At 69.4% G+C, this 53,158-nt stretch carries 65 protein-coding genes, 1 other RNA gene and 1 pseudogene (2 of these 67 running past the window's edge); 43 read left to right on the top strand and 24 right to left on the bottom strand.

Translation table 11 applies throughout. The features are described from left to right. Positions 1–564 carry the 5' portion of a vWA domain-containing protein gene (locus OV208_RS18390; protein ID WP_267575140.1) on the bottom strand. 534 nt of this gene lie to the left of the window's left edge, so the window shows 564 of its 1,098 coding nt (coding positions 1–564); the start codon lies at positions 562–564; the stop codon falls past the left edge of the window. A 146-nt stretch (positions 565–710) separates the two neighbouring features. On the opposite strand from OV208_RS18390, the gene OV208_RS18395 reads away from it, so the two are divergent. Continuing rightward, positions 711–1,208, top strand: coding sequence for a hypothetical protein (locus OV208_RS18395; protein WP_267575141.1), 498 nt, complete (start codon positions 711–713; stop codon positions 1,206–1,208). Beyond that, on the top strand, positions 1,205–1,828 hold the full coding sequence (locus OV208_RS18400) for a hypothetical protein (RefSeq protein ID WP_267575142.1): 624 nt from the start codon (positions 1,205–1,207) through the stop codon (positions 1,826–1,828). The genes OV208_RS18395 and OV208_RS18400 overlap by 4 nt, the downstream gene beginning before the upstream one ends. Before the next feature lie 6 nt (positions 1,829–1,834). Here the strand turns inward: OV208_RS18400 and OV208_RS18405 are convergent, their stop codons facing one another. Both OV208_RS18405 and OV208_RS18410 read right to left on the bottom strand, forming a co-directional pair. After that, positions 1,835–2,413: a hypothetical protein gene (locus OV208_RS18405; RefSeq protein ID WP_267575143.1), complete on the bottom strand. Its 579-nt coding sequence runs from the start codon at positions 2,411–2,413 to the stop codon at positions 1,835–1,837. Between the two features lie 111 nt (positions 2,414–2,524). Next, on the bottom strand, positions 2,525–3,796 hold the full coding sequence (locus OV208_RS18410; protein WP_420715029.1) for a macrolide family glycosyltransferase: 1,272 nt from the start codon (positions 3,794–3,796) through the stop codon (positions 2,525–2,527). A gap of 58 nt (positions 3,797–3,854) precedes the next feature. Between OV208_RS18410 and OV208_RS18415 the strand changes: the two genes are divergently transcribed. After that, on the top strand, positions 3,855–4,469 hold the full coding sequence (locus OV208_RS18415; protein WP_267575145.1) for a TetR/AcrR family transcriptional regulator: 615 nt from the start codon (positions 3,855–3,857) through the stop codon (positions 4,467–4,469). Between the two features lie 287 nt (positions 4,470–4,756). After that, positions 4,757–5,500, top strand: a complete 744-nt coding sequence (locus OV208_RS18420; protein ID WP_267575146.1) for an alpha/beta hydrolase — start codon at positions 4,757–4,759, stop codon at positions 5,498–5,500. A 527-nt stretch (positions 5,501–6,027) separates the two neighbouring features. Here the strand turns inward: OV208_RS18420 and OV208_RS18425 are convergent. Then, positions 6,028–6,321 (bottom strand): hypothetical protein, encoded by a 294-nt coding sequence (locus tag OV208_RS18425; protein ID WP_267575147.1) that lies wholly within the window; start codon positions 6,319–6,321, stop codon positions 6,028–6,030. A gap of 402 nt (positions 6,322–6,723) precedes the next feature. Between OV208_RS18425 and OV208_RS18430 the strand changes: the two genes are divergently transcribed. The 11 genes from OV208_RS18430 to OV208_RS18480 all read left to right on the top strand — a co-directional run bounded on the left by OV208_RS18430 (position 6,724) and on the right by OV208_RS18480 (position 13,994). Continuing rightward, positions 6,724–6,918 (top strand): hypothetical protein, encoded by a 195-nt coding sequence (locus OV208_RS18430; RefSeq protein WP_267575148.1) that lies wholly within the window; start codon positions 6,724–6,726, stop codon positions 6,916–6,918. Continuing rightward, the gene (locus tag OV208_RS18435) at positions 6,915–7,289 is read left to right on the top strand and encodes a hypothetical protein (RefSeq protein WP_267575149.1); all 375 of its coding nucleotides are present in this window, start codon (positions 6,915–6,917) and stop codon (positions 7,287–7,289) included. Before OV208_RS18430 ends, OV208_RS18435 begins: the two co-directional genes overlap by 4 nt. Then, positions 7,286–7,666 carry a hypothetical protein gene (locus OV208_RS18440; RefSeq protein WP_267575150.1) on the top strand — a complete coding sequence of 127 codons (381 nt, stop codon included), beginning with the start codon at positions 7,286–7,288 and terminating at the stop codon, positions 7,664–7,666. The genes OV208_RS18435 and OV208_RS18440 overlap by 4 nt, the downstream gene beginning before the upstream one ends. Next, positions 7,663–7,989 (top strand): hypothetical protein, encoded by a 327-nt coding sequence (locus OV208_RS18445; RefSeq protein ID WP_267575151.1) that lies wholly within the window; start codon positions 7,663–7,665, stop codon positions 7,987–7,989. Before OV208_RS18440 ends, OV208_RS18445 begins: the two co-directional genes overlap by 4 nt. Further along, positions 7,982–8,680, top strand: coding sequence for a hypothetical protein (locus OV208_RS18450; protein ID WP_267575152.1), 699 nt, complete (start codon positions 7,982–7,984; stop codon positions 8,678–8,680). The genes OV208_RS18445 and OV208_RS18450 overlap by 8 nt, the downstream gene beginning before the upstream one ends. Further along, entirely contained in the window at positions 8,677–10,278 is a 1,602-nt protein-coding gene (locus OV208_RS18455; RefSeq protein WP_267575153.1) for a DNA cytosine methyltransferase, read from the top strand. The genes OV208_RS18450 and OV208_RS18455 overlap by 4 nt, the downstream gene beginning before the upstream one ends. Further along, complete coding sequence (locus OV208_RS18460; RefSeq protein WP_267575154.1) at positions 10,275–10,934, top strand: hypothetical protein; 660 nt, start codon at positions 10,275–10,277, stop codon at positions 10,932–10,934. The genes OV208_RS18455 and OV208_RS18460 overlap by 4 nt, the downstream gene beginning before the upstream one ends. Next, positions 10,931–12,277, top strand: a complete 1,347-nt coding sequence (locus OV208_RS18465) for a hypothetical protein (protein WP_267575155.1) — start codon at positions 10,931–10,933, stop codon at positions 12,275–12,277. The genes OV208_RS18460 and OV208_RS18465 overlap by 4 nt, the downstream gene beginning before the upstream one ends. Positions 12,278–12,368: 91 nt before the next feature. Then, a complete protein-coding gene (locus OV208_RS18470; protein ID WP_267575156.1) occupies positions 12,369–13,097 on the top strand; it encodes a hypothetical protein in 729 nt (242 codons plus the stop codon). Positions 13,098–13,219: 122 nt separating this feature from the next. Further along, a complete protein-coding gene (locus OV208_RS18475) occupies positions 13,220–13,624 on the top strand; it encodes a hypothetical protein (RefSeq protein WP_267575157.1) in 405 nt (134 codons plus the stop codon). A gap of 1 nt (position 13,625) precedes the next feature. Beyond that, complete coding sequence (locus OV208_RS18480) at positions 13,626–13,994, top strand: DUSAM domain-containing protein (protein ID WP_267575158.1); 369 nt, start codon at positions 13,626–13,628, stop codon at positions 13,992–13,994. Positions 13,995–14,002: 8 nt separating this feature from the next. On the opposite strand, the gene OV208_RS18485 is transcribed toward OV208_RS18480, so the two are convergent. The 7 genes from OV208_RS18485 to OV208_RS18515 all read right to left on the bottom strand — a co-directional run bounded on the left by OV208_RS18485 (position 14,003) and on the right by OV208_RS18515 (position 18,401). Further along, entirely contained in the window at positions 14,003–14,281 is a 279-nt protein-coding gene (locus OV208_RS18485) for a hypothetical protein (RefSeq protein ID WP_267575159.1), read from the bottom strand. 2 nt (positions 14,282–14,283) lie between these two features. Continuing rightward, positions 14,284–15,273 carry a sigma factor gene (locus OV208_RS18490; protein WP_267575160.1) on the bottom strand — a complete coding sequence of 330 codons (990 nt, stop codon included), beginning with the start codon at positions 15,271–15,273 and terminating at the stop codon, positions 14,284–14,286. A gap of 135 nt (positions 15,274–15,408) precedes the next feature. Further along, positions 15,409–15,957: a RusA family crossover junction endodeoxyribonuclease gene (locus OV208_RS18495; RefSeq protein WP_267575161.1), complete on the bottom strand. Its 549-nt coding sequence runs from the start codon at positions 15,955–15,957 to the stop codon at positions 15,409–15,411. A gap of 170 nt (positions 15,958–16,127) precedes the next feature. Further along, complete coding sequence (locus tag OV208_RS18500; protein WP_267575162.1) at positions 16,128–16,835, bottom strand: DNA-methyltransferase; 708 nt, start codon at positions 16,833–16,835, stop codon at positions 16,128–16,130. Positions 16,836–17,339: 504 nt separating this feature from the next. Continuing rightward, positions 17,340–17,519 (bottom strand): hypothetical protein, encoded by a 180-nt coding sequence (locus tag OV208_RS18505; RefSeq protein WP_267575163.1) that lies wholly within the window; start codon positions 17,517–17,519, stop codon positions 17,340–17,342. A gap of 35 nt (positions 17,520–17,554) precedes the next feature. Further along, positions 17,555–18,064, bottom strand: coding sequence for a hypothetical protein (locus OV208_RS18510; protein WP_267575164.1), 510 nt, complete (start codon positions 18,062–18,064; stop codon positions 17,555–17,557). Positions 18,065–18,125: 61 nt separating this feature from the next. Then, a complete protein-coding gene (locus tag OV208_RS18515; RefSeq protein ID WP_267575165.1) occupies positions 18,126–18,401 on the bottom strand; it encodes a hypothetical protein in 276 nt (91 codons plus the stop codon). Between the two features lie 104 nt (positions 18,402–18,505). Here OV208_RS18515 and OV208_RS18520 point away from each other — a divergent pair, with 104 nt between their 5' ends. Beyond that, positions 18,506–18,712: a hypothetical protein gene (locus OV208_RS18520; RefSeq protein WP_267575166.1), complete on the top strand. Its 207-nt coding sequence runs from the start codon at positions 18,506–18,508 to the stop codon at positions 18,710–18,712. Between the two features lie 75 nt (positions 18,713–18,787). Here the strand turns inward: OV208_RS18520 and OV208_RS18525 are convergent, their stop codons facing one another. From OV208_RS18525 to OV208_RS18535, 3 genes are all read right to left on the bottom strand, one after another. After that, positions 18,788–19,240 carry a C40 family peptidase gene (locus OV208_RS18525; protein WP_267575167.1) on the bottom strand — a complete coding sequence of 151 codons (453 nt, stop codon included), beginning with the start codon at positions 19,238–19,240 and terminating at the stop codon, positions 18,788–18,790. Between the two features lie 107 nt (positions 19,241–19,347). Continuing rightward, positions 19,348–19,671 carry a hypothetical protein gene (locus OV208_RS18530; RefSeq protein WP_267575168.1) on the bottom strand — a complete coding sequence of 108 codons (324 nt, stop codon included), beginning with the start codon at positions 19,669–19,671 and terminating at the stop codon, positions 19,348–19,350. Positions 19,672–20,451: 780 nt separating this feature from the next. Further along, positions 20,452–20,742, bottom strand: a complete 291-nt coding sequence (locus tag OV208_RS18535) for a hypothetical protein (protein ID WP_267575169.1) — start codon at positions 20,740–20,742, stop codon at positions 20,452–20,454. Positions 20,743–20,789: 47 nt separating this feature from the next. On the opposite strand from OV208_RS18535, the gene OV208_RS18540 reads away from it, so the two are divergent. Together OV208_RS18540 and OV208_RS18545 are read left to right on the top strand one after the other, a co-directional pair. Next, positions 20,790–21,041: a hypothetical protein gene (locus OV208_RS18540; RefSeq protein WP_267575170.1), complete on the top strand. Its 252-nt coding sequence runs from the start codon at positions 20,790–20,792 to the stop codon at positions 21,039–21,041. Further along, entirely contained in the window at positions 21,041–21,358 is a 318-nt protein-coding gene (locus tag OV208_RS18545; RefSeq protein WP_267575171.1) for a hypothetical protein, read from the top strand. The genes OV208_RS18540 and OV208_RS18545 overlap by 1 nt, the downstream gene beginning before the upstream one ends. A 15-nt stretch (positions 21,359–21,373) precedes the next feature. Here OV208_RS18545 and OV208_RS18550 read toward each other — a convergent pair whose 3' ends face one another. Continuing rightward, positions 21,374–21,748 (bottom strand): response regulator, encoded by a 375-nt coding sequence (locus OV208_RS18550; protein ID WP_267575172.1) that lies wholly within the window; start codon positions 21,746–21,748, stop codon positions 21,374–21,376. A 108-nt stretch (positions 21,749–21,856) separates the two neighbouring features. Further along, complete coding sequence (locus OV208_RS18555) at positions 21,857–22,246, bottom strand: response regulator (RefSeq protein ID WP_267575173.1); 390 nt, start codon at positions 22,244–22,246, stop codon at positions 21,857–21,859. A gap of 332 nt (positions 22,247–22,578) precedes the next feature. Between OV208_RS18555 and OV208_RS18560 the strand changes: the two genes are divergently transcribed. Genes OV208_RS18560 through OV208_RS18570 form a run of 3 tightly spaced genes read left to right on the top strand, consistent with a single transcriptional unit; the run spans position 22,579 to position 24,874 of the window. Beyond that, complete coding sequence (locus tag OV208_RS18560; RefSeq protein ID WP_267575174.1) at positions 22,579–22,761, top strand: hypothetical protein; 183 nt, start codon at positions 22,579–22,581, stop codon at positions 22,759–22,761. A gap of 18 nt (positions 22,762–22,779) precedes the next feature. After that, positions 22,780–23,361 (top strand): hypothetical protein, encoded by a 582-nt coding sequence (locus OV208_RS18565; RefSeq protein ID WP_267575175.1) that lies wholly within the window; start codon positions 22,780–22,782, stop codon positions 23,359–23,361. Beyond that, positions 23,351–24,874 carry a terminase large subunit domain-containing protein gene (locus OV208_RS18570; protein WP_267575176.1) on the top strand — a complete coding sequence of 508 codons (1,524 nt, stop codon included), beginning with the start codon at positions 23,351–23,353 and terminating at the stop codon, positions 24,872–24,874. Before OV208_RS18565 ends, OV208_RS18570 begins: the two co-directional genes overlap by 11 nt. 66 nt (positions 24,875–24,940) lie before the next feature. On the opposite strand, the gene OV208_RS18575 is transcribed toward OV208_RS18570, so the two are convergent. After that, the gene (locus OV208_RS18575; RefSeq protein WP_267575177.1) at positions 24,941–26,215 is read right to left on the bottom strand and encodes a PIN domain-containing protein; all 1,275 of its coding nucleotides are present in this window, start codon (positions 26,213–26,215) and stop codon (positions 24,941–24,943) included. Positions 26,216–26,450: 235 nt separating this feature from the next. Here OV208_RS18575 and OV208_RS18580 point away from each other — a divergent pair, with 235 nt between their 5' ends. The 14 genes from OV208_RS18580 to OV208_RS18645 all read left to right on the top strand — a co-directional run bounded on the left by OV208_RS18580 (position 26,451) and on the right by OV208_RS18645 (position 39,215). Beyond that, complete coding sequence (locus OV208_RS18580) at positions 26,451–27,686, top strand: phage portal protein (RefSeq protein ID WP_267575178.1); 1,236 nt, start codon at positions 26,451–26,453, stop codon at positions 27,684–27,686. A 28-nt stretch (positions 27,687–27,714) separates the two neighbouring features. Further along, on the top strand, positions 27,715–28,434 hold the full coding sequence (locus OV208_RS18585; protein ID WP_267575179.1) for an HK97 family phage prohead protease: 720 nt from the start codon (positions 27,715–27,717) through the stop codon (positions 28,432–28,434). Positions 28,435–28,498: 64 nt separating this feature from the next. Continuing rightward, positions 28,499–29,689 carry a phage major capsid protein gene (locus OV208_RS18590; protein ID WP_267575180.1) on the top strand — a complete coding sequence of 397 codons (1,191 nt, stop codon included), beginning with the start codon at positions 28,499–28,501 and terminating at the stop codon, positions 29,687–29,689. Positions 29,690–29,735: 46 nt separating this feature from the next. Then, a complete protein-coding gene (locus OV208_RS18595) occupies positions 29,736–30,188 on the top strand; it encodes a hypothetical protein (RefSeq protein ID WP_267575181.1) in 453 nt (150 codons plus the stop codon). 85 nt (positions 30,189–30,273) lie between these two features. Next, complete coding sequence (locus OV208_RS18600; RefSeq protein WP_267575182.1) at positions 30,274–30,933, top strand: hypothetical protein; 660 nt, start codon at positions 30,274–30,276, stop codon at positions 30,931–30,933. Then, positions 30,930–31,253, top strand: a complete 324-nt coding sequence (locus OV208_RS18605) for a hypothetical protein (RefSeq protein ID WP_267575183.1) — start codon at positions 30,930–30,932, stop codon at positions 31,251–31,253. The genes OV208_RS18600 and OV208_RS18605 overlap by 4 nt, the downstream gene beginning before the upstream one ends. Next, positions 31,253–31,657: a minor capsid protein gene (locus tag OV208_RS18610; protein ID WP_267575184.1), complete on the top strand. Its 405-nt coding sequence runs from the start codon at positions 31,253–31,255 to the stop codon at positions 31,655–31,657. Before OV208_RS18605 ends, OV208_RS18610 begins: the two co-directional genes overlap by 1 nt. 41 nt (positions 31,658–31,698) lie before the next feature. After that, entirely contained in the window at positions 31,699–32,133 is a 435-nt protein-coding gene (locus OV208_RS18615) for a hypothetical protein (protein WP_267575185.1), read from the top strand. Positions 32,134–32,141: 8 nt separating this feature from the next. Further along, positions 32,142–32,603, top strand: a complete 462-nt coding sequence (locus tag OV208_RS18620) for a phage tail tube protein (RefSeq protein ID WP_267575186.1) — start codon at positions 32,142–32,144, stop codon at positions 32,601–32,603. A 45-nt stretch (positions 32,604–32,648) separates the two neighbouring features. Further along, entirely contained in the window at positions 32,649–33,032 is a 384-nt protein-coding gene (locus tag OV208_RS18625; protein WP_267575187.1) for a phage tail protein, read from the top strand. A gap of 14 nt (positions 33,033–33,046) precedes the next feature. Further along, the gene (locus OV208_RS18630; protein WP_267575188.1) at positions 33,047–33,253 is read left to right on the top strand and encodes a hypothetical protein; all 207 of its coding nucleotides are present in this window, start codon (positions 33,047–33,049) and stop codon (positions 33,251–33,253) included. 24 nt (positions 33,254–33,277) lie between these two features. Continuing rightward, positions 33,278–35,908 carry a hypothetical protein gene (locus OV208_RS18635; protein WP_267575189.1) on the top strand — a complete coding sequence of 877 codons (2,631 nt, stop codon included), beginning with the start codon at positions 33,278–33,280 and terminating at the stop codon, positions 35,906–35,908. A gap of 27 nt (positions 35,909–35,935) precedes the next feature. Beyond that, positions 35,936–36,808 carry a hypothetical protein gene (locus tag OV208_RS18640; protein WP_267575190.1) on the top strand — a complete coding sequence of 291 codons (873 nt, stop codon included), beginning with the start codon at positions 35,936–35,938 and terminating at the stop codon, positions 36,806–36,808. A 1-nt stretch (position 36,809) separates the two neighbouring features. Then, a complete protein-coding gene (locus tag OV208_RS18645) occupies positions 36,810–39,215 on the top strand; it encodes a fibronectin type III domain-containing protein (RefSeq protein WP_267575191.1) in 2,406 nt (801 codons plus the stop codon). A 3-nt stretch (positions 39,216–39,218) separates the two neighbouring features. Here the strand turns inward: OV208_RS18645 and OV208_RS18650 are convergent, their stop codons facing one another. Next, positions 39,219–39,572, bottom strand: coding sequence for a hypothetical protein (locus OV208_RS18650; protein WP_267575192.1), 354 nt, complete (start codon positions 39,570–39,572; stop codon positions 39,219–39,221). Between the two features lie 315 nt (positions 39,573–39,887). Further along, positions 39,888–40,172, bottom strand: coding sequence for a hypothetical protein (locus OV208_RS18655; RefSeq protein ID WP_267575193.1), 285 nt, complete (start codon positions 40,170–40,172; stop codon positions 39,888–39,890). A 161-nt stretch (positions 40,173–40,333) separates the two neighbouring features. On the opposite strand from OV208_RS18655, the gene OV208_RS18660 reads away from it, so the two are divergent. The 3 genes and pseudogenes from OV208_RS18660 to OV208_RS41370 form a co-directional block, all read left to right on the top strand. Further along, a complete protein-coding gene (locus OV208_RS18660; RefSeq protein WP_267575194.1) occupies positions 40,334–41,182 on the top strand; it encodes a hypothetical protein in 849 nt (282 codons plus the stop codon). Positions 41,183–41,733: 551 nt separating this feature from the next. After that, complete coding sequence (locus OV208_RS18665; protein ID WP_120536414.1) at positions 41,734–42,036, top strand: helix-turn-helix domain-containing protein; 303 nt, start codon at positions 41,734–41,736, stop codon at positions 42,034–42,036. Continuing rightward, positions 42,036–42,371, top strand: a pseudogene (locus OV208_RS41370) (hypothetical protein); the annotation flags it as partial. The gene OV208_RS18665 and the pseudogene OV208_RS41370, both read left to right, overlap by 1 nt. 347 nt (positions 42,372–42,718) lie before the next feature. On the opposite strand, the gene OV208_RS18675 reads toward OV208_RS41370, so the two are convergent. Together OV208_RS18675 and ssrA are read right to left on the bottom strand one after the other, a co-directional pair. Beyond that, positions 42,719–42,922: a hypothetical protein gene (locus OV208_RS18675; RefSeq protein WP_120536415.1), complete on the bottom strand. Its 204-nt coding sequence runs from the start codon at positions 42,920–42,922 to the stop codon at positions 42,719–42,721. Between the two features lie 349 nt (positions 42,923–43,271). Next, positions 43,272–43,635, bottom strand: a transfer-messenger RNA (tmRNA) gene (ssrA, locus tag OV208_RS18680). 177 nt (positions 43,636–43,812) lie between these two features. Between ssrA and OV208_RS18685 the strand changes: the two genes are divergently transcribed. From OV208_RS18685 to OV208_RS18695, 3 genes are all read left to right on the top strand, one after another. Continuing rightward, positions 43,813–44,820 (top strand): zinc-dependent alcohol dehydrogenase family protein, encoded by a 1,008-nt coding sequence (locus tag OV208_RS18685; RefSeq protein ID WP_267575196.1) that lies wholly within the window; start codon positions 43,813–43,815, stop codon positions 44,818–44,820. Between the two features lie 132 nt (positions 44,821–44,952). Then, entirely contained in the window at positions 44,953–46,311 is a 1,359-nt protein-coding gene (locus OV208_RS18690) for a M16 family metallopeptidase (protein WP_267575197.1), read from the top strand. 2 nt (positions 46,312–46,313) lie between these two features. Beyond that, on the top strand, positions 46,314–47,915 hold the full coding sequence (locus OV208_RS18695) for a M16 family metallopeptidase (RefSeq protein WP_267575283.1): 1,602 nt from the start codon (positions 46,314–46,316) through the stop codon (positions 47,913–47,915). 20 nt (positions 47,916–47,935) lie between these two features. Here OV208_RS18695 and OV208_RS18700 read toward each other — a convergent pair whose 3' ends face one another. After that, the gene (locus OV208_RS18700; protein WP_267575198.1) at positions 47,936–48,964 is read right to left on the bottom strand and encodes a DUF3616 domain-containing protein; all 1,029 of its coding nucleotides are present in this window, start codon (positions 48,962–48,964) and stop codon (positions 47,936–47,938) included. Between the two features lie 210 nt (positions 48,965–49,174). Between OV208_RS18700 and OV208_RS18705 the strand changes: the two genes are divergently transcribed. Then, positions 49,175–51,100, top strand: a complete 1,926-nt coding sequence (locus tag OV208_RS18705) for an OmpA family protein (protein ID WP_267575199.1) — start codon at positions 49,175–49,177, stop codon at positions 51,098–51,100. Between the two features lie 186 nt (positions 51,101–51,286). On the opposite strand, the gene OV208_RS18710 is transcribed toward OV208_RS18705, so the two are convergent. Next, a complete protein-coding gene (locus tag OV208_RS18710) occupies positions 51,287–51,865 on the bottom strand; it encodes a TlpA family protein disulfide reductase (protein ID WP_267575200.1) in 579 nt (192 codons plus the stop codon). Next, entirely contained in the window at positions 51,862–52,926 is a 1,065-nt protein-coding gene (locus tag OV208_RS18715; protein WP_267575201.1) for a CFI-box-CTERM domain-containing protein, read from the bottom strand. Before OV208_RS18715 ends, OV208_RS18710 begins: the two co-directional genes overlap by 4 nt. Positions 52,927–53,038: 112 nt before the next feature. Here OV208_RS18715 and OV208_RS18720 point away from each other — a divergent pair, with 112 nt between their 5' ends. Continuing rightward, positions 53,039–53,158 carry the 5' portion of a hypothetical protein gene (locus OV208_RS18720; RefSeq protein WP_267575202.1) on the top strand. The gene runs 168 nt beyond the window's last position, so only the first 120 of its 288 coding nucleotides appear in the window; the start codon lies at positions 53,039–53,041; its stop codon lies off the right edge, out of view.

Here is a 53,158-nt window from a genome sequence, read left to right on the forward strand (position 1 = left end):
GTCGGTGACGTGCGCGAACTGATCCAGGCTCAGGTGGAACCCGCCCGACTTCTGCGCCAGCTCCTTGTAGAACGGCGTCGCGTGGCGGCGGTTCAATGCCTGCACGCCATAGACAGGCACGCCCATCTTCCCCAGCGCGTCCAATTCCTTGCGCCAGTCCAGCTTCCCCGGATTCTGGTTGGGAGGGTGCGGGACGTCATCCCCGATGAGGACGAACACCTTCGTGTAGCCCTCCGTCCAGGACAGGCTTCGCGCCTCGTGCAGCACCAGTTCGTAACACTCGGGCGCATCCCCGCCGCCCGTCTGCTCTACCTTCTCCACGAAGCGGGTGATGGCCTTCGCGTCGTCCGTGAGGTCCAGCGCCTTCGTCACGTAGGAGGAGCGCGCGTCACAGTAGTCTCCGTGCGCGATGATGCCGATGCGGATGCCCGGAATCTCCTTCGTGAGCCGAGCCACCGCGCCGCCCAGCTTCTTGCGGACCTGCGCGAGGCACGGATACATGCTGCCGGTGGTGTCAAAGCTGAAGACGACCTCGACGCGATTATCAATCACAGACGTGCCCATGGCTCGCTCCCCCTCGCTCGTTCTTGGCGGCGACAAGGAGAACAGTACGTGGAGGGTCTGACATCGAAAGGCCCGTGGGCGGGGGGCTCCAATGGGAAAAAAGGAGGCACCCTGCTACGAAAGGGACTCCCTGGGAGGAGCCGCTCATGTCTTCTGAATCCAAGGGCCTTTGGCCGCTGCTCTGGTGGTGCTCCTGCATCGGGCTGGGATGTCAGCCAGCCCTTCGAAGCCCGACCCCGTCCGAGCAGCCCGCCCCCGGTCCCGCGCCCACCGAGCTGCTCGGGAACTGGGCGCAGCAGACCGCGGAGCGCACGCTGCGCTGCGACAGGAGGTCATTGCCGGATCCGGGTGGAGAGACCCCGCTGCGGACCCGGGCGGGAGGGGACGGTGTGCTGTGGGTCCTCGTCGAACAGGGCTGCGAGCTGCCCTTCACCCGGCACGCGGAGGCGACCTGGAGCGCGACGAAGGACAGCGCCTGCGGCTCCCGTGAGTCGGGGCGCCGGGTGCGGGACGGAGCGCTGACGCGGACGTCCACCGGGCTGGCGATGAGACTTTCCTACTGGAGCTTCCTCCAGGGAGTGACCTGCGAGGCATCCCTGAGGGGCACCTGGACCCCAACGCCCGCCGGGGAGGCGACGCCATGAGGCGCCTCGGGTCCCTCCTCCCGCTCCTGTTCTGGGCCTCCCTGGCTCCCGCGCAGCCGGCCCCCCTGGTGACCGGACCCGGGTCGCTGCCCGGCACCTGGGGCTACGACATTCCGAAGTACGAGCTGCGCTGCATCAACGCCCCGAAGGTCCTGGGCGTCCATGTCACGCTGGTGATCCAGCGGGAGGCGGATGGGCACCTGACCTTCCATCCCACGGATGCGACGGTGCGTCTGGAGTCGGCGAACGGCTCCGCCGGCGAGTCCACCGCGTTCCTCCCAGACTGCGTCTTCCCGCTCCGGCAGGCGAACAACCCCGTGCGGCTCACCACGGAGCCAGACACGCGCTGTGGCAACGAGGGCTGGGGCTCCCGCGTCCTGGAGCGGACCCTCCTCTTTTCGGGGAAGGAGGCCTGGATTCGCGAGCGGGGAACGCTCTACCTCTGGACGAATGTCTGTGAATACCAGGTCGAAGCGCGGCTCAAGCCTGACATCACCCTGTCCCAGAGGCTGAACCAGACCCTCGAGGTGCTGAACCGGCAGGCGGAACAGGTCGAAGCAGAGCGCAAGCAAAAGGCGGAGCGAGCGCCCCTGCAACCTCCGCCCGCCAAGGAGGACTGACGCGCATCAACGCGAGGGATAGCTGTCCTGGTTCTGCTGCCGCTGCTGCTCCCGCCGGCGCAGTCCCTCTTCATACTTCGCATTGCCCTCCGCCTCGTCGGCACGCATCTTCGCCAGGGCTCCAGGCGCATCGCGCACGACGATGGGCGCGAGCTCGCTCAGCCCCGCGAGCAGGACCGGGAAGGGCACCGCTTCCGAGTTCACCAGGATGGACCAGTCGTCCGTCACCGACGAGCGTTCCGCCTCGAACGCGAGCGCGTCGTGCGCCCACGATTCGGGCAGCTTCACCTTCCCGCTACTGGGAGCGATCCCCGACGCGCCGCAGGGCGTGATGAAGACGCTCAGCCGATGCATCTGCCGGTGGTGGGAGCGGGGCCAGTGGTTGTACTGGATGCGACACGCATCGACCGCGCGCAGCTGGGCCTGCACCGAAGCGAGCGCCTCCAGGTCGCCGACGTCGCTCTTGCCCGCGCTCCCGAGCAGCTTCAACGCCACGAAGATACCGCCCCCCATCGCCACCACCATCACGAGGAGCATGACGACGATCCTCGACCCACCCGACTTCGAAGCCGCTTGCGTTTGCATGGAGCGCCATCCTAGCAGTGCGCGCCAACGCGGGAGCGGGCCCCGGCCCCACGTGCCTTCGGGGTGCGCAGGGTGCCAGTTTCCGTCGAGCGTGCGCCGGGCGGTGCCGGCTCAGATCACTGCGTTGGCGCGTGCCTCCGGGAGGAGTTCCGCCTCCACCATCCCGGCGGCCCGAGCGGCCCCACCCTCCTCGCGCAATTGCTTCCGGATGACCGCGAGCCGGGCCGCTACCTGGGGGTCCTCCGTCAACTGGAGCAGCGCCAAACGCAGCGCTTCGGGGGTCGCGTGTTCCGTGTCCAGACGCTGGGCCACGCCGAGCGCGACGAGCTGGTCGGCGTTGGCGAACTGGTCCGCGGCCTGGGGCACGGCGATCATCGGCAGCCCGCAGTACAGGCCCTCCTGCGGCCCGCCCATCCCCGCGTGGGTGACGAAGGCATCGGCCTGTTCGAGCACCGAGAGCTGCGGCACCCAGCGGTGCACCTCGACGTTGCCTGGAACCGCCCCCAGGTCGCTCAGCTCCACGTGTTTGCCAATCTGGAGCACCACGTGCCAGCCGGCGAGCCCCCCGAAGGCGGCAAGACAGGCCCGGTAGAACGCGGGCTGCAGGGTGAAGGTCGAACCGAGCGACACCAGCACCACCTTGCGCGCGCCCGGGGGACGCTGCCAGGAGCCCTGGCTGGAGCGGTCACCGAAGCAGGGCCCCACGAAGGTGAAGCGCCTGCGGTCCACCCGGTCCGCGTGGGGCTGTAGCGCACGAGGGATGAGCACCAGGCCGCGCGGAGGCAGGCCGACGAAGCGCAGGGAATCAGGTTGGGCCACACCGCACGCGGCGAGCCAGTCCGAGTAGCGACGGTGGTGCGCCACGGCCCGAGCGTCCGTGCGCAGCCATTCCACCATCGTGGCCATGTCCTGCTCGTAACCCTCCCAGGCCACGAAGGCGGGCGAGAGCTGGACGCAGGGAAGGCCCCAATTCTCCGCGAGGATTCGCGCCGTCGAACAGCCGATGTCGTACAGGAAGAGGTCCGGACGATCGTCTTCGTAGGCCGCGCGCAGTTGCGGAAGCATGGACATGGCGTCGTCGAGGAACACGTCCAGTTGCGCCACCGTGTCCTCGGGCCAGCTTTGTTCCGGAGCCCCCGGGCGCGGGAGGGTGGAGCGATAGGGAACCAGCTCCGCGCCCGTGCCGGCGATGGCCTCCGCGAAGGACGCGTCATTGGCATACGTCACCCGGTGGCCCCGGGAGACCAGCTCCCGGATGAGCTCCAGGCCCGGGTTCACGTGGCCATGGGCGGGGATGCTCACCATGGCGATATGGGCGCGACGGGGCATGGGCTCTCTCCGGGTGGCGACAACGAGACGGAACGTCTCGTCTCCAAAATGCATCTGACCTGGAGTCCTGTCAAGACGAGACGGTCCGTCTTGTTACTGTTAGGGTGGCCCCATGGGAGAAGCGAAGACACCGGAGCCGGCGCGCCGCAGCGAGCGTTCGCGACAGGCCATCCTGACCGCCGCCGTCGAGCTCGTGGGCGAGGTGGGGTACGCGCGGCTGACCATCGAGGCGATCGCCGCGCGGGCGGGCGTGGGCAAGCAGACGATCTACCGCTGGTGGCCCTCCAAGGGGGCGGTGGTGCTGGATGCGTTCGTGGGGCTGGGCGGAAGCAGCGAGCCCGCGGCACTGCCTGACACCGGGGACCTGGAGGCCGACCTGAAGACGGTGCTGCGCGCCACGGTGCGGGAGCTCACGGATCCGCGCTTCGAGCTGCCCTCCAGGGCGCTCACCGCCGAGTCCCAGTCAGACCCGGCGCTGGCCCAGCAGTTCGTGGAGGCCGTGCTGCGGCCCCATCTGACGGCGATCCAGGAGCGCCTGCGCGCGGCGCAGCGGGCCGGACAGGTGGCCAAGGGCGTGGACCTGAGCGTCGCGGTGGAGCTGCTCGTGGGGCCGCTCTTCCACCGCTGGCTGCTGCGCACCGCGCCCCTCACGAGGGCCTACGCGGACACCGTGGCCGAGCTGGCCGTCGCGGCGCTGCGGCCCGCGTCACGAGGACGCCAGGGTTGAGCGGGCCTGTTCCTTTCCGCGCCAGCCTCCCCCTCACCGCCAAACACGCCCCCCACGACGTCCCAGGCGAATCCATGGGCCTTGCCGTCGCCGTGCGCTTCCTCCTGACTCACGCGCCCGCCTTCGGCGCCGAGCCCGGTGGCGGAGGAGAAGCGGCTCATCCCTTCCCGGGCGACGAGGCTCCGGCCGAGTCATCGCGTCTCGTGCGTTCGACTCGCAAGCGAGGCCCGCGCCAGGGTCGGCGCTCCGTTTCAATGCCATCCTCCAGCCCTTCCCATCGAGGACCCATGAAGCCTCTCAACGCCACGGCGCCCATCCTCCTGTCCCTGCTGGCAACCGCCTGCGCGACGTCCCTGCCTGGACCCGCCTCCCCCGGTGCTTCGCCGCCGCTCTTCTACAAGACATACACATTGGGAGCGGAGAAGCCCGAGGCGCTGCTCGTGGCCCTGCATTACTCCGGGTCCACACCTGATTTCTGGGACGAGCACGTCACGACCCTGGACACCGCCGTACGGGTGGTCCTGCCGCGTGGCGCGAGGCCCCATCGGGCGGGCTTCACCTGGTTCCCGGTCGAACACGAGAAGCGGGACTCGGCTCGGAAGACGGCGGAGGTGGAGCGCGTGGCCACTCAACTCGCGGACATCGTTCGCGAGGTCCGCCGGGCGCATCCTGAAATCCGCCGCGTCGCCGTGACGGGATTCTCCTACGGCGGAGACCTCGCGTGGATGCTTGCCCTCCGTCACCCGGAGTTGGTGGATGTCGCGGTGCCCATGGGCACGCGCCTGCTGGGAGAGCCAGCCCGGTCCCTGCCCCCGTCACACCAGGTGCTCGTGCTCCAGGGCGAGGACGACTCCATCATTCCCCTACAGCAGACGCTCGCGCGGGTCGCGCACCTGAAAGCAGTGGGCGTCCCCATCGACGTGAGGACCTACCCGGGCGTCGGCCACGATGTGTCTCCACTGCTCCTTGAGGACTGGCGCGGGTTCCTGCGTCAGGCCTTGCAGGAGACTGGCGCGGCCCCTCGCCCCTGATGATGACGCTCTCACTGTAGATAACCGCGCTGTCTCCTTCAGCCCCCGTGAACCACGGCGTCTCCCTCACTCTGGCGGGGGACCTTTGCTCAAACCGGTAGCAAGCGCACTTGCCTCCAAGGCAGACACCGCCGACGTGGCCCTGTGTCAGGCAGGAGCTATTACACACGTCGGGGTAGCACACCCCCACCGAGACCTCCGGCGAAGAAAACCTTGCGTCTCCATGTCGTAGTTTGGAGCGCGGGCAGGCACTGGTGCCCAGTTGGTGGGCGACCTCTCCACCCGCAATCACTCCACGGCAGAGGGCGCCGAATACACGCTGACTGACTTCGCCGTCCTGCCGCGCATGGAGTTCTGGCGCCCCTGGGACCAGCACTGCATCGCGCCGCTCGCAGCCCCAACCCCAAACATTCCACGCGCCGAAGGATGCCAGCGGCCGCCCACCGGGACATGCATTTCGTGGAGCAGGGCTCGGAGCGCTCCGTCATCCCCAACCGCTGAAGATGCGGCGAAGGACAGACCCTTCGTCACTCAGCCGGAGCCGAGCCGCGATTGCGCAGCCGCGCAAGTTCCGGCTCCAGGATGGCGCGAATGGCGGCGCAGATGGCGAGCGCCACCTCAGGGCCGAGCAAGCGACGGAGATTCGCCGCCGTCGACTGAAGGCGCGAGTGGGTGGTCTCCAACAAGCTCCTCACCAACTCCTCGTTCGAAAACATGGAGGAGCGCGAGCGGGTCTGCGTGTGGATGAGGAGGCTGAGCGCATACCCTTGGCAGAGACTGCCGACGAAGACCTCGCGACGGACGTCTCCAGCCAGGGTCATGCCAATCCGTCGGGCCTCCTCCATCAGTTGCCGCGTCCGCCCTTCTGCCTCCGTCATCGTCGTCCCCCACTGCGCCGAAGCCGGGCGACCAGCCGCACGTGCAGCGTGAGCCACGGCAAGAACGCCAGGGTACACCCACGTCATGAGGACGGCCTTCCGGAGCGCTTCGCGAGCGGTCACGGGCGACCGGGAACAAAAGAAAAAGCCTGGCAACCCTTGCTGGCTTGCCAGGCTTCTTCACTGTGGAGGCGGAGGGAATCGAACCCTCGCGCCACAGGCGAGGCGCCCCCCTCTACCGAGTGCGCTCCGTCGAAGGAGAGGGGTATTGGGCACGCAGCAGCACTCGGAGGTGCGTCGCAGCGTAGTAGCGTAGTAACGCCCTTTTTTCCGACCGCCCCCCAGGTGGCCGCCTACCGCGAGAAGGTGCCGCCCGCCAACGGGTGCCGCGCCTGCGAGAAGAGCGCCGGGCGCACTCGGCAGGCCTGCCTCTACCACTCCATCGGCTACGCGGTGGCTGAGGTGGACTTCCTGAGCACCCGCCTCGCGTTGCTCACCCCCTCCACCGACAGCAGCGGCTCGGAAGGAGGTGAACAGTGAAGCGCGCCGCCCCGAAGAAGGCGGTCGTACCCGCCGCGCCCAGGCCGCTGGGCGAGGTGCTCCGCGCGTCCCTCTCCTACGTCGCGGGCGGTGGCGGCGGTGGCGGACTCGTCCTGGATGCTGCTGAGTGCCGTGACATCCTCAACGCGCTGGAGCATGCCAAGCAGGCAGCGGCCGCACCGCGGACGACTCCGGCCGGCCTCGCGCAGGCGAACGAGGAAGAACACCTCCGCCGGCAGTTCAACGACCTTCTCGCGCTGGTGTCCAAGCTGGCCGACACCTTCGGCGAGCGCAAATCGGTCCCCGGCCAGGTGCTGGTGGGACTCGACGTCCAGGCCCACGCGATCCGCGACGACGGCGGTGCTCCGTGAGCGCGCACCCAACCGTCATCAAGCAGGCGCTGGGCCTCATGACGAGCGGTGCCGGACGCGGCCGCCGCGAGGAGGCCAAGGCGGCCGCTCTCGCAGCGGTGGACGCCCTGGAGCACGAGAGGGATGCCGCCCGCGCCCTGGTGGCCCGCCTTGCCTCAGTGCTCACCTGCTCGGAGTGCGGCCGCCGTGCGACGTGCATCTCCGAGCACACCGGCTTCACCTCCTGTGACACCTGCTGCCGTCATGACGGCGCGGTTGCCCGCTGCGAGCGCTTCGGCATCCCGCCTGCCACGCCGCAGGTGACGACCGCCCATCCCCGCCCTCACGCCTGCCCCCACGGGTACGTGTGCGACGTTTGCGACGGGGGAGCGCCGTGAAGACGCGCCAGCAGCCACTCCTCACCACGCCCGCCATGCGCAGGCAGGCCGTCGCCTTCCTCCTGGTGAAGACTCCGGCGAGCCAACTGGGCCTGCTGCGCAAGCGCCTTCACGACGAGGCGCAGCTCATGCAGTTGGGCGGGTGCGCCATCTGCTGGGCGAAGCGGTCCTTCGCGCAGGTGTACGCCGAGCGCGTCGACGTTCCGATGGGCACGTGCCGCGCGAAGCGGTGCCGTGACCTCTGGAGCGCCGCCCGGGACAGGGAAGCCTCCTGGCGCCAGCAGGTCCACGCCTCCGCCAACGAGGGGGCAGCCCATGCGTGAGCGCCCCATCCTGTTTAGCGGACTGATGATCCGCGCACTGCTGGACGGCCGGAAGGCGGTCACGCGGCGGCTGCTCAAGCCCCAACCGGCACCGAACGCGCCGCACGATGGTGGCACGACGTGGGTCTACCGTTCCAAAGACGGTCTGCACGTCCCCTGCGGCACGGTGGGACACCTGACCGTCGCGGAGAAGATGGGCCTGCGATGCCCCTACGGGCAGCCCGGGGACCGACTCTGGGTGAAGGAGACGTGGCGGCCCGAGGCATCTTCGATGGGGCACCGCATCGGGTGGAAGCTCACCTATGCCGCCGACGACGCAGTGCTCTTCTCCGACCTCGCGCGCGTCGATGCCTCGTGGCGCTGCCCGAAGGCGGCCAAGAACGGGAACGTCACGCCGCTCTTCATGCCGCGCTGGGCCAGTCGCCTGACGCTGGATGTGGCGGCCGTTCGCGTCGAGCGGCTGCACGACATCACCGAGGAGGACTCACGCGCCGAGGGAGTGCAGCGGCTCCTGGAGGCGAATGGGTGGCGCAACTACGAGCCCGAGCCGGCATTCGAGAGCGTCTCCTACCACCTGACGGCCCGGGAGTCGTTCGCCTCGCTCTGGCGCTCCATCAACGGCCCCGAGTCCTGGGACGCCAACCCCTGGGTATGGCGCGTGGAGTTCCGCCGGGTGGAGGCAGTGTCATGAGAAGGAACGCGCGAGGGCTCGTCGTGGACCTCTTCGCCGGGGGCGGCGGGGCATCCACCGGCATTGAGGCCGCGCTCGGCCGCGACGTGGACGTGGCCGTCAACCACAGCGCCACCGCGCTCGCGGTCCACGCCGTCAACCACCCGCGCACGGTGCATCACACCAGCGACGTCTGGGAGGTGGACCCGCGCACCGTGACGCGTGGGCGTCCGGTGGACGTGCTGTGGGCATCGCCCGACTGCACGCACTTCAGCGTCGCGAAGGGAGGCGCGCCACGCGAGAAGGGCATCCGCTCACTGGCGTGGGTGGTGGTGGACTGGGCGCGCCTGGTGCGCCCGCGCTGCATCTTCCTGGAGAACGTCTCGGAGTTCCGCACGTGGGGCCCGCTGGGGCCTGACGGGCGCCCAGACAAGGCGCGGATGGGCGAGACGTTCGAGCAGTGGCGCGGCGCGCTGGAGCTGCTCGGCTACGTGGTGGACTTCCGCGTCCTGGACGCCTCGCTCTACGGAGCGCGCACGAAGCGCCGCCGCCTCTTCCTGGTGGCCCGCTGCGACGGCCAGCCCATCCGGTGGCCGGAGCCGACGCACGGGCCCGGGAAGCTGCCGCTGCACACCGCTGCGGAGTGCATCGACTGGAGCCTCCCGTGCCCGAGCATCTTCGAGCGGAAGCGCCCGCTCGCGGAGAAGACGCTCTGGCGCATCGCGGAGGGCCTCCGGCGGTTCGTACTGGAGAACCCGGAGCCATTCATCGTCGGGTGCGGAGGTCGCGCCGGCCAGACGCCCCCGACGCCGGTGGGCGCCCCGGTGGGCACCATCACCGCGAAGAACGACCGCTCCTTGGTGGTGCCCTCGCTGGTGAAGGTGAACCACGGTGGCCAGGAAGCACGTGGCGAGGCCATCGACGCGCCGCTTTCCACGGTGACCGCGCAGCGGCGGGGACATGCGTTGGTGGCGCCGACGCTGGTGCAGACGGGTTACGGGGAGCGCCCCGGGCAGCGGGCGCGGTACCTGGATCTGCACCAGCCGCTGGGCACGGTGGTGGCCGACGGTCAGAAGCACGCGCTCGTCAGCGCCTTCCTGGCGAAGCACTACGGTGGCGTCGTCGGTGCACCCTTCGACGGGCGGCCACTCGACACCATCACCGCGACGGACCACCACGCGCTCGCCGCCGCCACGCTGGTGAAGCTCCGCGGGGACTGCCACGGCGCCGACGCAGCGGAGCCACTGCCCACCATCACCGGGCAGGGCAACCACGTCGCCGAGGTCCGGGCCTTCCTCACGAGCTACTACGGGGACGACGCGACCTCCGGCCAGAGGGTGGACCGCCCCATGCGCACCATCACCGCGAAGGCGCGCATGGGCCTCGTGACGGTGGCGGGCGTCGAGCACCAGATCGTCGACATCGGCATGCGGATGCTGGAACCGGAGGAGCTGCTCCGGGCGCAGTTCGGCCGCTTCGCCAGCACCTATGACTTGAGCGCGGCGAAGTCGAAGGCCGCGAAGGTGCGCCTCATCGGGAACAGCGTCTGTCCCGAGGCCGCTGAAGCCGTGGTGCGCGCGAACATGGGCGGCGACATCCAAGTCCGGGAGGCGGCATGAACACCGCCTGCGCCGCACCCACGCGCGCGCGCATCATCGGCGTGACGGTGCCCCAGCCCTGGGCCTGGGCAGCGATGGTGCGCAACACGCCTGTCCTCAACCTGCCGCAGGCGCCGCCGGCAGACATCCTGGGCCAGTACGTGGCGGTGTGCGCCGCTGGGTACGAGGAAGGACTGGCCGCGTGGATGGCGCTCCACGCGGGCGTGGGCTCGCCGCCCGTGGACGAGCTCCCCACCGGCGCGGTGGTGGCGGTGGCGCGCGTCGCCGCCGTGTCCGCGGGGACTGAAGCCCCGCGTGAGTCGCGTTGGTACGACGAATCCGTGGGCCTGTGGCTGGAGGACGTGGTGGCCCTGCCCGAACCGGTGGCCTGCACGCCAGGGACGGCGGACTGCCTGTGGGAACTTCCGGCGCTGGTGCTGGCACAGGTGCGCCTGCGCTACCTCGCCGTCACCCAAGCGAGTGACGCGCGGTGGCTCACCTACGAGGCGCTCGCCGCGCGCAGCGGGGGCCGGGAGCCCGCCACGTTGAAGGACCGCGTCCTCCGGAAGTGCACCTGCCGGCGGGCCATGACGCCGTGCCCCACCTGCCGCGCCTGGCGCTGCACCGCGCCCACGTGTCCACCGCACACCTGCGGACAGGAGGCACGGCTTCCATGAGTGCCTGTCCCACGCCCCGCGGTGCCCACCGGAAGAAAGGCACCCGCCCCAAGCGCGAGCCGACGGCGCCCATGCCGGAAGACGTCGCGCCCGTACCCACCGGAATGGTGCGGCTGCTGTCCGGCCAGCTCGTCACCGAGGCGGACGCGCGACAGGTGCTGCCCGGCCCGCTGCCTCCCGAGGCGCGGTGGCCGACGCCGCCGGACGAGCCCGACGCAGCCCCCTCTCTTCAGCCCGCCCTTCACCTGGACGACGTCTCCATGGCCTGCCCCGACACCCACGAACTGGACTGGCTGCGCGCCGAGCTGGCCCGCCGCGACGAGGCCCTCGTCCGCGAGCGCGAGCACGCCGCCACGTTGGCCCGCGCCTTGGAATCACAGGCCCGGGCGCTGGCGGGGCTCGCCCCGGTTCTCGCTGTCCCCCGCGCGTCCCGTCCCTCTGTCCCTGTCGCTGTCCCCCAGGTTGTCCCCCCTGTCCCCGGGGACATGTCCCCCTCTGTCCCCTGGGGACAAGGGGACATGAAGGGGGGAAGGGGGGAAGCAGCAACAACAGCGTCGAAAGCAGAGAAGAAGAGGGAGTACGAGAGGAAGAAGAAGCAGAGACAGCGAGAGAAGAAGCGTGCTGCTGCTGAAAACGCGCGCGAGGTGTCCCCTGTCCCCTGTCCCCCTGTCCCCGGGGACATGTCCCCCGCTGTCCCCCATGGGGACATGTCCCCGCCCGCCAGCGTCCCGGTGCCTCCTGTCGTCCGCAAGGCGCGGCCGAAGTGGATGGAGGACGACGCGCCGAGCCCGGACAAAGTGTTCTTCGCGTGGGCGCAGGAGGAGCGGGGCAAGCGCTTCCCGGGGGCCATCCCCGAGGCCCCCCCCTCGGCCTGGGCCGGCTGGTACGCGGAAGCGCTGGCCGCCGTGGGCGGCGCCGAGCAGCGCCTGCGCGCGGCATGGCTGGCGTGGCTTGAGGACGCCTGGGGACAGGCCCGTCAGCCAGTGTGCCCGGCGCGGGCATTTCTCGGCGCCGAGGTGTGGCGCCGGCACGTCCCGGGCCAGGACGTGCCGGCGGCTCCCGCCACGTCCTCCGGGCCCGTGCTGCCCGACACCCCAGCCGGCAGCCTCTGGGGCCAGGTGCTCAGCGCTCTCCGCGGCTCCGGGAAGGCCTATGCCGCCACGCAGCTCGCGAGGCTGAGCCCCGCGCTGGACGGTGACCTGCTCGTCCTGGAGGCGCCCGACAAGTTCGCCGCCGCCGCCCTCACGGACGACTACCTGTCGCTCATCGAGGCGACGCTGGAGCAGCTGGCCGCCCCGGTCCGCTCCGTCCTCATCCACACGGCCGCGGGTGCCTCGCCGTGAGCCACCGCACCGCTTGAAGCCTCCCCAACCTCACGCCCGTGCGGCTCCCGCGCGGGCTCTCCCGGCAGCACCACCAGCAGGAGGAAGCACCATGGAAGCAGCGAGCGAAGTGGGAGTTGGACTGAAGCACCTGGAGCGCGACGGCCGCGACGTGCGGATGCTGCATGACGCCTACCTGGAGGCCTTGGACAGGCACGACGGCGCCGGCAACCTCCTGCCCGAGTGGGAGGACGTGAAGCCGCGCGAGCGCCGGGCCTGGCGCGCCGTGGACGGCGTCGTCCGCCTCCGCGTGGAGCGGGCGGAGACGTTGGTGGAGCTGCTGCGCAAGGAGCGTGATGCACTCGTCGCCCAGGTGCAGGCGCTGCGCTCCCAGGTGCGCTTCCAGGAAGTCCTCCGCACCCAGGAGGAGTTGGAGACGTCGCGCGCCAAGGTGGAGCTGGACGCCTTGCGCGCAGCTCGCCGCCGGCAGGCCTCGCCCCCGCCCAGCAGCCCGCCGCTGGTGGGCGAGACGCGCGAGGCGGCTACGCCCGGCGCCCCTGACGCCACCCCGCTGCGCTCCGTGAAGGTGACGGCGGTGGCCGAGGACGCGGAGGGCGGCGGCTGGTACCTCGCGGTGGAGCGTGGGCTTCACGAGGTCCACCGCGGAGACACCGTGCGCATCCAGGCCTCGAGCGCCGAGGCGGAGGTGACGTCGGTGGAACCCACGGCCGAGCTGCCCGTCTTCATCGGCTTCCCGGGCGAGGCCTTCATCCCAAAGGCCGGCGACGTGCTGGAGCTGGTGCCGAAGCCGGGCGATGAGCTGCCCGCGTTCATCGCGTAGCAGTCGCCTCGGGGCCGGCCCGTACGCGCGGCCCCGGGCCTCCCTCTCAAGAGGGATTCACAAACCAGCCAATCGAGACTAATCTGGCATGCATGCGCAAGCGGTTTTCCCATCAAAGGGGCATGCTGGCGGTGATTGCGCTCGCGCTGGCAACTGGCTGCGGCGGCGGAGCACATGCCCAGGCCGGCACGCGCGCCCAGGGCGACAGCACGTCGGTGTACCTGGCGCAGGCCCAGTGCGGACCCACCGACTCCACGGTGAGCTGTTGCGTGAAGACGCACCCAGGCTCACCGGAGCGCTGCGGACTCACCGAGTTCGAGGCAGCGAACATCCTGCGCGCGGTGAAGGCGGCCTCGGACCTCTCCGAGGAGGACTTGCCCGAGTGGAAGCGCTACTGCATGGGGGAGTACGTGAAGTGCCAGGAGAAGGACTGGCTAGGGCCCTGCTACGAGTGCTTCCGGTACTGCGAGGGGCAGCAGGGAGAGTGGCCGACAGACCGATGCCGCCGCCGGCAGGGAGGTAACTGAAATGGCGGAGGACACCGACTGGGGACTGCTGCGCGAGTTGTTTGACCGCGTCGAGGCAGGCGAGGCGCTGGCGCTCACTTCCGATGTGCGCGAGCTGTTATTGCGCACGGCCCAGCAGGTGGCCATCCCCGACGCCGATGCGCAGATGGCCGTGCAGGGCGTAGTCACCGCGACGTCCCTCTTGCGCGAAGTTCGAGCGCGGATTCGAGTCGGCGCCATCCGCCTTGCGCGCACGAGGACCCTGGCCAGCGACCTCGCGCAGGCTGGCGATGCGGCCGGCGCGCGGAAGCTTCTCGAAGAGCTGCTCGACGTGGAGACAGTGCCGCTCTACCGCGAACAGGCGGAGCTCGAGCTTGGAGACCTGGACTGACGCTGCGCTCAACCGCACCTTGAGCACAGCACCAGCCACTCCTTCCGGAAGCGGCCCGCGCGCGACGTTTCCTTCAGCGTGAGGGAGCCCTCGCGCGGGGCCACCTGCGCGCCGCACCGGCACTTCCCCGCCTTCAGGTTGGGCCGCCTGCCCTGCTCCGCACCCGCGCACTCCAGGTGCCGCGTGCCGGTGGCGGCGGAGTACTCCACGAACTCGCCCTTCAGCACGCGCCCGCCGCACCCGTCGGCGGTGCACGTGCCGGCCTTCTTCGCGACGATGACGGGCACGGCTACGACTCCAACGCGGTGAGCGCGAGGCCGAGTTGGGCACCCTGCCCCACCGGACGCGGCCGCGCGTCCCGTGGCGCGGCCGCGCGCTGCCGGCGCACCGTCCCGGCAGAGCGCGCGGGCAGCTCTGGCCCGTGCCCCAGGGCGTCGAGCGCCACGCGCAGCTTCTTCAGCCCCTGCGCGTGCAACCTGCGCACCCGGGCCACCGGCAGGCGCATCTCCTGGGCCACCGTCCGCTCCGTGGACTCCAGTCCGCCGGCCCGGCCGAAGCCCGCCAGGGCCTGCACCACCACGCGCTGCAGGCGGGGCAGCCGGTACAGCACGCCCAGAGCCGCCTCGCGCTGGGCCACGTGCGCCAGGCGCGCGGCCGTCGTGTCCACCAGCCCCAGCCGCGCCTCCGCGTTCGCCCCGGGCCCGTCGCCCTCCGCGGCGGCCCCGGCCAGCAGCCCCTCCAGCGAGGTGGTGCGGATGCTGCCATCGCCCAGCGTCAGCACGGAGGCCTCGTCCAGGCCCTGCGCGCGCAGCGCGGCGTCCAGCGGCAGGCCCTCGTCCCGGGCCGCCTTCTTCGCGCGCGCCAGCTTCCGCCGCGCGTGGCGGGTGACGTGGACGGCGCTGCGCTCCGCGGTGGCCGCGCGCACCATGGCCTGCTTGCCCAGTTGGAGGACGTAGGCCGGGTAGAGGCAGCGGCCCGGGACGCGGCCCGGGGTGAAGTCCTGCCACGCCCTGCAGGTGGCCAGCAGTCCCTCCTGCTCCAGGTCCTCGGCGGGCACCTTCCACTCCCGGGCGACGGCAGCGGCCGCGCGCACCAGGTGCGGCCGCACCAGCTGGGCGAGGCGCCCTTCCGCGCGACGCTGCTCCGGGCAGCCGTCGGGCAGCTCGCGCAGGAGGTGGAGCAGCGCCTCCATCTCATCGTTGGGGGTGGGTGCCGACGGCGGGCCGGGCGGGTGCAGCGGGTGGCGGGCAACGTGAAGACGACGGGCACAGGCGGGCATCGAGGACTCCTGCACCTGCGAACGCGCGCAGGGACGGTATACTGGCGTCCCCAGCGGTGCTTCCCCGGCGCTCCTGGCTTCAGCGGGCTCGACCGTCTTCCCCGGTCGGGCCCGTCGTCTTTTCCGCTACCACGCCTACCCGACAACACCCGCCCGGCCCCGTCTCACCGCGGGCGTCGCCAGGGCCGCCAGCCCACGCGAGCGCTTCGCTCCCTTCGCCTTCGCCGCGCGGTTCCGGTTCCGCGTGGCGCGCGCCTTCGCGGCCCGCTCCACCCGGGCCTGCCGGTGGGCGGCGGCCTCCTCCGGCGTGGCGAAGCGCGCCGCGGTGGCCACGAGCTCCACGCGGGGCGCCTTCGCATCGTCCGCGCGCTCGGCGTGGATGCCCACCACCTGCTCGTCATCCAGCCAGGCCAGCCCGTTGAGGGCGTCGCCCAGCACCTTCAGCGTGTTGTCCAGGTCGCCCACACGGCGCGGGCGGTACGCGGTGAGCGTGTAGCGCACGGGCCCGGCGAGCGGCTGCGCGCGGGTGGCGCCCACCAGCCGGGCCACGGTCGCCTTGTAGGCCAGGGCCTCCTTGGAGGGCACCAGCCCGCGGCCCCGGGACGGCTTCCAGTACGTGTTCGCGCTGGGCGGGTACGGCAGCACCAGCCGCACCTCACAGGGCTTCGCGTCCTCCTGCCTCACCGGGCACCTGCCGTGCGTCTGTCCATGCCAGGACAGAAGGGGCGCTGGGCGCCGACCGTCGGCAAGACCGACGGTCGGGGGGAAGGGTCAGATCCGTTCTGACCCTTCGCGCCCGGGGTGGTTCCGGTTTCGTGCCCTCGTTTGAGGGGGCAGAACATGAACCGGGCGGATCAGGCCGCGTTCCGGAGCGCGGCGCCACCCGCCTCCAGCCGGCGCGCGGCGGCCTCGCAGTAGCGCTCCTCGATCTCCACGCCCACGGCCCGGCGCCCGAGCTGCTGCGCGGCCACCAGCGTCGCACCGGTGCCAACGAACGGATCCAGGACGAGGCCTCCCTTCGGGCAGGAGCGCTCGACCAGGTAGGCCAGCAGGTTGACGGGCTTCTCCGTCGGGTGCGTCCGCGCCCGCGCGGGCACCGGCGGGTAGCCCGCGAGCACGGCGCCGTGGCGCTTGCCGGTGAGCGGCCGGCGCTTCGGCCCGGTCCCGTGCAACACCACCTCGTAGTCCGGCGCGTAGCCGGCCGCGCAGTCGCCCATGCCGCCCCGGGCCTTCCACCACACCAGCGCGCCCTTGATGCGCAGGTGCGCCGACGCCGCGTCGAAGAAGTCCGGCCAGCTCTCCCAGTGGCAGAAGACGTAGGCGTGCATGTCCGGCTTCAGCGCGTGGCCCGCGGACGTGAGCGCCTGGCGGAAGACGCGCATGCCCTGGCGCGAGCCGTCCGCGCGGATGGCCGCGCCGCTCCTTCCCTTCGCCTCGTAGGCCATGCCGTAGGGCGGGTCGGTGAGGAGCAGGTCCACGGATTCGGACGGCAGTCCGAGCAGGTGGTCGCGGCAGTCGCCGTGGAACAGGGTGATGGTGTCGTTCGCGTAGTAGGGCTTCACTCTGGGGGACCTCGGGGGAGTGGTGCCGGGGGTGGCACCACACGCGCGCGTGGTGCACGAGGGATGCCGGGTCGTTCCTCGCTGCTGCCGACCCACGAGGGAGCATTCGTCCCTGCTGACTTAGGTAGCCCTTGCGCCGGGCGCCTCAGTAGTCTCCGTCGCATGCGACTTCTGACTGCCGTTGCGTCTCTCCTGGTGGCGTCCGCCGCCCTTGCTCAGTCCCCCTCACCGACGAAACAGGAGGAAACGCCTGTCAGCGCGGCAGGAGGCTCTCGCTGCACGGCGACCGGTCCCAAGGGAGGGAGATGCGCCATCAACTGCGAGGCCGGAAGCGCCGCCCAGTGCCAGGATGGCCGGACGGTGCGGCCTTCCAACATCCAGGTATCCGACAGCAAGGACCCTGAAATCCCTACCTGCGAGTGCATCAAGTCGAACGGCTCGAAGAAGTAGCTGAACCCCCGCGAAGCGGCCCGCCCCAGGTGACTGGGGCGGGCCGCAAGCACCTCACTGGCCGAACGTCCACCGCACGCCCGCGCCTGCCATCCGCTCGCGCTGGTTGGCCTCCGCGAAGGCGAAGAGGCCGAGGTTATCCCGGAGCCTCGCCCCGCCCTCCAGGCGCGCGTAGGCGCCCGTGAGGGAGGAGGCACCGGCGGAGGCCTCCAGGTAACCGGTTCGGACGGGCACGTCGCTCAGCACCCGCGACAGCCCCGCGGCGACTGCTACCCGCGGGGCGTCGAAGGGACCGCCGTGGCCAGGGCCGCCGTGCTGCCGATGGCGCCCAGCGCGACGGACAGGGCCTGCTCCTGCACCTTCTCCGACGCCTTCTGCTCGCCGTGCATCGACTTGAACTCCAGCTTCACGAGCTCCTGCTCGCCGGGCTTCAGCGGGCGCCAGCCCTGGGCCACCAGCCACGCGTCGAGGACCTGGAGCCCCTTCGCCGCCTTGTCCCAGGCGTTGTCCGCCGGATCCTCGGCGGCGATGTCCTCCACGACGTGGAAGGCGTGGTAGGCGCCCAGCGCGATGCGCCGCTTACGCTGGGCGGTGAGCCAGGTACCCCCGGCGAAGAGGCCGACGGCACCCACGATGATGCCCAGGGCGACACCCATGTTGGTGGGGGTGAACAGCGCGTCGAGGATGCTGCTGCCGGTGCCGGTGGTGGCCTGGGCCAGGGCGACCGGCGCGGTGAGGACGGCCGCCAACGCGGCGGCGAGGATGATGCGCTTCTTCATGGTGATGCTCCTGCTCATGTGAGGGTGAGCCCGGGGACGCCCCGGGCAGAGGACAGCCGGACTACGGCACCAGCGCGCGCACGGCGCAGTCCTTGGCCTCCAGCAGCTTGCGCAGGGCCATGGCGCGCTCGGGGTTGCGCGGCAGCGGCCCGCCCATCGTGACGGTGCCGCTCTCCGGCGTGTTGTCGCCCGCGACCAGGGCGTGCGCGATGTCGCTGAAGGGCTTGCTGACCGCCGCGAGGTGCGGCGGCAGGTGCGCGTGCTTGAAGTACTTCAGGATGTCTTCGGACTGCGGGGCGGCGGACGACGTGGGGATCTTCGTGTCGGGAGTGGTCACGGGTGTCTCCTGGTGCTGCGAGTTGACTGCACCAGGAGGAAGGGGCGCTTGTTGTCGTTGCCGTCCCTCGTGCCCATGCGCACCTTCCCGCGCGGAGGGAAGCCATGCCCTACAGTCGGATGCCCGTCGTGAAGATGCACCTCACCGCCGCAGCGGCGAGCCTTCACGCGGAGGCGTGCGAGACGGGCGGGAAGCTGCCGGCCAATATGGAGCGCATCGCTCACCTCGTGGACGATGCGCTGCGCGAGGCGGACCGGGAGGCGCCCACGGACGTGAGCGAGCAGCTCCCGGACGACTCGGCCAGCCCGTGACGCAGCAGCCAGCGCGGGTGGCCGCACTGGCCCAGACGCTTGCCGCACAGGCGGCACTTCGGTGGCATGCCCATGTCAGGAGACGAACGGCGGGCGACGGAAGCCCAGCACATCGCCCCGGTAGGCGATGCGCGCGAACGGCTTCACCTTGGCGTCCGTGCGCGCCGCATCCTCCAGGGTGAGCGTGCGGCGGCCGCCACCGGAGGCGCCCACCACCACGCCCGCGCCCACGTGCACCATCACGTGGTCCGGGTCGCCCGCCTTGCCGTACAGCACCAGGTCCCCGGGCAGCAGCTCCGCCACGCTCGCCACCGGCTTGCACGCGTCCCACAGCCGGTCCGTGTTGTGAGTCGCGCGCCAGTCGGGCCCACCCACCTGGTGCAGGCACCACGTCACGAGGCCACTGCAATCGAAGAGGCGGGGGCCCTTGGGGTCCGGGAGCGCGCCCTTCGCGCCCCACCGGTACGGGGCACCCACCTGGTTGAGGACAAGCTGGAGGAACAACGCGCGCTGCGTGACGGCTGCCATCGTGCGACTCCGGGGGCGCAACAGGGAAACAGGCCTGCCGGCGCGCCACACGGCCAGGGCCAGGACCGCACACACGGCGAGCACGTGAGCGGCGAATCGGAGCTCGCTCACGGGCGCGTGCGGTAGAGCGCGGGCCGCGGCTCCTCCACCGCTCGCCGGAGCAGCTCCCGCATGTCGCTCACGTCGTTGCGGATGCCGGTGAGGACGCCGTCCATCCGCTCCTGACGCAGCTCGGTGGTGTGGAGGGCGCTGGCCTGGGCGTCCTGCTTGGCGCGCACGTCCACCACGTCCTGCTGGAGGCGAGTCATCACCGCGAGGGTGCCGCCAGCGGAGAAGGCAGCAATGACGAGGCTGCCCGCGAGGGACAGCGTCACGGTGGTGCCCGCAGAGAGCGGGCGGGGAGGTTCGGTCTGGGCGGGGGAGGCGCTCATGCCCGGACAGAAGGGGCGGCCCCTCGCCCAGGGCCGACTTCACAGATTTCGTAATTCGTGGGCTGGAGCCCTCACCCGGGAGCGCGAGGACCGCGCGGCTCGGCGGCTTCCCACGGCTGCCACGCCCACCGGGACATATCGCCCAGCACAGGTACGAGGAGGCGGCCCCAGCGAGCACCACGGACGTCCTCGTAGAAGCCGCGAGGGAGCGCCACGCCGGCAGGGCACTGCGGCACCGGGCACGGCAGGTCCGCGCGCTCGCAGGGGCAGAGGCAGGCCATCACGGGCTCGCTTCCCGGCCGTCCGCATCCCATCCGTACCAGCCGAGGTGGAGACGGCCCACCGCCTCATCGACGCGCGACCGAGGGATGCTGCTGTCATACAGGAGTCCATCGAGCCACGGAGCCACGGGCTCCAGGGCGCCTACCTCGCGCCCCTCGTGGTCCGTCACTGTCATGCGGCCTGGGTAGCTGGTCATGCCCGGGAGGAAGGGGCGGACAGCCGAGCAACCTCGCCCTGGCAGGTGCGGCACAGCGCGGCCATGCGCTCGGCATGTGTCGCGACGCGGTCCGCACACCGGGCGCATCGCTCGCGCTTCCGGTTGCGCTCCACCACCAGCCGGCAGCGCTCCGTGGAGCAGGAGGAGGACGGACGCCCGGGGCCCGCGCGCTTCGGCATCTGCGCGGCGCAGACGGGGCAGGTGGACGGCGGGCAGGGCATGCCCAGGTGGAAGGGGTCACATCCGATGTGGCCCCCCCGTTCGGGCCGGTCCCGCCCAAACTACTTCTGCCAAACGGGGGTATATGGACGCGGCCCGTCTGGAAGGTTGTCGTAGAGAGACGGGGAACGTCGCTCACGCCACCAGTACTCCGCAAACTTCTCGGGGTGCTTGTGCTCGTAGATGGCAACGACGCCAAGGAGTCCGCACGGCGAGGTGGCCATGAAGTCCCAGCCGTCCTTCTCTGCGCAGAAGGCCTCCGCCATCTTGTCGTACCAGACCTGAAAGCCTTTCTGTTTCAGGATGATCAGGGCTGTGTCGGAGACGTTGGGGTATTCTGTCAGGGCGGGCATGGCGCCAATCACTATCACGTTACAGCGGGCGCCCCTTCAACCCGGGCATGCACGACGCCGATGTCCGCCCGCCGCTGATGCACATGGTCAAGGCCACGTACCCGGAGGCACGGGTGCTGCCGGAGCTGGGGCTCGAGTACGGGCTGGTGCGAGTGGACATGGCCGCGCTCAGCCCGGCGCGGCTCCACGGGTACGAGGTGAAGGCGGACGCGGACACCCTGCGCTGCCGGCCCAGGCCCACTACTGCTACAGCTCCGTCCTGGACAGGCGCACCCTCGTCGCGGGAGCCCGCCACCTAGTGCGCGGACAGGACCTGGTGCCGAGTTGGTGGGGGCTGGTGCTCGCATGCGGTGGCGCGGAAGGCATCACGCTGGAGGAGGTGCGGCCGGCGGCGGACAACCCGAGCCCGAGCCCGGGCGCCACGCTGCAACTGCTCTGGCGGGGTGAGCTGCTGGCGCTGCTGGAGGAAGCGGGCGAGGCGCGAGGCCTGCGCTCCGCTGGGAAGGCGCGGCTCGTGGCGCGGCTGCTGGAGGTCCTGCCCGGGGACGTCCTGCGCGCCCGTGTTCGGGAAGCGGTGTGCGCCCGAGGGGACTGGCGGGCGGACGTGAACGCATAGGGCGGATGCTTGCCGTCAGCAGGTGGGGCAGTGGAGGGCCACCGCCGCCATCAGCTCGGCGAGGTGCGCTGGCTTGCGCAGCAGACCCACGGTGCCCGCTGGTGCTTGGACCAAGTAGTCGGCGTTGAACATCAGCACTGGCAGCTCGCGGAGCCGCGCGTCCTGCTGAACGTGGTGGAGGAACTCGTTTCCATCCATCACCGGCATCATCAGGTCCAGCAGCACCAGGCAGGGCTGGCCCAGTGTCGCCAGCACGTCCAGCGCATCGCGACCGTTGGAGGTTTGGAGCACCTGGTAGCCCTCGGATTCAAGCAATTCCGCCATCACCTCACGGAGATCCGGCTCGGCTTCAACGATGAGAATGGTGGAGCGCGGGGATGCTGTTGGCACGGTGGACAGCCTAAGCAGGATGTTACGGTGTCGCCAGCGAGCCCTTCGTGTGACGCCTGTAGATGAGGACGCTGCCTGCGCTCGTTCGGCGTGGCGGGTGGGCAGGAGTTAGCCGGGCGGCTCATCGTAACGGCGGTGCCGAGCAACCGTGGCCAACAACTCCTCGACTCCTGTCAGCTTGCGCAGGAGTGCGACCGAGCCCGGCAACGGCTCGGTAATGGAAGTTGCGGCGGTGATGATAACGACGGGAGAAGAGCGCACCCGAGTCATGAGGGTAAGGCGCCCCAGGAACTCCTCAGCATCGCGTTGGTCCATCCCCACACTCAAGAGGATGAGGGAGGGCGAGGGAACCTCCCCGGCGAGCAGCTCCAGCGCGCGCTGGGGAGTGGCCGCCGTCGCGATGGCATATCCCTCCGTACCGAGTAGATCCCCCAACGCTTCGCGAAGGTCATCCAGTTGTTCGACGACAAGAAGCAACGGCGGTTGGGAGGCGGCCACTGACGAACCCTATGCACCGGGGCGCTCTGCGGCCACCCAGAGCAGGCATGCACGTATTCGCCAGCCCCCTGGGGTGGGAAACCGACAATGTAGGACAAATTCGGGATTGCTCGGCGCGCTGCAATCTCGCGTCACGGATTCTTCAGCGTTTTTCCGAGGGGAACTGACAGACGACCCCCCATTTTTTGGGGCCCTGCGCGTTCCTGGCGGCCCGTAGGCGCGTCCTGTCACTTCAGCCGGGGCCGTGGGCGTCCCGGCGCCGCGTACGTCAGCGGGCCAGCGGCGCCCCTTCTGCGTGGTGCAGTCCCACTCGCAACATCCAGGAGCAGCCGATGATCACGCCCACCCCCGAGTCCGCCTCGCCCACCCCCCCGTCCCGCTGGCGCCTCACCGACTCCAGCGCCGCCGCGGGCAGTTCGCCTCCGCACGACGAGGCGCAGAAGACGGTCGGCACGGCCGCGACGCCCGCCCCGGGCCGGTGGGTGATGGCGCGCGCCCTCGCCTGCCCCGCGTAGCCGCCCCTTCTGGAGGGGGTGTCCCCTCCGCGCGGCTACGACCCGAAGCCCCCTCCCGGCAAGCCGGCCGGGGGGAAGCGCGCGCCGAAGTTCTCCGGGCCCGCCACCACCCTCACCTACAAGATTCAGACGGCCATCGTCGCGGAGCTGCGCCAGGGCTCCACGAAGCGCATGGCCGCCGCGCTCGCGGGCACCACCGACGCGCGGCTGCAGAACTGGCTGCGCCGCGGGCGCGAGGCCATCGAGGCCGGCAAGCGCAGCCGCTACACCGAGTTCGTCGTGGAGGTGGAGCGCGCCCAAGCCGAGTTCCAGAAGAGCCGGGTGAAGGACGCGCTGGACTCCATCAGCGACAAGACGATGGACGGCCGCGGCGCCCGCTGGTTCCTCGCGGTGACCGCCCCCAAGGACTTCACCATCCCGCGCGAGCCCGCCACGCCCGCGGGCAATGGCTTCGGCCCCCTCTTCGAGGTCATCACCCCGGACGACGCGCGCGCGAAGCTGGACGAGAAGCTCGCCGCCTTCATCGCCAAGCACCTGAGGGCCCAGGTGGCGACGGACGTGCCCCCAGAGCCCGCCCCCGAGGACGACGATGGGGGCTGACGCGGGCGTGGCGAAGTCCGGGGAGTCGCTGCTGGACGGCATCCCCGTCATCACGGCGGACAGCCACGGCCCCTACAACCTCATCCAGCAGCTCGCGCTGGCGGCCCACGCGGCGGACGGCACCACCACCGGCCACTGCAACGCCCTGGCCTTCACGCCCCAGGAGCTGGTGCTCCTCTACCACGAGCACCGCTACTGGCTGCGCCCCGTCCAGCGCCCGCCCGCGCACTTCCGCACCTGGTTCTTCATGGGTGGGCGCGGCACCGGGAAGACGTACGCGGGTGCCGCCGCTGTCATTGATGAGGCCCGCGCGGACCCCGAAGCGCGCATCCTCATCGTGGGCCCCACCTACTCCGAAATCGTGAAGAACCAGCTGGAGGGCACGAGCGGCATCCTCACCATCTCCGCGCCCTGGTTCTTCCCGAAGGTGGAGAAGTCGCGCCGCAAGCTGGTGTGGCCCAACGGCGCGCAGGCCACGTGGCTGCCGGCGAAGAACGCGGACAAGTTCCGCGGGCACCAGTACACGTTCATCTGGGCGGACGAGCCGGTGGCCTGGAAGGGCGACGCGGTGGCCGTCTACAAGGAGTGCCGCGTCGTCAACCGCCTCACCACCACGCGGATGCGCGCGCAGGGCCTGCCACCGCGCATGGTCATCACCACCACGCCCGCGCCCACGGTGCTCTTCCGGGAGATGCTCGGCGACCGCGAGGGCCTGGTGCTCGCGCGCAGCTCCACGCTGGAGAACCTCGCCAACTTGGCCCCGGATTACGAGGCCTACGTGCGCCGGGTGATGGAGACGCCCGAGGGCCGGCGCGAGTTCATGGGCGAGCTGCGGTTCGACCTGGACCCGGCGCTCTACCGGGGCGTCAACTGGAACGCCTCGCGCATCGACCCGAAGAAGGCGCCGAAGGAGTACGACGCCATCATCGTCTCGGTGGATCCGGCCACGGGCGAGAAGAAAGGCGCGGACATGCACGGCATCGTCGTGCTGGGCGTGCGCCTGGAGGCAGACGGGCTGGACCACGTCTACGTGCTGCAGGACGCCTCACTGCGCACACCGGAGCCCGAGGTCTGGGCGCGCGAGGCCATCAAGTGCTTCAAGGCGTGGGCGCCCGCCGCGAAGAAGCGCAGCAACGGGCAGCCAAACGCGTGGGTGTTCGCCGAGTCCAACACCGGCGGCTCCATGGTGAAGAGCACCATCCGCACCGTGGAGAAGGTGAAGGTGCTCACCGAACGCGCCATGCAGTCGAAGGCCGAGCGCGCGGCTCCCGTCTCTTCCTACGCGAAGGCGGGCCTCGTCCACATGGTGGGCAAGCACGACAAGCTGGAGGCGCAGCTCGCGAAGTTCACCGGCCAGGAGGGCGGCCACGCGAGGGACGACCGTGCGGACGCCTTCGCGTGGCCCATCTACCTCTACGTCATCCCGAGGCGCCGTAACGCAGGCGCCGCCGGAAGAGGCGCGACACTCATAGCCTCTAGCGGCGAAACCGAGAACGCTCACTCAGCACAATGAAAGGCAACACAGTCTTCTGTCGCACTGTGAGCGCAAATCGGCACCGCAAGGCGCCATGGACCCAAGTTAGCGCAATCCGCCCGCAGCGCCATCGCTCCCTGCCTCAACCGCAACGATGTCCTCAAAAACATCAACAACAGAACTCGATATCACCGGCTCCGAGGCATCGGCGAAACTAAAATTCACCCTAGAAAGCAATGACACCTGAAGATCGACACTTCCTTCAATCCAAACAGCCCCACCATCCGGAGCCGAACTAATCACCCTAAACAAATCCTTTCCCCCTCCCCTCCACGAAGAATAACCAGCCATCGTCGACATAAACCTAACAAGCACCCCCCTCACCAGAATCTTCGTCGGGAGCAAAATCTCCTCTTTCACAAACCTCATTAAATGGTTGAAGTTAAAATCAATCTTAACTACGGACCCGCCACCCACAACATCAACATCCCCCTCCGACGGCAGAAAACCTACCGACAACGACATCCCATCCACGAAATTAAATAGCATTGCCTTGACTCCACCCTCAACCTCCTGCCTGCGCGCGCGAATAATCGAAACCAGCTTTTCAGTCCCCTCTCGGTATTGATCATCCACATAAGCGAACTCTCCTTCCTGAGGCGCATCACCCCTCTTCAATTCACCATACGCAGACAGAACGACAGTCGAAGTATTGAATGCCCCAATGTTCTCATGAACCTCAAACCGACACTTAGCGAGAAACACCCTCAGAGCCTTATCGCCAACAATGGCGTGACACTTGCGACCCAGCCGCGCCTGCTCTTCCAGAGCAATGGCTGCAATAAATGCATCCGGCAAGTCATCGCGATTCTTCAGGTGCTGCACAGGGCCACTGCCAGTAAAATAGAAATCGAATGCCTTTTCCGCAGCCATCGCCGTAACAGGCAAAATTCGAGCATTTAGAGCGGCCAAGCGAGCAGCAACACCCTCTTCGGCTGCCTTGTCGACCCTAGAAGCCACGCTGGCGGCCATGGCGTGCGCGTTCTCCATATCTTCAATATCCGCTTGTGGATGACACCACGAAATTGCCTTAAGCGGCTCACGCCAAGCCTTTTGCTCGAATTTCTTTACGTCAAAAGAAATGCCTGTTGAAAGTTCGCGTTGGACCACAATAGGAACAAGAACCTGGGCCACCCCTTTTTGCACAAGTTCTTCAAGCCGCTTCAGCGCTGTAGAGCGCGCTGACACCTCATATCGGAAGGCCGACGAGTCAATTATCACTGGAATTGGGAGTTGCGGCACGGCCCCGACCGTGGACTCCACATCCTTCGTCTTTGCCTCATCCTCAATCGGCGGTGTCATCAGGCGTTCCTTGCTCATGAACCAGTAAACGTGAAAACTTAGCCGCAAATTCAACACTCTACTATCATCAAGCGCGTTGCTGCCGATGGTCGAGGCGCCAATAGATGGGGAGAGCCATCGCCCCTTCTTCTCGGGTATGGCTACTCTCCTCCACCGCGCACTTAAAGCATTGGGACTGCTGCCCGGTCCCCAGGGAAGTCTGGTCCACGCCCTGCCCATCGTCAGCTTCAGTCCGCGCCGGGGGAGTCGCGAAGTGCTCCGCGCGTACAAGGAGAACGGCTGGCTGCGCACCGTCGTGGACACCGTCGCCGAGGCCGTGGCCACGCCCCGCTGGCGCGTCTACAAGCGGACCCGGCCCGGAGTCCTGGGCGTGCTCGACCAGCGGCTGAAGTCCGCCAACCCACGGCTGCGCACCAAGGCACTGAAGGAGGCCACCGCCTCCGGTGAACTGGTGGAGCTGCCGGACCACGAGCTGCTGCGCCTGCTGGAGGCGCCGCACCCGCGCTACCCCGGCCGCGCCTTCCGGAAGCTCAGCCAGGTGCACGTGGACCTGGTGGGCGAGGCCTTCCTCTGGCTGCGCCGGGACGACACCGGGCGCGTGGTGGGCTGGGAGGTTGTGCCCCCGCACCGGGTGATGATGACGCCCACACCGGAGAGCCCCGCCTTCTTCCTCAGCTACAACACCTTCATCGGCGCGGTACCCGAGGCGGACGTCCTCTGGTTCAAGCACCTGGATCCGGAGGCGCCCGAGGACCGCGGCGCCGGCGCCGGCATGGCGCTGGGCGATGAACTGGACACGGTGGAAGCCATCTCTCGCGCGACGAAGTCCACCTTCGAGCGCGGGGGCATCCCCGCCGCCATCGTCGGCCTGGACGCGAAGTCGTCAGGCACCGACCTCGAGGAGACGGTGCTCGACCTGGAGAAGAAGTACCAGGAGGCGTTCGCTGGCCCAGGCAGCTCGGGCAAGGTGTGGTTCGCGCCCGCAGGCGTCTCCCTCGCCCAGGTGCAGGTGAACTTCCGGGAGCTCCAGACGGAGGAGCTGAAGAAGGGCCTGCTGGACTTCATCCGCCAGACGTACAACGTGCCGCCGGAGCTGGTGGGCGACCTCACCTCCAGCAACCGCTCCACCGCGGAGAGCGCCGAGTACACCCTGGCGGACTTCGCCGTCCTGCCGCGCCTGGAGTTCTGGCGCTCCTGGCTCCAGCACTGCTTGGTGCCCCTCGTCGACCGGGACGCCATCCTCGACTACGAGGACCCGCGCCCCCAGGAGTTCGAGCGCGTCTTCCGTCTCATGACGACGCCGCCCACCGAGGCCTTCACCTGGAACGAGGTGCGCGAGCTGGCGGGCTACGAGCCTGACCCAGCCCTCGAGGGCAAGCGCCCCCCTCCCCTGCCCGGCGCGGGCGGGGGCACCAACCCGCAGTCGGCGTCCGCGAACGCCACGCCCACCCCACCGCGCGACCGCAGCGGCGAAGAGGGGCGCGTGTAGCGGCAGGCGTCGCCCCTTCTCTTGGGGCATGGACAGACGCCCGCGCACCCAACGCAGCACGCGCGCCCTCACGCTGAAGCTCTTCGAGCCCACCACCCCCGCTCCGGCCAACACCCTCCCCGTCTTCCGGCTCGTGGATCCACCGGAGGAGTACGACCGCGACGGGGACCGCATGGCGGCGGGCGCGCTGCGTCTGCCGGCTGGCGAAGTGGACGTGCCCCTCTTCTGGGACCACAGCCACAAGGACCCGTCGGCGAAGAACCGCCTGCCCGTCGGTCGCGCTCGCATCTGGTTCGAGGGCGGCGAGCCGCTCATGTCCCCCGTCTTCGACGGCGTCGGCGAGCTGTCCCAGTTGTGCGCGGAGAAGGTGCAGGCCGGCACCCTCCGCGCGTGCTCCATCGGCTACCTCACGCTGTCCGCCCGCCCCAACTCCCGGGGCGGCGAGGACGTGCAGGAGGCAGAGCTGCTGGAGGTGTCCATCACCGGCATTCCCGCAAAGCGCTCCGCGCAGAGGTTGAAGAGCATGGCGACCCCCGAAGAAGTGCAGCAGGCGTTTGACCAGATGGCCAAGGACGTCGCCGAGACGAAGGCGAAGGTTGTTGAGCTGCTGGCCCTGGTGACGAAGCTCGCGCCCCCGGCCGACGAGACGAAGGGCGCGGACGACGGGACGACCGAGGACGCGCCCGCCGAGGGCGAGGACGCGGTGACGAAGTACTTCCGGGGCCTCATCACGAAGACGGGCAAGTAGCCCGCGCCCGCCGCCCCTTCTCTCCCTCCAGGACGCACCACCACACCTTCCCGAAGGAATCGTCATGCCCACGACCCCGAAGCCCACCACGCCCGCTCCCGTCCCCCCGGTGGTGGAAGCCGCGCTCGCGCCCCTCATCCTCAAGCACGTCGAGGCCGCGCTCGCCGCGCGCCCCGCCATCACCAACCACGCGGCGCCCGGCCGTGGCCCGGCCCTGCTGAAGTTCAAGGGCATGTTCGACACGGAGAGCCCCTCGCACGCGCTGCTGGGCGTGCGCATGAAGACGGCCTTCCTGGAGTACGAGGACCGCACCGCGCGCGAGAAGTCCAAGGGACTCAACCAGCCGCTGCGCGAGTGGCTGGAGAAGCTGAAGTCGGCGGGCGTCTTCGAGTCCGTCTTCGGCCAGGGCGGTAGCCTCTGGGCGCGCGAGTCGGTGAGCGAGGAGATCATCGACGTGCTGCGCCCCGCCTCCATCCTCCTGCGCGCGGGCCCGCGCATCGAGTCGGGCTACGGCGCCAAGCTCACCATCGGCGTCATCAACCAGGGCGTGCAGGTGCAGTGGGAGGGCGAGGACGAGGAGGGCAGCGAGTCCGACCTGGACACGGGCGACCTCATCCTCGGCGCCTACAAGGCGATGGGCACCATCCGCATCAGCAACGGGCTGATGCGCAAGGGCAGCCTGCGCTCCGCCGAACAGCTCGCCGCCGACGTCGGCCGCGCCATGGGGTTGGCCTTCGACCAGGCGGGCCTCGTGGGCAAGGGCCCGAAGACGCCCACGGGCATCCTCAACACCGCCGGCATCACGAAGAAGGCCATCACCGGCATCACCATCGAGCAGAAGGTGGCGGACCTGAAGGCCATGGTGGCCGACGTCATGGAGGCCAACATCCCGCTGGAGGGCGCCAACCCGTTCTACTTCATGACGTCCACGACGATGATGCACCTGTCCAGCCTGCGCGACGCGGCCTCGTCGGGAACCGGCGGCTGGGTGTTCCCCGGCCTCCAGGACTTGCAGAATCCCACCATCAACGGCTTCCCGGTGGGCCACTCCCAGACGCTGGCGGGCAAGAACATCATCGGCTTCGGCCTCGCGCAGGAGCTGTACTTCGGCAACGCCGCGCCGCTGGAGATTGAGCTGGGCGAGAACGGCAACGACTTCAAGCGCGACCGCAAGACGCTGCGCGGGGTGCAGGAGGGCGACTGGCAGGTGCGCCGTCCGAAGGCCTTCTCCATCCGCACGGGCGTCACCTACTAGCCCGCGTCCCCGTCCTCCCCCCTCCCTCTCTTCCCGGAGTCCTTCCATGCATCCCTCGCTCGCCAACATCGGCGCGTACATCAAGACGAACACCCTGGCCCTCGCGCCGGCCGCGCGCGCCGCCGGCACCGTCCAGGGGCCCACCCTCGACGTCCTCTCCTTCCGCTCGGCGGTGCTCGCCGTCGCGGTGGGGGCCGCCACCGGCGCGCCCACCACCCTCAGCGCCACCTTCACGCTGGAGTCGCGCGGCAGCACGGCGGGCCCCGAGGGTGTGCCGGGTGACTGGGCCGCCGTGGTGGACCGCGACGGCCAGACGCTGTCCGTCGTCGCCACCGCGGTGGACGGCGCCGTGGAGCTCGACGTGGACTTCTCCTTCCTGGGCGATGACCACGACCAGGTGCGCGTGAAGCAGGTGCTGGCCTTCACCGGCGGCACCTCGCCGACGCTCGCCACCGGCGCCGTGCTGGTGCTCGGCGGCTCCAACCGTCTCCCCGTGTAGCGGCGGGCACGCCCTCCCCCCTCCGTGCCTGCCCGGGCCGGGGCGGCCCCGTGCCGCCCCGGCCCTCTTTCTTCCCGAGGTGCCCATGCCCGCCGTCGAGGACCTGCTCACCGCCGCGCAGCTGCCCGCCACCGTGCGCGACGCGGCCGAGCCCGAGCGCCTGCCGCTGCTCATCACCGCCGCCTCCCTCGCCCTCGCCGGGCACGTGGGCTACCCGCTGCACCGCCGCACGGGCGTGGTGGAGTCCGTGGCCAGCCAGGGCGGGCGCTACCTCTGGCTGCGTGCCGGCGGCGTGCGCCAGGTGCAGAGCGTGGAGGTGCGCGGCGTGGAGCTGCCCGCCACCGCGTACGCGCTGGAGTCCGTCCTCATGGGGCGCGTGGTGTCGCGCGGCGAGGCGTGGCCCTTCACCGGCCGCTACTCGCCCGGCGTCTCCTCCACGCCGCTGCACGTGGAGGACACCGGGGATCTGCTCGTCACCTACGACGCTGGCTGGGTGACGCCCGGGCAGGCGGCCCTGGACGGGACGCTGGTGGTGGACCTGCCGGCGGACCTCCAGTTGGCCGCGCAGATGGTGGTGGGCGCGCTGGTGCACGGGGACGGCGCGGAGGAAGCCATCTCCGAGTCCATCGGCGGCACCTCCCTGACGCGCGCCACGGACGAGGACGGGCAGCTGCCCGCGGTGCCCGCCCGCGCGCGGCGCCTCGTCGCCCGGTACTGCCGGCCGCGCCACGGGGCAGGCCCGTGAGCCTCCTGGGCCACCGCTTCCGCCAGCGCTTCGGCCTGGCCCGGTTGCTGTCCACCAACGCCCGGGGCGAGGAGGAGTACTCCGAGCCCACCGTGCATGCCTGCCGCTACGAGGGCAGCACGAAACGCCTCGTCGCCTCGGACGGCACCGACGCCACCACCGAGGCCGTCTTCTTCACCCACGTGAAAGTGGGGCCCGGGGACGCCCTCTGGCTGCCCGGCGACACCCCGGGCGACCTCAACACCCAGCGCCGGCCGCTGCGCGTCACCCCCTGCTTCAACATCCGCGGGGGCCTGGACCACTACGAGGTGTACGTCTGATGGGCGCCACGCTTAAGGACGTGGAGCTGCACGTGGCCCAGGTGCTGGAGGGCGCGGCCCTGGGCGTCTCCATGACGGCAGCGCCGCCCAGCCTCTACACGGGACCCTGGCCCGTCTCCGCGCCGCCCCAGGTGGTGGCGGTGCGCGAGGTGAACGGTGACGCGCCCGAGGACTACCTGGGCACGGGCCGCAGCTACCTCCAGCCCGACGTGCAGGTCCTCGTGCGCGGCCTCACGTACGCGGCGGCACAGGCCCTGGCCCGCCGGTGCTGGAGCGCGCTGCACCTGGCGGCCGTCCCCGGCTACGTCTCCTGCCGTGCCCAGGGTGCTCCCGCGTACATGGGCCCGGACGGAAAAGACCACCACCGCTTCGCCTTCACCGTCACCCTGGCCTACGCCGGCTGACGCGAGGCGGGCGCCCCTTCTGGGTGCGTATGCCTGTCCGCGTGAAGCTCGACCTCCGCCCCCTCCTGAAGCTGCGCCAGCGCGCGCCCGAGGTGCTGCGCGAGTTGGACAAGCCGCTGCGCGCCACCGTCCGCCACGCGCTGGACCTCTCGCAGTTCGACGTGCCGCGCGGGGACCGGGACGTCGAATACGATAAGCACGGGAACGAGAAGCAGCAGACGCGCCCGCTCGCGGACACGGGCTTCATCGACGGGCCCGCGTACCGCATGGACAAGCGCCTCTCCACCACGTGGGTGGCCGGCTACGCGCACCACGCGGCCGGCGCCATCCACGAGGGCTTCCACTGGGGCGACCAGATCATCAACCCACCCCCCCACTTCCTCAAGAAGGCCTTCCGTCGCTCGCGCTCCTTGGGCCGCAAGGGCGTGAACCAGGCCCTCGAACAGGCGCTGAAGAAGATGTTCCCCCCGAAGTAGCGAAAGGCATGGCCATGGCTGACCCGGAAGTCCTCTACGCGCAGAAGGTCCACTTCACCCTCCTGCCCACCACCCCGCTCGTCACCCTCGAAGAGGCGGAGGTCGACCCCGAGCCCGTCGCCACCGAGCTGGACGGCATCACGGAGTGCTCCGTCTCCGAGGCGGCCGACAGCGTGGACACGAACTACTACGGCAGCGACGGGTACAAGAAGAACGCCGCCACCCTCACCGGGTTGACCATCAGCCTCAGTGGCCACCGCGTCCGGGACAACGCCGCGCAGAATGCGCTGGAGGGGCAGTTCCGGAAGCTCGGCTACCTGCACGTCATCCGGGACGCGGACGCGACGGTGGGCCAGCGAGGCAAGCGCTACGCGGTGCGCGTCATGACCTTCGACTCCGGAGGCCCGTCCTCCGACGTGGACAAGCTCACCGTCAGCCTCACCGGCCAGGGCGCTCCCGTCGCTTTGTAGCCGCCCCTTCTTCACCTCGCAGCCGTCCACCTGGAGAAGCCAGACATGAACGACGCCCCCCAATACCGCAAGCCCCTCGGCACCCGCCGGAAGTTCGTCAAGCGCATCACCATCAGCGGCGCGGACTACGACATCTGCGAGCCGTCGTCGGGAGACAAGACGGCCGCGCTGGCGAGCAGCAGGAAGGCCGGCGAACTCGACGACAAGAACCACCCCGTCGACGAGGACGCCGGCATGCACTTCCTCGCGCGGATCGCCATCGTGTGCCTCTACCACCCGGGCGGTGTGCAGCGCGTCTTCGAGCAGGAGGAGAACGCCGCCGTGAAGAACGAGCCCTGGCTCGACGAGTACGGCAAGGACTTCTCCGCCGCCTTCGGAGGCCCGACGGTGGAGGAGGCGCGGGGAAACTCCGAAGCCACCCCGAGCTGAGCGTCATTTACGGGGTGGCGAAGTTGATGGGCGTGTCGCCCGAAGCAGTGCGCGACTGGCCCTGGTCCGATGTCGTGCACCTGCTGGCCTACTGCGAGCAGGAGAACGAGGAGATGAAGGCGCGCCTTCCAGCGCCTGGCGCCTCTGCTCCTTCCTCCCGGGGCCCAGCCTCGAAGAGCACCACCACCGTCTACCGCTTCGGCCCCAAACCGAAGCGGTAGACGGCACGCCTCTGGAGTCCTCTCATGGGTGCGCTGAAAGTTGGAGACCTCTACGTCGCCGTCACCGCGAGCATCGGCGAAGCCCTCGTCAGCGTGGGCAAGCTGGTGAAAGGCATTGAGCGAGCCGCCAAGCAGGTGAAGGAGGCAGCGGAGCCCATCGGCAACATCGGCGCCGTGGTGGCGGCCGGCATCGCCGCGGCGGTGGCGGCCTCCGCCGAGTCCAACGCGGCGATGAAGGAGCAGACCGAGCGCATCAAGGACCTGCTCATCACGCTCGCCGCCGAGCTGGGGGACCTCTTCGCGCCCCTGGTGAAGAAGGTGGCGCACGTCATCGAGCAGGTGGTGGCCAAGCTCCAATCCCTCTCACCCGCCACGAAGCGCGCGGGCGCGGGTATCGCCGCGTGGGTGGCCGGCGTGGGCCTGGGCGTCGGCGCCGTCGGGAAGCTGGCCGGCGCGATGGAGGGGATGACCAAGGGCATGGCGCTCGTGCTGGAGACGAGCAAGAAGGTCCTGCCGGCGTTCACCTACCTGGGCGAGGGCGCGGGCAAAGCCTTCCAGTCCATCCAGGCGCTGTCGAAGGTGGACATCGGGAAGGCCCTGGCGGGCATGAAGTCGGGCATGGGAGGCCTGGGTGCCTCGGTGGCGGAGTTCACCACGTCCATGCCGTCCCTAATGGCAAGCATTGGGCGGATGGCGCTGGGCTTCGCGACGGCGGCCCTTCCAATCCTGGCCGTCGTCGCGGCCCTCGCTGCCATCGCCCTGGTCGCTGGCAGCGTCTACAAGAGCTGGGGTGACATCAAGCTCCTGGCCAAGGAAGCCTGGAGCGCGATGTCTCAGTCCGTCGCTGAGATGATGGGAGGGCTGAGCGACGTCGCGATGAAACTGGCGGACGTCTTCGGCCTCGCCTTCAGCGCCCTCGGATCCACCATCGAGGCCATGGTTGACCGGTCCCTCGACTTCGTCGCATTCCTTGTGAGCAAATCCGCAAGCATCCTTCGCCCCATTGCCGAGGCGGCCAAGATGCACAATGTGACCGGGGCACTGAAGGAAGCAGAAAAACTCACCGGAAAGGGATTGAAGGCGAGCATCCTGGACGCACTCGCCGCAGGCGGGAACGCCTTCATCGAGAAGATGGCCAAGGAGGCCTCGGAGTTGAAGAAGGGTGCCGTCCTCATCGCGACGAAGGCAGCAGACGCGGCGAAAGCCGCAGGCGCGGCAGTCAAGGACACGGTGGGCGTTGGGCTCCAGCACTCCGCCTCCGGCCTCGAGGAGATGATGAAGGCCGTCCTGAACTCGAAGACGGTCGAGGAGTGGAAGGCGAAGATGGAGGACCTGAAGGACCTCCTCGGCTCACTCTTTGATGGGAACGCACAGGCCCACCTCCGCACGGCAGACAAGAACGGCATCGAAGTGGATGCGGCCGGGCACAAGGGGACGGAGAACTACGCTGCGAACCTGCGCAAGGTGGACCCCTCGCCCGCCCTGACGGCCTACTCCAAGATGGTGGAGGACCAGGCGAAGGCCCTCGCGGAGTCCATCCGCCGGGCCGCCGAGGACGCGGAAGTAGCGGCGGATGCGGCGAAGGCCGCCCTCATCGCGGGCTTCGTCAATCGCCTGGGCGAGCTGGGCGGCATCATCAACTCCGCGAAGCAGGGCTTCGAGGCGGGCGGCTTCTGGGGCGCCGTCATCGCCGCCATCGGCGAACTGCTCATGGGGACCGAGGAGATGGCCGGCGCCATCGAAATCCTCAACGGCATCGTCTCGCAGGTGTCGGACATCTTCGGGGCGATTGGCCGCGGGCTCCAACCCCTCCTGGGCGCGGTGGGCTATGTGATTGAAGTCGTCGTCAATCTCATCCAGCCGTTCCTGGAAATGCTCGGGGACATTCTGGAGGACTTCGCGCCCGTCATCGTCATGGTGGGCGAAATCCTCCAGGCCCTCACGCCCGTCCTGAGCGGTGCCTTCAAGGCGCTCGCGTCGGCCATCAGTTGGCTCGTGGAGGGCGTCCTGAAGGGCGTCTTCGAGGTGCTGCGCTACGTGGGTCTGGCAATCCTCTACATCATCAAGGGGCTGGCTTCCGCGTGGAACGGCATCGTCAGCGCCATCCAGTGGGTGTTCAAGAAGCTGGGGGACATCTCCATCTTCGGCGCGCACCCGCTCGGCTTCCTCCGCGATTGGGGGGACAGCATGGAGTCCGCGAAGATCAACACGGACTCGCTGAACGAGAGCATCTCGAACCTGAAGGATGTCACCTGGGACGCCGCGAAGCGGAAGGCCGAGGAGACGGCGGAGGTCCTCAAGAACAAGGAGGCACTCGCGGACGTCAACGAGGCGCTCAGCAACGTGCCCGCCCTCTGGAAGGTGGCGCTTCGGCGCTTCGACTCACAGGACGAACAGGAGGGGCCCAACACGTCCGGAGGCAGCGCGACACCTACGCCCACACAGCCGCCCCCGTCGCCGTCGCCGTCGGGAGGAGGCTCGGTGTCCGCGCCCGAAACCTCCGGCGGCTCCCTCTTCAACTACATCTTCAACATCACCGGCTACGACACGGAAGAGGCCATGGCGGAGGCGATGCGGAATGCCGAGGCCATGCAGCGCCGCCTCGGCATCCGGCTCTTCGGCACCGCGGCTCCCGTCACCAGCCGGTACGCGTAGCGCCCGGGCCACCCCTTCTTCTGGGGCATGGCCTACCTCACGCTGTCCGGCATCGAGGTCCGCTGCTCCACCGCCAAGGGACTCATGCAGAAGCCCACGCTGCTGGGCCCACGCATGCGGACCTTCAGCGGCTGGGCGATGAGCGGCACCCGCGCGCGCGTCCACACATGGTCCGGTGGCACGCCCCCCATGCCGTTGGCCGAGGCACAGGCCCTGCGCCGCCTCATCGACGGGGAGGGCCACAGTTGGGCCTTCGAGGCCAACAGCGGCTTCGGGCTCTACAGCAGCAAGGGAGTCCCCGGCACCGTCGTCGGCACCATCGGCGTGGGACCCGGCAGCTCCACTCCGCGCTTCGGGGCGGGCGGCCTGGTGCTCGCGGCCGACGCCTCCGTCACGTGGCCCACGGGCACCACCACCACGTACCTCGTGGGGGCGTGGTTCAAGGGCGCGTTCAGCGCCGGAGCGTGGACGCACGTCATCGTTGACCCAAACACAGACATGACCTGGAAGAACGGGGAGGAGTGGCTCACAGCGGGAGACCTCACCGGCGAAACCGGCATCGACCTGGGCGTCGGCCTGCTCACCCCGTCGGCGCTCACGGTCGCCAACCGCACCGCCGAGACCGGCACGCCGAGCGTGCTGGACGTCGATGACCTCGTGCTGCTGCCGTACGCGGTGCCGCGGGCGTGGATTCCCCAGTGGTACGCGTGGGGCGCGGCAGGCCACCCCTTCGGCCCGCTGCCGTACCACGCCGCCACCGGCGACGGCGTGCCCGGCCCCTTCCAGGTGCTGGGCCAGGCGGGCGACGCGGCCGCCGTGGAGTACGTCGACGACAACGGCGCGCGGGTGCAGGGCCAGTACCTGGACTTTGAACTCTGGCAGCAGCCGGAAGGAACCTGACATGCGCACCCTTTCCCCCGCCGAATCCGCCGCCCTCTCCTGCCGCGCGGGCTTCGCCTCGCACGTGCGTGTCCTGGTGCTGCGCGGCGCCACCTGGACGGACCTCTCCACGCTGCTGCCCGGGGATTACCTGCTGGGCGCCTCCTGGTCGGACAGCATCGACGCGCCCGTCTCCACCGCCAGCGTCTCCGTGGTGCGCAACGGCCCGGACGGCAAGCGCCTGGCGCTCGCGCCCATGGTGGTGGCCAGCCTCTTCAACACGGTGGACGCCGCCTACCAGCCGCTCCTGCGCGAGGGCGCGTACTTCCGCGTAGAGCTGGCCACGGTGCCGCTGGACACGCGTCGCGCAGCCGTCCCCTCTGGCACCTGGCGCGAGGTGTGGCGCGGCCGCATCGACGAGGTGGACGCGGGTGGGGACGAGCTGCGCCTCTCCGGGCGAGACCTGGGCGGGCTGCTGCAGGACACGTGGGCAGAGGTGGAGCGCACCTACGGCAGCACCGCGGGCACGCCGGTGCAGGCCGTCATCCAGTCCATCCTCAACGACAACGGCATGTCCTCCTTCGGCCTCTACACCCCGGTGGATCCGCTCTCCGTGCGCGGCCCGTACGTGCAGGAGCGGGAGCCCCTGCTGGACGCGGTGACGTTCCTCGCCGAGCAGATTGGCTGGGACTTGCGCATGCGCTGGCGCGAGGACGTGGGCGCCTTCGCCCTCACCCTCGGGAGCCCCAACCGCACGACGGACGTGCCCGTGGCCACCTTCGGCCCGGACAACGTCCAGGAGTTCTCCGAGCTCAAGCGCAGCCTGGAGCACGTGCGCAACGTCGTGGAGGTGGTGTACTCGGACAAGGCGGACAAGGACGCCACCGGCGCGAAGAAGCGCAAGACGGTGACGGCCACCCACGCCGCCTCCATCGCCCTCTACGGGCGCCGTTGGATGCAGGTGGCGGAGGCCGCCTCCTCCCTCATCGACACCGAGGTGGAGGCAACGCGGCTGGCCGCCGCGGCCCTCGCCGACCTCTCCGAGTCGGCGCTCAGCCTGTCGCTGACACTGCCCGGCGTGCACTGGTACCTGGAAGCGGCGGACCTGGTGGAGGTGCTGCCGGACGGCGTGCACTTCGACACACCCCAGCGCATCGCCGTCGTCTCCGCGGAGCACGAGTGCGCGTCCTCCGGCGAGGCCCGGACGAAGCTCCAGTTGCAGGGCCGGCCCAGCACCAGCCGCGCCGTCTGGGCGGAGAAGGACGCACGCCCCGGCGTCGCCGCCAGCGCGCCCTTCACCGGGCCCCCGGCACCGTCGGGCCTGACGGTGACGAACACCGTCAACGGCTTCTCCCTCGCGTGGATGCCGGCGGACACAGGGCCCTCGTGGGACTCGTACGAGTTGCACGTGAGCAGCACCGCGAGCTTCATCCCCTCCCAGGCGACGTACCGGGAGAACAGCCGCACCACGAGCTTCAACGTGGCCAACCTGGTGGCGGGCCGGGCGTACTACGCGCGCGTCATCCCGCGCGACAAGAAGGGCAACGCGGGCCCCGCCAGCGCCGAGGTGACGCTCGCGCCCAGGTACGTCGCCCCGGCCATGCTGCAACCCACCGTGACGTACGCTGAGCGTCCCCTCAACGCCGACTTCGAGGCGCTCAGCAACCCAGCCCTGCCGCCGGACGGATGGGGCATCTCCCCGGGCACCTGGGGCGTGGATGCTACCGACGAGGCGAGCAACGTCTACAGCGGCATTCGTGCTGTCCGCCTGGCACCAACGCTGGTGGCAACGAAGATTGGCAGCCAGCGCTTCTCAGTCCGGGCCGGAGACCTGCTCTTTCCGAGCGCGCTGGTGCGCGGCGGGCCGGAGGCGTTCAACTCCAGCTACTACAGCGTGCTGCTGCTCGCGTGGCTCGATGGTAATTTCAACCTCGTCAGCATCACCGAGGTGGACCGGCTGCAGTTCGCTTTCAACTGGCAGGAGCTGGGACGCGGAGCCAACGCCGTCGCCCCCTCCGGCGCGCGCTACTGCCAGCTCTACATCGGCAAGTTGAACGCGCTCGCGTACACCCTCTACGTGGACTCGGCGCGCGTGGAGGTCCAGTCCCGTCCCCAGGACTACCAGGGCGCGGTGCTGATCCCCACCTCCGGCTGGGTGTCCACGGGGTTCCCGCGCGGTAACCCGAAGTACTACAAGAACAGCTCCGGCGACGTCGTGCTCGCAGGCTCCATCAAGAACGGTTCCTTCGGCAGTGCCGCATTCACCCTGCCCGCTGGCTACCGGTCGCTCGACGAACTGCACCTGCCGGTGGTGAGCAACACCGGCTTCGGCAGGCTCCACATCACCGCCGACGGGAACGTCACGCCCATGTCCGGCAGCACGACGGAGTTCTCGCTCGACGGCGTCCGCTTCCGGGTGGAGGCGTGAGGCTCACGGCTGGAGCGCGGCGACGACCTTCTGACGCTCGGAATCACTGCCCTCAGCGACCATGAACATGATGGGCCCGTGGACGATCTTCTGCTCACTCGATAGCGGGGACTGATCCATCACTTCCTTGTATGCCTTTGCCGCCTCCGCAGTATTGAACTGAAGGATGCCGACGTAGACCTCGCCTGAACGGTAGTCGAAGCACCGCGGCGCCACGGCCTGCTTCGTATCCTCCGTCTTCTCGGTGAGCACGACGCCGCGCGACTTCGCGAATGCCTCGGCGGACTCGATGGTGTCGAGCCCCTTCGAACAGGCAATGGAAGACAGTGCTATGACAACAACAAGCATCCGCAACATGGGGCTTCCTCCTGCTGAATGCCTAGCACCCAGAGTCAAGACAGGACAAGGTACCGCTCACCCGTCATGCAGGCCCAGGCTGCACACCCGCCCGTAGCTCATCAGGAAGGTCGGTCCGCCGCAGGTCGGGCAGCGCTCTTCCGGGGACAGCTCGCGCGGTGGCGGTGGGGTCGGTTCCGCCACACCCTGGAGTTTGGCTAGGTCACGCAGGAAGTCCGCGCGGACCTGCCGGTGGCGTTGCAGTTCAGGCGGTGGCGGCCTGGGTCGGTGGTGGCGCATGGATCCCCCTCCGACGAAGAAGGGGCGCCACCTGGCCTATCGTCGCTTCTTCTCGCGGGCCGCGAGCGCATCCTCCAGTAGACGGACCGCCACCTCGTCAGGTCCGAGTCGCTCGCTGGCCGCCAGCGCGCGTACCGCATCGGCGTGCTTCGCGAGACAGTCGTACACGCTGAAGCCCAGGACCATCGCCTTGACGCGGGCGCTGTTGATGGATCGCAGTCGCTCCGCCTCCTTCATTGCCTTGGCACGCTCGCCGAGGGACGCGGGGGCGCGCATGCTGAACTGGTCGTCGAACTTCTCTTCTTCGGGCTCGAACAGCATCGACACCTCCGCGTGCGGGCACCATTTGTATCCCACCTGAATCCCACTCGCAACCCACAGCCCTTGACTTGGGTCCCCTATGGGATACATTTCTCCGTGCTTGGCCGCCTGGAGAAGCGTCGAGCTTCACGGCATCAGGCGACTGCGCGAGAGGCAGGCATATGCGGCAGATAGAGAATATTTGGCGGGGTCCGGAGTCGGTGTCTCCGCGAAGCAGTGGCACGAAGGCCCTGCGCACAGGGAGCCGTGAGCAACCTCTCGACATCGTCATCCGCCGCTATCGGCGCATCTTGCTGGGCCGCCTGTATCAAGTGCGCGACGCCAAGACGGGCGCGCCATCGATCGACCTCCATGCCACGGGGCGGCATCCGGACTTCCAGCCCGACGTGGACATGGACATGGTCGTCTCCGCGCGAGCTGCAACCGCCGACTCCCCTTCCCGCCTCCGCTTTCGACTGGCGCATGTGTCCGCCGATGCGTCCAATGAGGATGTTGCCCGGGTCACGGAGGGCGCATTGAGCCTCGCCAAGGCGATGGTCCAGTCAACCTGCACGCGCAGCGAGCTGGCCGAAACCATGGCGCACCTTCGGGCACCGGCACGCCCTCGCGGTCCCGTCCTTCGGTCGCGAAGGCACTGGCGGCGCGCGCGAAAAGCGCTCGCGAAGGCATGGGGAAGTGCCCTGACGAGCGGCTACATCTCTGTCGTGCTCGCGGGCGCAGCAATCCTGGGCTCCATCATGATGCCGAACCAAGCTCCGGACCCAAGGCCAACGCAACTGCCTCACGTACCTGTCGGCCTCGTTCTCGCGGCGTCCACTCCGGACCGACCTGAACTGTCACTGGATATTCCGGACCGGCCTCTTCAAGGGCAGAAGACGAAGGACTGCGACCCGGACGCCAGCGAGCAAATGATCAAGGGAGCCTGCTGGGTGGAGACCTCGAAGAAGGCTCCGTGCGGAGACAAGCAGTACGAGTACAAGGGGAAGTGCTACCGCGCTGCCGGCAAGTAGTTGACGCAGCAAGGCCTGAGCTACCTAGTTGCGCAACTGCCTGACTGGTGCTACCTCTTTCGAGGTATCAGTAGTGCCAGCGGTCCGCTGAAGCAGTGACCTAAGCGGTGGACCGCATCCCAAATCGAGCTTGGCCTCCGCCTTCGAGCGGTTGGCTACCAGAAAAGGCCGGTACACCCGAGTGATGTCGGGACACCCGCCCTCCCGGTGCTCCGTCGGCGTTTCTTAGGTCCGTCGGCGGAGCACCACTTTTTTCTGGGTGGGGTTCGCATGGGTCACGCAGGCCAGCACAGCCATCCCCGCCCACCCACGACACCTGCCATTGCGTCGGCCTCGCCGTCCACCGTTCTGGATGCGCACCGAATGACGAGACGGAGTCGTATGCAAACCTCCCTCGACACATCGTTGGCGCGGGAGTTGCTCAACGCGCGCGTGACTGTGGAGCCCGATACGAGCTCGCAGCAGCTACGGACGAAGCCTCGACCTCACGGGTCGTTGCTCATCTTCTTGACCGATCATCTTGTGCAGTGTCGTCCGAGTGGGAGAAGTCGATGACCGAAGTGGAGTTGGTGGAGAGCATCCGGAAAGTCGTCCGGGAGGAATTGCGCGCGCACGTCGCGACGGATGGCCGCGAGTACCTCACGGTTGCGGAGGCGGCAGCGCTCGCCCGGGGTGGGCAGAGCATCATCCGCAACTGGTTCAAGGACGGCACTCTGAAGCGGCATGGGACGCCGGGTCGTGTCCTCGTCAGCCGAGGCGAGTTGCTCGCAGTGCTGGAGCGAAGTCCTGCACACGTTACGAGCGAGGAAGCCATCGAGGCGCTCGCGGCAAGCTTCGTCGGAGGGGGTACCTGATGGGCTCCGTCTACAAGCGCAGCGACTCACCCAACTGGTGGGTTGGCTTCGTCGACGTGCACGGGAAACGGAAGGATAAATCCTCGAAGAGTCAGGACAAGCAGGTCGCGGAGAAGTTGCTGGCTGTTGTCGAGCGCAAGGTGCGCGCGGAAAAGGAGAGCGGCCTCGTCAGCGCGAACAAGGGGCCTATCACCGTTCACCGGTACGCCGAGCAATGGCTGGCGGACCGACGCGCGCGAGGAATCGCAGCGGCAGATTCGGACGAAGACCGCCTTCAGCACGCGCTCCCAGTCATCGGAGGGATGGTTCTGGCCGAAGTGCGGCCAAAGGACATCCTCGCGGTCGTTCGTGCGATGGAGGCGAAGCGGACAGCGGAGGGGGCGAAGAAGCTCGCGCCGCGAACGGTCCTGCACGTCTACGGCGCGCTTCGGCAGATGTTCAGCGACGCGCACAGGGATGAACTCATTCCCGCGAGCCCCTGCGTGCTGACGCGGCGCCGCGGCGAACTGCCCAAGAAGCGCGACAAGGACCCGCAGTGGCGACGCACGGCGCTCTTCGATCGCGAAGAACTGATGCTGCTGATCACCGACCGGCGCGTCTCGGAGCGGCACCGCGTCCTGTATGCGGTCGAGAACCTGGGAGGCATGCGCATCAACGAAATCAGCCCTCGAAGGTGGCGGGACTACCTGCCCGACATCACGCCTCTGGGGAAGATGGTCATCGACACCTGCTGGGACTCGAAGAAGAAGGTCCTGAAACCGGCGACGAAGACAGGGGTGGTACGGGAGATGCCCATCCACTCCGTCCTGGCGCGCATCCTCGCGGACTGGCAGGCGGAGGGGTGGGCCCGGCAGTACGGGCGCCAGCCCGGGCCGGAGGACTTCATCGTCCCATCCGTGGACGGAGGGCTCCTGAGTTCCTCGTCCAGCTACAAGCGCCTCCAAGAGGACCTGGCGCAGTTAGGCCTTCGGCGACGAAGGCAGCACGACGCCCGGCGGACGTTCATCACGTTGGCGATTGCGGATGGCGCTCAGAAGGACCTGCTCCGCTGGGCGACCCACGGGCCCGAAGGCGACATCGTGGATGCCTACACGTCACTACCCTGGCACGTGCTGTGCGAGCAGGTGGCGATGCTGAAGGTACAACTCCCCGAGGGGTACCTCCCCTCGGGTTTCTCCGGAATCACTACGCAGCCACTACGCTCAATGGAACCGACCGAAATGACTACGCAACCACTGTGGAGGCGGAGGGAATCGAACCCTCGTCCGAAAGCCGTCTGCTCTTTGACCCTACGTGCGTAGTCCGCGATTTTTTACGTCACCTGGACTCCCACGGACGGGATTCCCGATGCCGGTCCTGGAAAGATCTCGTCACCTCGGGCCCAGGCTCCCTCAGTGACCAGTCCGCATTATGACGGCCCATCCCCACCCCACGGACCGAGAGCAGGGGGACCGCGCACTAAAGACTGCTAATTAGGCAGCCAGCGCGAGCTCAACGTTGTCGTTGGCTTTTGTGTTGTTGTCGGCAGTTTAACGAGGTCCCAACAAGCTCGGCACGCGTCTCGAACTTCAATGCCCCCGTCGAAGCCAGGTCGCCCCCAGATTCGCCGTACTGCATGCGGCCACGACGTCTCCGCACCCGACTTACATTAACCGCTGAACGCCTCCCGTCAATCCTCCTGCTTCACCCGGGGTCGCTCCGCCAACATCCTGCCCCCACCCCTCGGGCAGCCCACCGGGCCCTTCCCCGGCCCCCTCCCCTCCCGGAGACACCTCCATGAAGGCGTACGAGCTCCAGCACACCACCGGCATCGACGGCTGGGTCCCCGTCGAGAAGCCCCGGCCGCAACCCGGCCCCGGCCAGGCGCTCGTCCGCATCCACGCCGTGTCCCTCAACTACCGGGATCTCATCATCGCCAGGGGCACCTACCCGGGCACCCGGACGCCCCTCATCCCCGTCTCCGACGGCGCGGGCGAAGTCGTCGCCGTCGGTTCCGGCGTCACCCGCGTCAAGGTCGGAAACCGCGTCGCCCCCACGTTCTTCCAGGTCTGGACCGACGGTGAGCGCACCCCGGAGAAGGTCACCCATGCGCTCGGCGGCGGCGTCCCCGGCGTCCTCGCCGAATACGTCTGCCTGGACGCCGAAGGGCTCGCGCTCCTGCCCGACTGGCTCTCCTACGAGGAGGGCGCCACCCTCCCCTGCGCCGCCGTCACCGCCTGGAACGCGCTCGTCCCCCAGGGCGGCCTCAAGCCCGGGCAGACGGTGCTCGCCCAGGGCACCGGCGGCGTGTCCATCTTCGCCCTCCAGTTCGCCCGCATCCTCGGCGCCCGCGTCATCCTCACCTCCAGCAGCGACGACAAGCTGGCGAAGGGAAAGCAGCTCGGCGCGGACGGGCTCGTCAACTACAAGAAGTCGCCGGCCTGGGAGCAGGACGTCCTCGCGCTCACGGACGGCCAGGGCGTGGACCACGTGCTGGAGGTCGGTGGCGCCGCGACGCTGTCCCAGTCCGTGCGCGCCACCCGCGAGGGCGGTCACATCGCGCTCATCGGGCTGCTCACCGGCGCCCCGGGCAAGCCCGACAACGCCGTCACCGGCAGCAAGCAGCTGCGCGTCGTGAGCACCTACGTGGGCAGCCGCGCCATGTTCGAGGACATGCTGCGCGCCATGGCGCCCCAGAAGACGAAGCCCGTCATCGACCGCGTCTTCCCCTTCGACCAGGCCCGCGACGCCCTGCGCTACATGGAGTCCGGCGGCCACTTCGGGAAGATCGTCATCTCCGTGTGACGCGGGTGGACACCGCGACGCGCGCCCGAAGAATCCCTCCCCTGGGAGGACGACCTTGGGCGTAACGTCCCGCGCGACTTCCGGGACTGCTCGCGAGCGCATGGGCGGGCCCGGCACTGAAAGGGTTCGCGCATGCCCCGCCTGTTGCCCCTCCTGTTGATGCTGATGGCGCCGGTCCTCCCGGCGGCCGCCCAGCCCCAGGAGTCCTCCCGCTTCTTCCCCTACACGCTCAAGACGACGAAGCTGCCCAACGGGCTCACCGTGGTGCGCGTGCCGTTCAACTCGCCCGGCATCGTCGCGTACATCACCTCCGTGCGCGTGGGCTCCCGCAACGAGGTGGAAGCCGGCCGCACCGGCTTCGCCCACTTCTTCGAACACATGATGTTCAAGGGCACGAAGTCCAACCCGGAAGGTCAGCGCGAGCGGATCCTCGGCGGCTTCGGCTTCGACGACAACGCCTTCACCACCGACGACATCACCGTCTACCAGGCGTACGGCCCCACCGCCGGCCTGCCGCAGCTCATCGCCCTGGAGGCCGACCGCTTCCAGCACCTGGAGTACTCCGAGCCGTCCTTCCAGACGGAGGCCCTCGCGGTGCTCGGCGAGTACCACAAGAGCGCCGCCGCCCCGGACCTCAAGATGGAGGAGTCCCTGGCGAAGACGGCCTTCACCCGCCACACGTACCAGCACACCACGCTCGGCTTCTACGACGACATCAAGGCCATGCCGAAGGCCTACGCGTACAGCCGCACCTTCTTCGAGCGCTGGTACACCCCCGCCAACATCACCCTCTTCATCGTCGGTGACTTCGACGATGCCCAGGTGCTGGAGGCCGTGACGAAGCACTACGGCAACTGGAAGCGCGAGCTGGCCACCGTCGCCATCCCCGCCGAACCCGCGCAGACGAAGGCCCGCTCCGTCCACGTGGACTGGGCCCAGCCCACCCAGCCGCGCCACGTGCTCGCCTGGCGCACCCCCGCCGCCCGCGCCGACACGCCCGACGCCGCCATCCAGTCCCTCCTTGCTGAATACCTCGTGGGCGACACCAGCCCCGCCTACAAGGAGCTGGTGCTGGAGAAGCAGCTCGTTGAATCGCTGTACGTCTCCAGCGCGCCCCACCGCGACCCGTACCTCTTCCCCATCGACGCCACCCTCCAGGACGAGAAGCACCGCGCCGCCGTGGACGCGACGCTGCGCCGCGACGTGAAGGCCCTGGTCGACGGCAAGGTGGACGCCGCGCGTGTGAAGGCCATCCAGGACCACCTGCGCTACGGCCTGCTCATGGGCATGGACACCCCGCGCGACGTGGCCATCGACCTGGCCTTCTACTCGGGCGTCATGGGTCCGCCCGACGCGCTCGCCAGCTACCTGAAGCAGCTGGGCACCGTGACGCCGAAGCAGCTCACCGCGTTCGCGAAGAAGTACCTTATCGATTCGAACCTCACCGTCCTCACCCTCACCCCCAAGCCCGCCGCCGGAGGGACGCCGTGATGATGAAGTCCAACCCGTCCGTGTCCCTGGTGTTCGCCGCCGCGCTGTCCTTCGCCGGTTGCGCCTCCACCCCCAAGCCCATGCCCGAAGCCGCGCCGCCCACGACGCCTCCGGCCGCCACCGACACCGCGAAGGCCGCCGCGCCGGTGCCGGCCGTGCCGCTGAAGCAGCCGAAGCCGATGGAGCTCGTCGTGCAGGCCCGGCAGGACACGCCGCTCGTCAGCCTGCGGCTCGTGTTCCACACGGGCTCCATTGATGATCCGAAGGGCAAGGAGGGTCTCACCTCCCTCACCGCGAAGCTGATGGCGGAGGGTGGCACGCGGAAGCTCACCGCCGCGCAGTTGCTGGAAGCCCTCTACCCGATGGCCGCCGAGCTCAAGGTCATCACCGACAAGGAGATGACCACCCTCTCCGGCCGCGTCCACCAGGACTTCCTGCCGCGCTTCCTGGAGCTGTACACGGACACGCTGCTGGAGCCGCGCTTCGACCCCGCGGAGTTCGAACGCCTGCGCGCCAACGCCCTCAATGCCGTGCGCAACGGCCTGCGCAGCGAGGACGACGAGACGCTGGGCAAGGTGGGCCTGGACGCGCTGCTCTACGCGGGCCACCCCTACGCCCACTTCACCGGCGGCACCGTACAGGGCCTCCAATCGCTCACGCTGGAGGACGTGAAGGCGCACGCGCGCCGCGTCTTCACTCAGGACCGGCTCGTCATCGGGCTCGCGGGTCCGGTGGATGCCACGCTCCAGCAGACCGTCACCTCGCGCCTCTCCGCGCTGCCGGCCACGGGGGCGCCCCGGGTGGCGCTGCCTGCCGTGCCTTCCTCCGCCGGCCGCACGCTCATCCTCCAGAAGCCCACGCTCTCCACCGCCGTGAGCATGGGCTTCGTCACGCCGATGCGCCGGGGGGACCCGGACTTCTTCCCGGTGGCATTCGCGCTGTCCAACCTGGGCGAGCACCGTCAGTTCGTCGGCATGCTCTTCAACGAGCTGCGCGAACAGCGCGGCCTGAACTACGGCGACTACGCCTACGCCGAGCACTTCATCGAGGACCGGGGCAACGGCACGTTCAACCGCACCAACATCGTGCGCACCCAGCAGGACGTGTCCGTGTGGCTGCGGCCCGTGGTGCCCACCAACGCGGTGTTCGCCACGCGCGGCGCCGTGTACTTCCTGGACCAGATGTCGAAGCAGCCCCTCTCCCAGGAGCGCTTCGACCTGGTGCGCGGCTTCCTCCAAGGCTACACGCGCCTGTGGGAGCAGAGCGACCAGCGCCGGCTGGGGTACGCCATCGACTCGCTCTTCTACGGCACTCCGAACTTCCTGGAGTCCTACCGCGAGGCGCTGAAGACGATGACGCCGGAGTCCGTGAACGCCGCCGTGCGCCGCCAGCTCCAGCCGGAGAAGCTCGCGTTCGTGTTCGTCACGGAGGACGCGGACGGGCTCGCCAAGACGCTCAAGTCGGGGGCGCCGTCTCCCATCACCTACGCGTCACCCAAGCCGCCGGAGCTGCTGAAGCTGGATGAGATCCTCATCCAGCAGAAGCTGCCGGTGCGTCCGGACGCCGTCCAGGTGGCCCCGGCCTCGGAGTTCATGGAGCGCTGAGGCGCGCGGCCTTCCGGCGCTCAGGGGCTTTCCGGCAACGCCGTCCACACGCCGCGGAAGCGCTTGAGCGCCGGATCCTTCTGGCGCTTGCACTCCACCCCGTCCAGCGACACGGTGCCGTCGTCGCTCAGGAGCAGGACCTCATCCGATGTGTCCGGCGTGAAGAACGCCTCCGGGTTGAGCCGCGACAGGTCCACCGACTCTACCGGCACGGGGCGGTCATCCCCGCCCTTCCAGGTGAACAGCCGCGAGCGCGCCTCCGAGCCAGTGGCCCCCGCGGTGATGAGGTAGCGGCCCCGCCACGACGACAGCGAGCGGATGCCCAGCCCCCCCAGGTCCAGCAAGCGCGGTGCACCGAAGCGCGCCGTCACGCCCTCGCGCACCACCGCCTCCGGATTGAGCAGCGGCACCACCAGGGCCTTGCCCTGCGTCAGCGGGCTGCGAAAGCCGATGAGCATCCCAGGCGCATCCAGCATCGCCGTCAGGCCCTCGATGTTGAGCCCCCCGGCCTGCTTCGGCGGCAGCGGTTCCGCATCCACCAACCCGTACGGCGCGAGGCGCGGCTCCGCGAGCAGGTCCTCCAGCAGTTGCGTGTACGGCTGGCCGATGAGCTGCACGTGCTCCGCATCGCTCGCGTTCGTGGCGAAGAAGCGCAGGCGTGCGGGCTGCTTCTTGCCGGAGCTGTTGCGGCCATGCGACGTGAGCCAGAAGGCCAGGTTGCCCAGCCGCGAGCCCGCCTCGATGTCCGTCTCCGGGGGCTTCTTCTTCACCGGCAGCTCCAGCGACGGCGACAGGTCCACCGTCTTCAACGGACGGCCTCCTTTGCGCGCGTCGTAGAGGCGCAGGATGTTGTCCTCGTCGTCCGCCACCATGAACAGGTCGCCGCCCAGCTCCACCGCGCCGGATGCATCACAGCTTCCCTCGAAGACGACCGTGCCTACGGGCTCAGCGACCGGCGCAGGAGACGCGAGGGCTTCGCGCCGCACCGTCGCCTCGCGGTTGCCGCAGCCCACCACCAGGACACATCCCCACAGGAGCCAGCGATTCATGTCGCTGTTTCTCGCATGGCCTCCGACGCTCCGGGAATCCGGAAGGCCTCCGGGAAATGTGACGTAACCAACACGACACATCACCTCACGGCGGGGCGCCCCGCTCCTCTCGTGGGCACTCCGAATTGTAGAAATGGCACAGGGCTGTAGCTCACATCGGGAGGGTGGCTTTTCTTCCGGCCCTGGGAGGTGGGTGCTAAGAGCCTCAGCATGCAATGCCCCGACTCCGGGCACGTTTCGTGGAGCCGGTCCGCAGGCAGCGCAGCCATCCGGCTCGCGGCCCTGGGCCTGCTGCTCACCACGGCAGCGGCCCACGCACAGCCTGATCCGTTCTCCCGCGGCTTCGACGCCGTTCCCGTCAAGCCCACGGCCGCGCAGTCCAGCGGCATCGCGTTGGAAGGCGCCACCGCGGAAGCGGTGGGCAGCTACCGGGGCGCGCTGCTCCTGGACTTCAACTGGCGCATCCTCGCCCTGAAGCTGGGCGACGAGAAGCTGGGCGACCTGCTGCCGTACCGGCTGGACGCGCACCTGCTGTTCTCCTACCAGCTCCTGGAGCGGTTGGAGCTGGGTGTGGACCTGCCCGTCACGCTCATCCAGGGCGACAACTTCTCGCTGCTCGGTGACGCGTTGAACGCGCCGGACTTCCCTGGCGCCGCGGGCGTCAGCGGCACCACGCTGGGCGACATCCGCCTGCTGCCGCGCGTGAACCTGCTGAACCCAAACCGCTTCCCGGTCGGGCTCGCGGTGGTGACGGAAGTGCGCCTGCCCACGGGCAGCGCGCAGAGCTTCACCGGTGAGCGCGGCGTGGTGTTCGCCCCGCGCCTGGCGGTGGACTGGAAGGTGGGCTCCCTTCCCGTGCGCGTGCTCGGCAACGCGGGCGTGCTGCTGCGTCCGGCGGCGCAGTACCTGAACCTGCGCGTGGACGACGAGCTGACGTTGGGCGCGGGCGGCATCGTGGACCTGCCGGACATCGGCCGGCTTCGCGAGGTGCGGGGCGTGGCGGAAATGCACCTGCGCACGCCGCTGGTGCGCCCGTTCAACTTCGACCAGTCGGATTCGCTCAAGACGCCGTGGGAGCTGCTCGTCGGCGCGCGCGCGAAGGTGTGGGGCAACTGGGGCGTGGAGCTGGACGTGGGCCGCGGGCTCAACGTCAACACCGGCTACGGCCGCGAGGCCCTGCGCGTGATGCTGGCGGTCCGCTACGACACGTCCGGTCTGGATTCGGATGGCGACGGCGTGCCCGACACGCTCGACCGGTGCCCCACGCAGCCCGAGGACAAGGACGGCTTCGAGGACTACGACGGCTGCCCGGATCCGGACAACGACGGCGACGGCATCGCGGACGGCGACGACGCGTGCCCCAGCGTGAAGGGCACCGTGGAGAACAAGGGCTGCCCGGTGGAGCCGGAGAAGGACACCGACGGCGACGGCATCATCGACAAGCTGGACAAGTGCCCGGACGTGCCCGGCCTGAAGGACTTCGACGGCTGCCCGGACACCGACATGGACGAGATTCCAGACGGCGAGGACGACTGCCCCGACGTGGCCGGCCCGCCGGAGAACAACGGCTGCCCGTACGACGCTCCGCCCTACGTGGTCGTGGAGTCGGACCGCATCCGCATCAAGGGCAACATCCTCTTCGAGACGAACTCCGCGGTCATCCAGAAGCAGTCCTACCCGTTGCTCGATGAAGTGGCGGCGGTGCTCGCCAAGAACCCGACGCTGGGACCGGTGCAGATTGAAGGGCACACGGACAACAAGGGTTCGCGCACGCTCAACCTGGACCTGTCCAAGCGGCGCGCGAAGTCGGTGCTCGACTACCTGGTCGGCAAGAAGATCGACCGCAAGCGCATGACGTCGCAGGGCTTCGGGTTCGACCGGCCCATCGACACCAACGACACGGCGCTCGGCCGCGCGAAGAACCGGCGCGTCGACTTCAAGCTCGTGAAGGCGGAGCTCGAAAGCGGCCCGAAGGAGACCCTCGTCCCCAACGGCCAGCCGCCTCCGCCCGGCACCCAGCCCCTGCCCGGCCTGGGCGGGCCTCCTGCTCCTGGCGCGACGACGCCTCCGGCTCCGGCAACCCCGCCGAAGCCAACGGCCGCGCCGGCTGCGGGCACGCCGGCCGGCAAGAAGTAGACAGGGCGGTTGGGACGGTCCGGCATCCGGGCCGTCCCGCTGTCTCGCGGCCGGGGGGACGACTTCCTCCCGTCACCGCGAAGGGCCTGGACGGCCGGGAGGACGACTTCCTCCCGTCACCGCGGCAGGCAGTGTGACGCCCGGCGAACGGCCCTCGTGCGGAGGACCGTCCCCGTCACTCCGGGACTACTTCTTCAGCGCACGCTCGATGCGGCGGCGCAGGCCGTCCTCGGACAGCATGCCGCGCTGGGCGTCCGTCACCTTGCCGTCGCGGTCCAGGAAGTAGAGCGTGGGCAGCGCGTTCACCTGGAAGGCCCGCGCCATGTCGTCGTCCGCGTAGACGACGTAGGGCTTCAGGTCCGGCTGGAAGCGGTTGAGGAAGTAGTCCACCTCCTGCTCCGCCGTGGCGCCTTCGTCCCGGCTGGCCGCCACGAACACGAGCCCCTGGGACTCGTACTCCTTCGCCAGCTTCACCAGCGACGGCATCTCCTCGCGGCACGGCGGACACCAGGTCGCCCAGAAGTCGAGCATCACCACCTGGCCCTTCAGGTCCGCCAGCACCATGGAGCCGCCCGCGTGCTTGCGCAGCGGGAAGGCCGGCGGCGCCGAGCCATCCGGCACCAGTCGCGCCCGCTGTCCCTCGCGCACCCCCAGGAACGCCAGCGCCGCCAGGCCCAGCACGGCCACCACCGACAGCGCCGTCTTGGCGCCATCCCCGCGCGTGCCCGGCGCCTTCGGTCCCTCGGTCCCAGCCTGCTGTGTCATCCGCGTTCCCTTCGTGTCAGGCGGCCGTGCACCCGCGTCAAGGCCCAGCGCACCCCGGCCCGCACACGCGGCCGACGCACCACCCAGGCCGCCAGCGGAGGTCCCCAATGATAATAGCCGTCGATGAACCCCTGACCGAGCCGGCTCTTCCTGAGAACCTCGTCCCGGTACGCGCGAAACGCCACCAGCTCCGGCGCGCCCTCGCCAAAGGCCGCGGTCACCACGAAGCACGACGACGCGGGGCTCACCCACATCAGCTTCATGTTGGTGTGGTTCATCACCACCTTCAGCTCGCGCTGCTCCGTGTAGAGGAACGACAGCAGGTCGCGCCGCGCGGCCGGGAACTCCTGCCCGCTGGCCTCCTCGAAGTCGATGCGCGTCGTGACGGCGCTGCCCACCTCGTCCACCGTGAAGCGGTAGCGCTTGGAGCTGCGCCGGACCTCCACCTCCAGCCCCTTCAACTCCCCGAAGTAGGCCATGAAGGGCACCCGACACGCCGGACACACGAAGCGGTGGTACGCATGCGTCGGCAGGAAGGCGTAGTCCCCCAGCCGCTTGCAGCCGGTGTTGGGGCACATCAGCTTCACGCCCACCTGCGCCGCGTTGCGCGGGTCGTAGCGCGACTGGCCACTGGACTTGTCGAACACCGGCGGCGGACGCGGCGGCGGGCCCACCATCTGCCGCGTGGGGTGCGCCGAGCGCTCCAGCTCCTGGGCCTTTCGCCACGCCAGCTCCGCCGCCTCCAACCGGCCGTCCGCCGTGTGCACCAGCGCCTCCGCATGCGCGCGCAGGGCCGCCACCAGCCGGTCCACCAGCGGCGACATCGCCGGTTCGCGCGCCACCGCGAAGGCCTCCGCCAGCACCCGCTCCATCTCCGGCAGCAGCGCCTGGGCCGCCTTGCGTGAAGGGTCCTCCGCCCGCCGGTACACCGGGGGCTCCGGCAGCTTCGCGAACAGCGCCGAGGCCGAGGTCCGCACGCGCTCCAGCGCCGCGTCACCCCGCCCCACATCCAGTCCCGCCGCCCGCGTCTGGGCGGCCCTGATGAGTTCTTCGGGCAGCAAGGCCGTGGACCTTAAGGGCCCGCCCGCCCCCTGTCAGCGACTCCCGTCGCGCCGGTCGGAAACTCGCCATGGCTTTGGAGTCGATGTAAGACGACGTAGGAGGATGTGAATCATGGGCGTGTTGAAGTTCCTGGTCTGGACGGCATGCGCGGTGGGCCTGGGCGTCTTCCTGGCGCGGGGCAACGTGGACGGTCGCTCGCCGCTGGAGCACATGGAGCGCACCTGGAAGCGT

The sequence above is a fragment of the Corallococcus sp. bb12-1 genome (assembly GCF_026626765.1).
GTDB lineage: Bacteria > Myxococcota > Myxococcia > Myxococcales > Myxococcaceae > Corallococcus > Corallococcus terminator.

Excerpts from the sequence above, each read along its gene's own strand:
- OV208_RS18665 (WP_120536414.1), top strand. The coding sequence starts at position 41,734 with ATGACCGAAGTGGAGTTGGTGGAGAGCATCCGGAAAGTCGTCCGGGAG.
- OV208_RS18530 (WP_267575168.1), bottom strand. The coding sequence starts at position 19,671 with ATGAGCGCCTCCCCCGCCCAGACCGAACCTCCCCGCCCGCTCTCTGCG.
- OV208_RS18585 (WP_267575179.1), top strand. The coding sequence starts at position 27,715 with ATGGACAGACGCCCGCGCACCCAACGCAGCACGCGCGCCCTCACGCTG.
- OV208_RS18655 (WP_267575193.1), bottom strand. The coding sequence starts at position 40,172 with ATGCTGTTCGAGCCCGAAGAAGAGAAGTTCGACGACCAGTTCAGCATG.
- OV208_RS18425 (WP_267575147.1), bottom strand. The coding sequence starts at position 6,321 with ATGACCCTGGCTGGAGACGTCCGTCGCGAGGTCTTCGTCGGCAGTCTC.
- OV208_RS18525 (WP_267575167.1), bottom strand. The coding sequence starts at position 19,240 with ATGGCAGCCGTCACGCAGCGCGCGTTGTTCCTCCAGCTTGTCCTCAAC.
- OV208_RS18700 (WP_267575198.1), bottom strand. The coding sequence starts at position 48,964 with ATGAATCGCTGGCTCCTGTGGGGATGTGTCCTGGTGGTGGGCTGCGGC.
- OV208_RS18460 (WP_267575154.1), top strand. The coding sequence starts at position 10,275 with ATGAACACCGCCTGCGCCGCACCCACGCGCGCGCGCATCATCGGCGTG.
- OV208_RS18450 (WP_267575152.1), top strand. The coding sequence starts at position 7,982 with ATGCGTGAGCGCCCCATCCTGTTTAGCGGACTGATGATCCGCGCACTG.
- OV208_RS18570 (WP_267575176.1), top strand. The coding sequence starts at position 23,351 with ATGGGGGCTGACGCGGGCGTGGCGAAGTCCGGGGAGTCGCTGCTGGAC.
- OV208_RS18600 (WP_267575182.1), top strand. The coding sequence starts at position 30,274 with ATGCCCGCCGTCGAGGACCTGCTCACCGCCGCGCAGCTGCCCGCCACC.
- OV208_RS18635 (WP_267575189.1), top strand. The coding sequence starts at position 33,278 with ATGGGTGCGCTGAAAGTTGGAGACCTCTACGTCGCCGTCACCGCGAGC.
- OV208_RS18405 (WP_267575143.1), bottom strand. The coding sequence starts at position 2,413 with ATGCAAACGCAAGCGGCTTCGAAGTCGGGTGGGTCGAGGATCGTCGTC.
- OV208_RS18590 (WP_267575180.1), top strand. The coding sequence starts at position 28,499 with ATGCCCACGACCCCGAAGCCCACCACGCCCGCTCCCGTCCCCCCGGTG.
- OV208_RS18540 (WP_267575170.1), top strand. The coding sequence starts at position 20,790 with ATGCACGACGCCGATGTCCGCCCGCCGCTGATGCACATGGTCAAGGCC.
- OV208_RS18415 (WP_267575145.1), top strand. The coding sequence starts at position 3,855 with ATGGGAGAAGCGAAGACACCGGAGCCGGCGCGCCGCAGCGAGCGTTCG.
- OV208_RS18400 (WP_267575142.1), top strand. The coding sequence starts at position 1,205 with ATGAGGCGCCTCGGGTCCCTCCTCCCGCTCCTGTTCTGGGCCTCCCTG.
- OV208_RS18560 (WP_267575174.1), top strand. The coding sequence starts at position 22,579 with ATGATCACGCCCACCCCCGAGTCCGCCTCGCCCACCCCCCCGTCCCGC.
- OV208_RS18640 (WP_267575190.1), top strand. The coding sequence starts at position 35,936 with ATGGCCTACCTCACGCTGTCCGGCATCGAGGTCCGCTGCTCCACCGCC.
- OV208_RS18650 (WP_267575192.1), bottom strand. The coding sequence starts at position 39,572 with ATGTTGCGGATGCTTGTTGTTGTCATAGCACTGTCTTCCATTGCCTGT.
- OV208_RS18675 (WP_120536415.1), bottom strand. The coding sequence starts at position 42,922 with ATGAAGTCCTCCGGCCCGGGCTGGCGCCCGTACTGCCGGGCCCACCCC.
- OV208_RS18620 (WP_267575186.1), top strand. The coding sequence starts at position 32,142 with ATGGCCATGGCTGACCCGGAAGTCCTCTACGCGCAGAAGGTCCACTTC.
- OV208_RS18510 (WP_267575164.1), bottom strand. The coding sequence starts at position 18,064 with ATGAAGAAGCGCATCATCCTCGCCGCCGCGTTGGCGGCCGTCCTCACC.
- OV208_RS18610 (WP_267575184.1), top strand. The coding sequence starts at position 31,253 with ATGGGCGCCACGCTTAAGGACGTGGAGCTGCACGTGGCCCAGGTGCTG.
- OV208_RS18410 (WP_420715029.1), bottom strand. The coding sequence starts at position 3,796 with ATGCATTTTGGAGACGAGACGTTCCGTCTCGTTGTCGCCACCCGGAGA.
- OV208_RS18685 (WP_267575196.1), top strand. The coding sequence starts at position 43,813 with ATGAAGGCGTACGAGCTCCAGCACACCACCGGCATCGACGGCTGGGTC.
- OV208_RS18645 (WP_267575191.1), top strand. The coding sequence starts at position 36,810 with ATGCGCACCCTTTCCCCCGCCGAATCCGCCGCCCTCTCCTGCCGCGCG.
- OV208_RS18575 (WP_267575177.1), bottom strand. The coding sequence starts at position 26,215 with ATGAGCAAGGAACGCCTGATGACACCGCCGATTGAGGATGAGGCAAAG.
- OV208_RS18475 (WP_267575157.1), top strand. The coding sequence starts at position 13,220 with ATGCTGGCGGTGATTGCGCTCGCGCTGGCAACTGGCTGCGGCGGCGGA.
- OV208_RS18480 (WP_267575158.1), top strand. The coding sequence starts at position 13,626 with ATGGCGGAGGACACCGACTGGGGACTGCTGCGCGAGTTGTTTGACCGC.
- OV208_RS18420 (WP_267575146.1), top strand. The coding sequence starts at position 4,757 with ATGAAGCCTCTCAACGCCACGGCGCCCATCCTCCTGTCCCTGCTGGCA.
- OV208_RS18705 (WP_267575199.1), top strand. The coding sequence starts at position 49,175 with ATGCAATGCCCCGACTCCGGGCACGTTTCGTGGAGCCGGTCCGCAGGC.
- OV208_RS18395 (WP_267575141.1), top strand. The coding sequence starts at position 711 with ATGTCTTCTGAATCCAAGGGCCTTTGGCCGCTGCTCTGGTGGTGCTCC.
- OV208_RS18595 (WP_267575181.1), top strand. The coding sequence starts at position 29,736 with ATGCATCCCTCGCTCGCCAACATCGGCGCGTACATCAAGACGAACACC.
- OV208_RS18710 (WP_267575200.1), bottom strand. The coding sequence starts at position 51,865 with ATGACACAGCAGGCTGGGACCGAGGGACCGAAGGCGCCGGGCACGCGC.
- OV208_RS18490 (WP_267575160.1), bottom strand. The coding sequence starts at position 15,273 with ATGCCCGCCTGTGCCCGTCGTCTTCACGTTGCCCGCCACCCGCTGCAC.
- OV208_RS18465 (WP_267575155.1), top strand. The coding sequence starts at position 10,931 with ATGAGTGCCTGTCCCACGCCCCGCGGTGCCCACCGGAAGAAAGGCACC.
- OV208_RS18660 (WP_267575194.1), top strand. The coding sequence starts at position 40,334 with ATGCGGCAGATAGAGAATATTTGGCGGGGTCCGGAGTCGGTGTCTCCG.
- OV208_RS18455 (WP_267575153.1), top strand. The coding sequence starts at position 8,677 with ATGAGAAGGAACGCGCGAGGGCTCGTCGTGGACCTCTTCGCCGGGGGC.
- OV208_RS18625 (WP_267575187.1), top strand. The coding sequence starts at position 32,649 with ATGAACGACGCCCCCCAATACCGCAAGCCCCTCGGCACCCGCCGGAAG.
- OV208_RS18535 (WP_267575169.1), bottom strand. The coding sequence starts at position 20,742 with ATGCCCGCCCTGACAGAATACCCCAACGTCTCCGACACAGCCCTGATC.
- OV208_RS18690 (WP_267575197.1), top strand. The coding sequence starts at position 44,953 with ATGCCCCGCCTGTTGCCCCTCCTGTTGATGCTGATGGCGCCGGTCCTC.
- OV208_RS18520 (WP_267575166.1), top strand. The coding sequence starts at position 18,506 with ATGCCCTACAGTCGGATGCCCGTCGTGAAGATGCACCTCACCGCCGCA.
- OV208_RS18695 (WP_267575283.1), top strand. The coding sequence starts at position 46,314 with ATGAAGTCCAACCCGTCCGTGTCCCTGGTGTTCGCCGCCGCGCTGTCC.
- OV208_RS18470 (WP_267575156.1), top strand. The coding sequence starts at position 12,369 with ATGGAAGCAGCGAGCGAAGTGGGAGTTGGACTGAAGCACCTGGAGCGC.